Source organism: Magnetospirillum sp. 15-1, from assembly GCF_900184795.1.
In the GTDB taxonomy this organism is placed as follows: Bacteria; Pseudomonadota; Alphaproteobacteria; order Rhodospirillales; family Magnetospirillaceae; genus Phaeospirillum.
Map to the genome: position 1 here is coordinate 111,227 of NZ_FXXN01000019.1, position 55,780 is coordinate 167,006.

General features: G+C 67.1%; 57 protein-coding genes and 1 other RNA gene (2 of these 58 cut by a window edge). 32 read left to right on the plus strand and 26 right to left on the minus strand.

What is annotated here, in order from left to right; translation table 11 throughout:
* From CP958_RS05490 to rpe, 6 genes are all read left to right on the plus strand, one after another.
* Positions 1-947 carry the 3' portion of a heterodisulfide reductase-related iron-sulfur binding cluster gene (locus CP958_RS05490; RefSeq protein WP_096700970.1) on the plus strand. The gene continues 403 nt to the left of window position 1, outside the view, so only the last 947 of its 1,350 coding nucleotides appear in the window; the start codon falls outside the window, past its left edge; it ends in the stop codon at positions 945-947.
* Positions 944-1,525, plus strand: a complete 582-nt coding sequence (locus tag CP958_RS05495) for a DUF3501 family protein (protein ID WP_096700971.1) — start codon at positions 944-946, stop codon at positions 1,523-1,525. Before CP958_RS05490 ends, CP958_RS05495 begins: the two co-directional genes overlap by 4 nt.
* 128 nt (positions 1,526-1,653) lie before the next feature.
* Positions 1,654-2,628 carry a class II fructose-bisphosphatase gene (gene glpX / locus CP958_RS05500; protein ID WP_096700972.1) on the plus strand — a complete coding sequence of 325 codons (975 nt, stop codon included), beginning with the start codon at positions 1,654-1,656 and terminating at the stop codon, positions 2,626-2,628.
* Between the two features lie 35 nt (positions 2,629-2,663).
* Entirely contained in the window at positions 2,664-4,640 is a 1,977-nt protein-coding gene (gene tkt, locus CP958_RS05505) for a transketolase (protein WP_096700973.1), read from the plus strand.
* Positions 4,641-4,683: 43 nt separating this feature from the next.
* Positions 4,684-5,748, plus strand: a complete 1,065-nt coding sequence (fba, locus tag CP958_RS05510) for a class II fructose-bisphosphate aldolase (RefSeq protein WP_096700974.1) — start codon at positions 4,684-4,686, stop codon at positions 5,746-5,748.
* 103 nt (positions 5,749-5,851) lie between these two features.
* A complete protein-coding gene (rpe, locus tag CP958_RS05515; protein ID WP_096700975.1) occupies positions 5,852-6,493 on the plus strand; it encodes a ribulose-phosphate 3-epimerase in 642 nt (213 codons plus the stop codon).
* A gap of 15 nt (positions 6,494-6,508) precedes the next feature.
* On the opposite strand, the gene CP958_RS05520 is transcribed toward rpe, so the two are convergent.
* Complete coding sequence (locus tag CP958_RS05520; RefSeq protein ID WP_197706355.1) at positions 6,509-6,820, minus strand: hypothetical protein; 312 nt, start codon at positions 6,818-6,820, stop codon at positions 6,509-6,511.
* A gap of 63 nt (positions 6,821-6,883) precedes the next feature.
* Positions 6,884-7,480, minus strand: a complete 597-nt coding sequence (locus CP958_RS05525; RefSeq protein WP_096700977.1) for a pyridoxamine 5'-phosphate oxidase family protein — start codon at positions 7,478-7,480, stop codon at positions 6,884-6,886.
* 95 nt (positions 7,481-7,575) lie between these two features.
* On the opposite strand from CP958_RS05525, the gene CP958_RS26875 reads away from it, so the two are divergent.
* From CP958_RS26875 to hpnH, 9 genes are all read left to right on the plus strand, one after another.
* Positions 7,576-7,914: a winged helix-turn-helix domain-containing protein gene (locus CP958_RS26875; RefSeq protein WP_242442761.1), complete on the plus strand. Its 339-nt coding sequence runs from the start codon at positions 7,576-7,578 to the stop codon at positions 7,912-7,914.
* Complete coding sequence (locus tag CP958_RS05530; protein WP_242442762.1) at positions 7,911-9,020, plus strand: PLP-dependent aminotransferase family protein; 1,110 nt, start codon at positions 7,911-7,913, stop codon at positions 9,018-9,020. The genes CP958_RS26875 and CP958_RS05530 overlap by 4 nt, the downstream gene beginning before the upstream one ends.
* Positions 9,021-9,144: 124 nt before the next feature.
* On the plus strand, positions 9,145-10,170 hold the full coding sequence (locus CP958_RS05535) for a substrate-binding domain-containing protein (RefSeq protein WP_096700978.1): 1,026 nt from the start codon (positions 9,145-9,147) through the stop codon (positions 10,168-10,170).
* A gap of 58 nt (positions 10,171-10,228) precedes the next feature.
* Positions 10,229-11,602, plus strand: a complete 1,374-nt coding sequence (gene pstC / locus CP958_RS05540; protein WP_096700979.1) for a phosphate ABC transporter permease subunit PstC — start codon at positions 10,229-10,231, stop codon at positions 11,600-11,602.
* 1 nt (position 11,603) lies between these two features.
* Entirely contained in the window at positions 11,604-12,899 is a 1,296-nt protein-coding gene (gene pstA / locus CP958_RS05545) for a phosphate ABC transporter permease PstA (RefSeq protein WP_096700980.1), read from the plus strand.
* A 7-nt stretch (positions 12,900-12,906) separates the two neighbouring features.
* Positions 12,907-13,686: a phosphate ABC transporter ATP-binding protein PstB gene (gene pstB / locus CP958_RS05550; RefSeq protein ID WP_096700981.1), complete on the plus strand. Its 780-nt coding sequence runs from the start codon at positions 12,907-12,909 to the stop codon at positions 13,684-13,686.
* Between the two features lies 1 nt (position 13,687).
* Positions 13,688-14,383 carry a phosphate signaling complex protein PhoU gene (phoU, locus tag CP958_RS05555; RefSeq protein WP_096700982.1) on the plus strand — a complete coding sequence of 232 codons (696 nt, stop codon included), beginning with the start codon at positions 13,688-13,690 and terminating at the stop codon, positions 14,381-14,383.
* The gene (phoB, locus tag CP958_RS05560; protein WP_096700983.1) at positions 14,380-15,102 is read left to right on the plus strand and encodes a phosphate regulon transcriptional regulator PhoB; all 723 of its coding nucleotides are present in this window, start codon (positions 14,380-14,382) and stop codon (positions 15,100-15,102) included. The genes phoU and phoB overlap by 4 nt, the downstream gene beginning before the upstream one ends.
* A gap of 176 nt (positions 15,103-15,278) precedes the next feature.
* The gene (gene hpnH, locus CP958_RS05565) at positions 15,279-16,427 is read left to right on the plus strand and encodes an adenosyl-hopene transferase HpnH (protein ID WP_096700984.1); all 1,149 of its coding nucleotides are present in this window, start codon (positions 15,279-15,281) and stop codon (positions 16,425-16,427) included.
* On the opposite strand, the gene CP958_RS05570 is transcribed toward hpnH, so the two are convergent.
* The 5 genes from CP958_RS05570 to hpnA all read right to left on the minus strand — a co-directional run bounded on the left by CP958_RS05570 (position 16,377) and on the right by hpnA (position 22,178).
* Positions 16,377-17,027 carry a nucleoside phosphorylase gene (locus CP958_RS05570; RefSeq protein WP_096700985.1) on the minus strand — a complete coding sequence of 217 codons (651 nt, stop codon included), beginning with the start codon at positions 17,025-17,027 and terminating at the stop codon, positions 16,377-16,379. The genes hpnH and CP958_RS05570 overlap by 51 nt on opposite strands.
* Before the next feature lie 141 nt (positions 17,028-17,168).
* The gene (gene shc, locus CP958_RS05575; protein WP_096700986.1) at positions 17,169-19,124 is read right to left on the minus strand and encodes a squalene--hopene cyclase; all 1,956 of its coding nucleotides are present in this window, start codon (positions 19,122-19,124) and stop codon (positions 17,169-17,171) included.
* Between the two features lie 20 nt (positions 19,125-19,144).
* Positions 19,145-20,014 (minus strand): presqualene diphosphate synthase HpnD, encoded by an 870-nt coding sequence (hpnD, locus tag CP958_RS05580; protein WP_096700987.1) that lies wholly within the window; start codon positions 20,012-20,014, stop codon positions 19,145-19,147.
* Positions 20,015-20,019: 5 nt separating this feature from the next.
* Complete coding sequence (locus tag CP958_RS05585) at positions 20,020-21,189, minus strand: glycosyltransferase (RefSeq protein WP_096700988.1); 1,170 nt, start codon at positions 21,187-21,189, stop codon at positions 20,020-20,022.
* Positions 21,186-22,178, minus strand: a complete 993-nt coding sequence (hpnA, locus tag CP958_RS05590) for a hopanoid-associated sugar epimerase (protein WP_096700989.1) — start codon at positions 22,176-22,178, stop codon at positions 21,186-21,188. Before hpnA ends, CP958_RS05585 begins: the two co-directional genes overlap by 4 nt.
* A 176-nt stretch (positions 22,179-22,354) precedes the next feature.
* Here hpnA and hpnI point away from each other — a divergent pair, with 176 nt between their 5' ends.
* Complete coding sequence (hpnI, locus tag CP958_RS05595) at positions 22,355-23,488, plus strand: bacteriohopanetetrol glucosamine biosynthesis glycosyltransferase HpnI (protein ID WP_096700990.1); 1,134 nt, start codon at positions 22,355-22,357, stop codon at positions 23,486-23,488.
* Here hpnI and CP958_RS05600 read toward each other — a convergent pair whose 3' ends face one another.
* Positions 23,489-25,171, minus strand: coding sequence for a hypothetical protein (locus tag CP958_RS05600; protein WP_096700991.1), 1,683 nt, complete (start codon positions 25,169-25,171; stop codon positions 23,489-23,491).
* The gene (locus tag CP958_RS05605; RefSeq protein ID WP_096700992.1) at positions 25,168-26,355 is read right to left on the minus strand and encodes an SEL1-like repeat protein; all 1,188 of its coding nucleotides are present in this window, start codon (positions 26,353-26,355) and stop codon (positions 25,168-25,170) included. The genes CP958_RS05600 and CP958_RS05605 overlap by 4 nt, the downstream gene beginning before the upstream one ends.
* An 81-nt stretch (positions 26,356-26,436) precedes the next feature.
* Here CP958_RS05605 and CP958_RS05610 point away from each other — a divergent pair, with 81 nt between their 5' ends.
* The 4 genes from CP958_RS05610 to CP958_RS05625 all read left to right on the plus strand — a co-directional run bounded on the left by CP958_RS05610 (position 26,437) and on the right by CP958_RS05625 (position 31,957).
* A complete protein-coding gene (locus CP958_RS05610; protein ID WP_096700993.1) occupies positions 26,437-27,030 on the plus strand; it encodes a 4'-phosphopantetheinyl transferase superfamily protein in 594 nt (197 codons plus the stop codon).
* Positions 27,027-31,004, plus strand: a complete 3,978-nt coding sequence (locus CP958_RS05615) for a Pls/PosA family non-ribosomal peptide synthetase (RefSeq protein ID WP_096700994.1) — start codon at positions 27,027-27,029, stop codon at positions 31,002-31,004. Before CP958_RS05610 ends, CP958_RS05615 begins: the two co-directional genes overlap by 4 nt.
* The gene (locus CP958_RS05620) at positions 31,001-31,219 is read left to right on the plus strand and encodes a ribbon-helix-helix domain-containing protein (protein WP_096700995.1); all 219 of its coding nucleotides are present in this window, start codon (positions 31,001-31,003) and stop codon (positions 31,217-31,219) included. The genes CP958_RS05615 and CP958_RS05620 overlap by 4 nt, the downstream gene beginning before the upstream one ends.
* 327 nt (positions 31,220-31,546) lie before the next feature.
* Positions 31,547-31,957 (plus strand): DUF2934 domain-containing protein, encoded by a 411-nt coding sequence (locus CP958_RS05625; protein ID WP_096700996.1) that lies wholly within the window; start codon positions 31,547-31,549, stop codon positions 31,955-31,957.
* 5 nt (positions 31,958-31,962) lie between these two features.
* Here CP958_RS05625 and CP958_RS05630 read toward each other — a convergent pair whose 3' ends face one another.
* Together CP958_RS05630 and CP958_RS05635 are read right to left on the minus strand one after the other, a co-directional pair.
* On the minus strand, positions 31,963-34,713 hold the full coding sequence (locus tag CP958_RS05630) for an EAL domain-containing protein (protein ID WP_096700997.1): 2,751 nt from the start codon (positions 34,711-34,713) through the stop codon (positions 31,963-31,965).
* Positions 34,703-35,701 carry an ABC transporter substrate-binding protein gene (locus CP958_RS05635; RefSeq protein ID WP_242442763.1) on the minus strand — a complete coding sequence of 333 codons (999 nt, stop codon included), beginning with the start codon at positions 35,699-35,701 and terminating at the stop codon, positions 34,703-34,705. The genes CP958_RS05630 and CP958_RS05635 overlap by 11 nt, the downstream gene beginning before the upstream one ends.
* Before the next feature lie 150 nt (positions 35,702-35,851).
* On the opposite strand from CP958_RS05635, the gene CP958_RS05640 reads away from it, so the two are divergent.
* Positions 35,852-36,040, plus strand: a complete 189-nt coding sequence (locus CP958_RS05640) for a hypothetical protein (protein ID WP_242442764.1) — start codon at positions 35,852-35,854, stop codon at positions 36,038-36,040.
* Positions 36,033-36,317, plus strand: coding sequence for a DUF3572 domain-containing protein (locus tag CP958_RS05645; RefSeq protein ID WP_096700999.1), 285 nt, complete (start codon positions 36,033-36,035; stop codon positions 36,315-36,317). The genes CP958_RS05640 and CP958_RS05645 overlap by 8 nt, the downstream gene beginning before the upstream one ends.
* Before the next feature lie 45 nt (positions 36,318-36,362).
* On the opposite strand, the gene CP958_RS05650 is transcribed toward CP958_RS05645, so the two are convergent.
* On the minus strand, positions 36,363-36,914 hold the full coding sequence (locus CP958_RS05650; RefSeq protein WP_096701000.1) for an antibiotic biosynthesis monooxygenase: 552 nt from the start codon (positions 36,912-36,914) through the stop codon (positions 36,363-36,365).
* Between the two features lie 114 nt (positions 36,915-37,028).
* Between CP958_RS05650 and CP958_RS05655 the strand changes: the two genes are divergently transcribed.
* Positions 37,029-37,904, plus strand: coding sequence for a hypothetical protein (locus CP958_RS05655; RefSeq protein ID WP_096701001.1), 876 nt, complete (start codon positions 37,029-37,031; stop codon positions 37,902-37,904).
* 186 nt (positions 37,905-38,090) lie between these two features.
* Here CP958_RS05655 and CP958_RS05660 read toward each other — a convergent pair whose 3' ends face one another.
* Positions 38,091-38,480, minus strand: coding sequence for a hypothetical protein (locus tag CP958_RS05660; RefSeq protein ID WP_096701002.1), 390 nt, complete (start codon positions 38,478-38,480; stop codon positions 38,091-38,093).
* Positions 38,481-38,593: 113 nt separating this feature from the next.
* Between CP958_RS05660 and CP958_RS05665 the strand changes: the two genes are divergently transcribed.
* Positions 38,594-39,106, plus strand: a complete 513-nt coding sequence (locus CP958_RS05665; protein WP_096701003.1) for a hypothetical protein — start codon at positions 38,594-38,596, stop codon at positions 39,104-39,106.
* A 131-nt stretch (positions 39,107-39,237) separates the two neighbouring features.
* Here CP958_RS05665 and CP958_RS05670 read toward each other — a convergent pair whose 3' ends face one another.
* On the minus strand, positions 39,238-39,867 hold the full coding sequence (locus CP958_RS05670) for a response regulator transcription factor (protein ID WP_096701004.1): 630 nt from the start codon (positions 39,865-39,867) through the stop codon (positions 39,238-39,240).
* A gap of 153 nt (positions 39,868-40,020) precedes the next feature.
* Between CP958_RS05670 and CP958_RS05675 the strand changes: the two genes are divergently transcribed.
* Positions 40,021-40,401: a hypothetical protein gene (locus tag CP958_RS05675; RefSeq protein WP_096701005.1), complete on the plus strand. Its 381-nt coding sequence runs from the start codon at positions 40,021-40,023 to the stop codon at positions 40,399-40,401.
* Between the two features lie 17 nt (positions 40,402-40,418).
* Here CP958_RS05675 and der read toward each other — a convergent pair whose 3' ends face one another.
* From der to CP958_RS05695, 4 genes are all read right to left on the minus strand, one after another.
* Positions 40,419-41,807, minus strand: coding sequence for a ribosome biogenesis GTPase Der (gene der, locus CP958_RS05680; RefSeq protein ID WP_096701006.1), 1,389 nt, complete (start codon positions 41,805-41,807; stop codon positions 40,419-40,421).
* Between the two features lie 10 nt (positions 41,808-41,817).
* Positions 41,818-43,149, minus strand: a complete 1,332-nt coding sequence (locus CP958_RS05685) for a PQQ-like beta-propeller repeat protein (protein ID WP_096701007.1) — start codon at positions 43,147-43,149, stop codon at positions 41,818-41,820.
* 3 nt (positions 43,150-43,152) lie between these two features.
* Entirely contained in the window at positions 43,153-43,836 is a 684-nt protein-coding gene (locus tag CP958_RS05690; protein ID WP_096701008.1) for a tetratricopeptide repeat protein, read from the minus strand.
* A 110-nt stretch (positions 43,837-43,946) separates the two neighbouring features.
* Positions 43,947-44,501, minus strand: coding sequence for a thioredoxin family protein (locus CP958_RS05695; protein WP_096701009.1), 555 nt, complete (start codon positions 44,499-44,501; stop codon positions 43,947-43,949).
* A gap of 94 nt (positions 44,502-44,595) precedes the next feature.
* On the opposite strand from CP958_RS05695, the gene CP958_RS05700 reads away from it, so the two are divergent.
* From CP958_RS05700 to CP958_RS05710, 3 genes are all read left to right on the plus strand, one after another.
* On the plus strand, positions 44,596-44,976 hold the full coding sequence (locus tag CP958_RS05700; protein ID WP_096701010.1) for a hypothetical protein: 381 nt from the start codon (positions 44,596-44,598) through the stop codon (positions 44,974-44,976).
* A gap of 80 nt (positions 44,977-45,056) precedes the next feature.
* Entirely contained in the window at positions 45,057-45,392 is a 336-nt protein-coding gene (locus tag CP958_RS05705; protein ID WP_242442765.1) for a DUF2794 domain-containing protein, read from the plus strand.
* 13 nt (positions 45,393-45,405) lie between these two features.
* Positions 45,406-45,957, plus strand: a complete 552-nt coding sequence (locus CP958_RS05710) for a hypothetical protein (protein ID WP_096701012.1) — start codon at positions 45,406-45,408, stop codon at positions 45,955-45,957.
* Positions 45,958-46,325: 368 nt separating this feature from the next.
* Here CP958_RS05710 and CP958_RS05715 read toward each other — a convergent pair whose 3' ends face one another.
* A complete protein-coding gene (locus CP958_RS05715; RefSeq protein ID WP_096701013.1) occupies positions 46,326-47,378 on the minus strand; it encodes an ATP-binding protein in 1,053 nt (350 codons plus the stop codon).
* 160 nt (positions 47,379-47,538) lie between these two features.
* On the opposite strand from CP958_RS05715, the gene CP958_RS05720 reads away from it, so the two are divergent.
* Entirely contained in the window at positions 47,539-48,243 is a 705-nt protein-coding gene (locus CP958_RS05720) for a response regulator (protein WP_068432848.1), read from the plus strand.
* Positions 48,244-48,249: 6 nt separating this feature from the next.
* On the opposite strand, the gene CP958_RS05725 is transcribed toward CP958_RS05720, so the two are convergent.
* The 7 genes from CP958_RS05725 to CP958_RS05755 form a co-directional block, all read right to left on the minus strand.
* Entirely contained in the window at positions 48,250-48,711 is a 462-nt protein-coding gene (locus tag CP958_RS05725) for a DUF983 domain-containing protein (RefSeq protein WP_096701014.1), read from the minus strand.
* 45 nt (positions 48,712-48,756) lie between these two features.
* Positions 48,757-49,134 (minus strand): TfoX/Sxy family protein, encoded by a 378-nt coding sequence (locus CP958_RS05730; RefSeq protein WP_096701040.1) that lies wholly within the window; start codon positions 49,132-49,134, stop codon positions 48,757-48,759.
* Between the two features lie 64 nt (positions 49,135-49,198).
* Positions 49,199-50,815, minus strand: coding sequence for a fumarate hydratase (locus CP958_RS05735; protein WP_096701015.1), 1,617 nt, complete (start codon positions 50,813-50,815; stop codon positions 49,199-49,201).
* A 112-nt stretch (positions 50,816-50,927) separates the two neighbouring features.
* Positions 50,928-51,386, minus strand: coding sequence for a carboxymuconolactone decarboxylase family protein (locus CP958_RS05740; RefSeq protein WP_096701016.1), 459 nt, complete (start codon positions 51,384-51,386; stop codon positions 50,928-50,930).
* Between the two features lie 38 nt (positions 51,387-51,424).
* Positions 51,425-51,940, minus strand: coding sequence for a ClpXP protease specificity-enhancing factor SspB (locus tag CP958_RS05745; RefSeq protein ID WP_242442766.1), 516 nt, complete (start codon positions 51,938-51,940; stop codon positions 51,425-51,427).
* Positions 51,941-51,980: 40 nt separating this feature from the next.
* Positions 51,981-52,301: a transfer-messenger RNA gene (gene ssrA / locus CP958_RS05750) on the minus strand.
* Entirely contained in the window at positions 52,270-53,457 is a 1,188-nt protein-coding gene (locus tag CP958_RS05755; protein ID WP_170958845.1) for a GGDEF domain-containing protein, read from the minus strand. Before CP958_RS05755 ends, ssrA begins: the two co-directional genes overlap by 32 nt.
* A 171-nt stretch (positions 53,458-53,628) precedes the next feature.
* Here CP958_RS05755 and CP958_RS05760 point away from each other — a divergent pair, with 171 nt between their 5' ends.
* The 3 genes from CP958_RS05760 to CP958_RS05770 form a co-directional block, all read left to right on the plus strand.
* Positions 53,629-54,423 (plus strand): thymidylate synthase, encoded by a 795-nt coding sequence (locus CP958_RS05760; protein ID WP_096701017.1) that lies wholly within the window; start codon positions 53,629-53,631, stop codon positions 54,421-54,423.
* Positions 54,420-54,911 (plus strand): dihydrofolate reductase, encoded by a 492-nt coding sequence (locus CP958_RS05765; RefSeq protein ID WP_096701018.1) that lies wholly within the window; start codon positions 54,420-54,422, stop codon positions 54,909-54,911. The genes CP958_RS05760 and CP958_RS05765 overlap by 4 nt, the downstream gene beginning before the upstream one ends.
* 102 nt (positions 54,912-55,013) lie before the next feature.
* On the plus strand, positions 55,014-55,780 hold the 5' portion of the coding sequence (locus CP958_RS05770) for an ABC transporter permease subunit (RefSeq protein ID WP_096701042.1). The gene runs 973 nt beyond the window's last position; only the first 767 of its 1,740 coding nucleotides appear in the window; it begins with the start codon at positions 55,014-55,016; its stop codon lies off the right edge, out of view.

The following is a 55,780-nucleotide window of genomic DNA, read 5'->3' on the forward strand; positions in this document are numbered from 1 at the left end:
GAAGGCTGGCCGCCCTCGCCCCCGCCCTGGCCAACTGGGCGACCCGGCGCGGCAACCGCCTGACCAGGCCGCTGCTCAAGCTGGCCGCCGGCATCCATCCCGACGCCGACCTGCCCCGCTATCATGCCGACACCCTGGTCAAGCGCGCCAAGGCCGGCGGCCCCGCCGTCAATCAGTCCGCCCCCGCCCTGGGGCGCAAGGCGGTGATCTTCGCCACCTGCTTCGGCAACTACAACAATCCCGATATCGGCACCGCCGCCCGTGCCGTGCTGGCCCATAACGGCGTGGTTACCGAGTTGGTCTATCCCGAATGCTGCGGCATGCCGCAACTGGAGCACGGCGAGATGGCGGAGGTGGCGCGCAAGGCCCGCGACATCTCGCGCGCCCTGGGGACATGGATCGACAAGGGGTGGGACGTGGTCGCCCTGGTGCCGTCCTGCGCCCTGATGCTGAAAGTCGAGTGGCCGCTGATCGAGCCCGGTGACGCGGCGGTCGGGCGGCTGGCCGCCGCCACCTACGACATCACCGAATACGTGGTCGACATCGCCCGCAAGGAGGGCCTCGCTCCCGGACTGACGCCGGTGCCGGACGGGGTGGTGCTGCACCTGTCCTGCCACGCCCGCGCCCAGAACGTGGGAGCCAAGGGCGCCGACCTGCTGCGCCTGATCCCGGACACGCCGGTCAAGGTGATCGAGCGCTGCTCGGGCCACGGCGGCTCGTGGGGCATCAAGACCGACAACTTCCCGGTGGCGCTGAAGGTAGGCAGGCCCGCCGCGCGGCAGGCCGCCGACAGCGGCTGCGGTCATCTGGCCGCCGAATGTCCCCTGGCCGGCGCCCACGTGGCCCAGGGGATCGAGGGGATCGACCCGGCCTCGCGGCTCAAATCCTCGCGCCATCCCATCGAGATCCTGGCCGCCGCCTATGGACTGAGGGGAGAACAACCATGACCGCCATCACCCCCGCCGATATCCTGCCGCTGGACGCCTACGAGAAAGTGCGCAAGCAGACCCGCGCCGCCATCATCGCCCTGAAGCGCGACCGCCGCTTGTCGGTGGGGCCCCACATCACGGTGTTCTTCGAATGCCGCGACACCATGCTTTACCAGATTCACGAGATGCTGCGCGCCGAGAAGGGCGGCGCCGCCCAGTTGGAGGGCGAGCTGGCGGCCTACAACACCCTGGTCCCCAACGGCCGCGAGCTGGTCGCCACCATGATGATCGAGATCGATGACGAGCGGCTGCGGGCCCGCGTGCTGGCCGGGCTGGGCGGCATCGAGGAGACCATCGCCCTCGAGGTGGACGGCGAAGCCATCCCGGCCCGTCCCGAGGACGACGTGGAGCGCACCACCGCCGACGGCAAGACCTCTTCCGTCCATTTCCTGCATTTCCCCTTCAGCCCGGCCCAGGTAGACCGCTTCCGCCGGCCCGGCGCCCGAGTGGTGTTCAGCGTTTCCCACCCCGGTTACGGCCACATGGCGGTACTGCCGCCGGCCATGATCGCGGCGTTGATGCGGGATTTCACTTAGGCTCCCCATCCGGGTGGCATGGGACCTATCCACAAGAATCTTGCGGATAGGTCCGAACGGGTGTTCCTTCGCTTGACCCGGCCCCCCACTATCGGCCAAAACACCTCACCGGAAATTGGAAGCGGCCGATGACCGAACAGCGACAGACCGGCGCCGGAAGCGGCACCGTTGGAGTCTATGAGCTACGTCGCGCCACCGAGGCGGCGGCGCGGGCCGCCTACGCCTGGATCGGGCGCGGCGACAAGGCCCTGGCCGACGATGCCGCCGTGGCGGCCATGCAGACCGAGCTGGAAAGCCTGAACCTGGACGGCCTGATGCTGGTGGGCGAAGGCCCCCGGGACGAGATCGGCATGCTCTATCACGGCCAGCGCTTCGGCTCCGGAACGGGAAAGCCCGCCTGGGACCTGGTGGTCGACCCGCTGGAGGGCACCTCGTTCCTGGCCAAGGGGATGACCAACGCCATGGCGGTGGTGGCCATGGCGCCGCACGGCACCCTGTTCGATCCGGCACCGGCCCGCTACATGGAAAAGCTGGCCGCACCACCCGCCGCCCGAGGGCGGATCGACCCCGAGGCTCCGGTGGCCGAGCGCCTGAAGCAACTGTCCGCCGCGCTGAACAAGCCGCTCGAGGACATGACCGTCTATGTCATCGAGAAGCCGCGCCACAAGGCGCTGGTCCAGGCTATCCACAATGCCGGCGCCCGCGTCGCCCTCTATCCGGCGGGCGACGTGGCCGGCGCCCTGATGGCGGCCATTCCCGATTCGGGCATCGACGCCCTGATGGGCACCGGCGGTACGCCGGAGGGCCTGCTGTCGGCCATGGCCATCCGCGCCATGGGCGGCGAATTCCTGGGCCGCATCGATCCGCAGCTGGCCACCGAGGCCGCCGCCGTCGAGAAGGCCGGCATGGACCTCGCCCGCTGGTACCGATTGGACGAGATGGTGCGTTCCGACGACGTGGTGTTCTGTGCCACCGGCATCACCACCGGCCTGCTGCTCGACGGTGTCGAGCGCACCCGCGAACTGGAAAAGACCCAGACCCTGATGATCGGCGGGGCCGCCGGGCCGCGCCAGATGTTGACCTCGTGGCACCGCCGCGCCTGACCTGACTTGCCCCTTTCACTCTTGAGGATTCCTCGATGACCACCCCCGCCACAATGGCCAATGCCATCCGCTTCCTGACCATGGACGCCATCGAGAAGTCCAAGTCCGGCCATCCCGGCATGCCCATGGGCATGGCCGACGTGGCCACCGTGCTGTTCACCCGCTTCCTCAAGTTCGACGCGCGTACGCCCAAATGGGCCGACCGCGACCGCTTCGTATTGTCGGCCGGTCACGGCTCCATGCTGCTCTACGCGCTGGGCTACCTGACCGGCTTCGAGGACCTTTCGGACATCGAGCAGATCAAGAACTTCCGCCAGTTGGGCTACCGCACCGCCGGCCATCCGGAATTCGGCCACGTCGCCATCGCCGAGACCACCACCGGCCCGCTGGGCCAGGGCATCGCCAACGCCGTGGGCTTCGCCCTGGCCGAGAAGATGGCCGCCGCCCGCCATGGCAAGGACATCGTCGACCACTACACCTACGTCATCGCCGGCGACGGCTGCCTGATGGAGGGTATCAGCCAGGAAGCCATCTCCCTGGCCGGCGTCTGGAACCTCTCCAAGCTGATCGTGCTGTGGGACGACAACCACATCTGCATCGACGGCGACACCGCGGTCTCCACCTCGGATGACCAGTTGGCCCGCTTCCAGGCCTCCAACTGGGATGTGTGCCGGGTCGACGGCCATGACCCGGAGGCCATCGCCACCGCCATCGAGGCCGCCCGGAAGTCCGGCCAGCCCAGCCTGATCGCCTGCAAGACCGTCATCGGCTTCGGCGCCCCCACCAAGGCGGGCAGCGAGAAGACCCACGGCGCCCCCCTGGGGGCCGAGGAGATCGCCGGGGCGCGGGCCAAGCTGAACTGGCCGCACGCTCCCTTCGAGATTCCCGCCGACGTGCTGAGCGCCTGGCGCGCCGCCGGAAGCAGGGGCGCCGCCGCCCGCGCCGAGTGGGAAAAGCGCTTCAACGCCTATGGAGCCAAGGCCGAGTTCGAGCGCGCCAATGCCGGCAAGCTGCCCGAGGCCTGGAAGCAGACGGTGTCGGCCTTCAAGCAGAAGGTCTCCGCCGAGCAGCCCAAGTGGGCTACCCGCAAGGCCAGCCAGGAAGTGCTGGAAGCCCTGACCCCGGCCATCCCCGAGATGATCGGCGGCTCGGCCGATCTCACCCATTCGAATCTCACCATCACCAAGGCCACCAAGCCGGTGTCGGCCAGGGATTTCTCGGGCCGCTACATCCATTACGGCGTGCGCGAGCACGGCATGGCCGCCATCATGAACGGCCTGTCGCTGCATGGCGGCTTCATCCCCTATGGCGGCACCTTCCTGATCTTCGCCAACTACCTGTGGCCGGCGCTGCGCATGAGCGCCATGATGGAGCAGCGGGTGCTTTACGTGCTGACCCACGATTCCATCGGTCTGGGCGAGGACGGTCCCACCCACCAGCCCATCGAGACCCTGGCGGCGCTGCGCGCCACCCCCAACGTGCTGGTGTTCCGCCCCGCCGATCCGGTGGAGACCATGGAGGCCTACGAGGCCGCCCTGGAAAACACCACCGGCCCGTCGGTGTTCGCCCTGTCGCGCCAGAATCTGCCGACGCTGCGCACCACCCACACCGACGAGAACCTCACCGCCAAGGGCGCCTATGTCCTGGCCGAGGCCGAGGGCGGCAAGAAGCGCCAGGTCACCCTGATCGCCACCGGCTCGGAAGTCAGCCTGGCCATGGAGGCCCGCAAGCTGCTGGCCGACAAGGGCGTCGCGGCGGCCGTGGTCTCCATGCCCTGCTGGGAACTGTTCGAACGTCAGCCGAAGGAGTATCGTGCTTCGGTGCTGGGTGAGGGCACCGTGCGGGTCGCCGTCGAGGCGCTGGGCACCTTCGGGTGGGAGCGCTGGGTCGGCGAAAACGGCGCCGTCATCGGCATGAACGGTTTCGGAGCCTCGGCGCCCGCCGAGAAACTCTACGAGCATTTCGGCATTACCGCCCAAGCGGTGGCCGCCGCCGCCCAGGCCCGCCTCTAAGACGGCCACGACGGTAATAACGCCAGGAAGGAGATGAAGTAAGATGTCCCTCGTTTCGATGCGCCAGCTCCTCGACCACGCGGCCGAGAACGGCTATGGCATTCCCGCCTTCAACGTGAACAACATGGAGCAGGTCAAGGCGATCATGGAGGCCGCTTCGGCCACCGATTCGCCGGTCATCCTCCAGGCTTCGGCCGGTGCCCGCAAGTATGCCGGCGAGCCCTTCCTGCGCCACCTGATCCTGGCCGCCATCGAGGCCTTCCCGAACATCCCGGTCTGCATGCACCAGGACCACGGCACCAGCCCGGCCATCAACGTGCGCGCCATCCAGTCAGGCTTCTCGTCGGTGATGATGGACGGTTCGCTCAAGGAAGACGGCAAGACCCCGTCCGATTGGGACTACAACGTGCGCGTCACCAGGCAGGTGGTCGACATCGCCCACGCTTGCGGCGTGTCGGTCGAGGGTGAGCTGGGCTGCCTCGGCTCGCTGGAAACCGGCACCGCCGGCAAGGAAGACGGCGTCGGCGCCGAGGGCAAGCTGGACCATTCCCAGCTGCTGACCGACCCGGACGAGGCCGCCGAATTCGTCAAGCTGACCCAGGTGGACGCGCTGGCTATCGCCATCGGCACCAGCCACGGCGCCTACAAGTTCACCCGTCCGCCGACGGGCGAAGTGCTGGCCATCAAGCGCATCAAGGAAATCCACGCCCGCATTCCCAACACCCATCTGGTGATGCACGGCTCCTCCTCGGTGCCGCAGGACCTGCTGAAGATCGTCAACGAGTACGGCGGCGCGCTCGGCGAGACCTATGGCGTGCCGGTCGAGGAAATCGTCGAGGGCATCAAGCACGGCGTGCGCAAGATCAACATCGACACCGACCTGCGTCTGGCCGTCACCGGCACCATCCGCAAGTACTTCCACGACAACCCCAAGAAGTTCGACCCCCGCGACTACCTGAAGCCCTCCATCGCCTCCATGGTCGAGGTCTGCAAGAGCCGCTACGAAGCCTTCGGCACCGCCGGTCAGGCCTCGAAGATCAAGGTGGTCGGCCTCGAGGACATGAGCACCCGCTACGCCAAGGGCGAGCTGGCTCCCAAGGTGAACTGAGCAACCTCTATCATGTCGTCACCCCCGGGCTTGACCCGGGGGTCCCCCATGGATGCCCGGATCAAGTCCGGGCATGACGATTTTTAAAGACTGGACCAAGCCCATGACCGTCAAGATCGCCCCTTCCATCCTGTCCGCCGATTTCGCCCGCCTGGGCGAAGAGGTCCAGGCCATCGACACGGCCGGCTGCGATTGGGTGCATATCGACGTCATGGACGGCCACTTCGTGCCCAACCTGACCTTCGGCCCGGCCATCATCAAGGCCATCCGGCCCTATACCACCAAGGTCTTCGACGTCCACCTGATGATCGACCCGGCCCAGCCCTATATCGAGGACTACGCCAAGGCCGGGGCCGACATCATCGTGGTGCACGCCGAGGCCGACACCCATCTGGACCGCTCGCTGCAACTGATCCGCTCGCTCGGCAAGAAGGCCGGTGTATCGCTCAATCCCTCCACCCCCGAGAACGTCATCGAATACGTGATGGACAAGCTCGATCTGGTGCTGGTGATGAGCGTCAATCCCGGCTTCGGCGGCCAGAGCTTCATCGAGGCGCAACTGGAAAAGATCGCCCGCATCAAAAAGATGATCGGCCATCGCCCCATCGACCTGGAAGTGGACGGCGGCGTCACCGCCGACAACGCCCACCGCGTGGTGGCGGCGGGCGCCAACGTCCTGGTCGCCGGCTCGGCGGTATTCAAGACCAAGGATTACGCCGCCAATATCGCGGCGCTGCGGCGGTAAGGCCCGCCTGCCCCCTTATCCGGCCAATCGGGGACCTTTGTTGTAACCGATAGCCGGATCGTCGGCGCGCAGGGCGATGATCAATTCCCGCTCCTTGCGCAGCGCTTCGGCATTCGAGGCGATGTCGGATTCCCAAAGAATTTCCCGACGCACGGTCATGTCGCGCCGAGCCCCGCGACTGGGAAAGTCGGCCTCGATCAGGCTTTGGTCCGGGCTGCCGAAATAGGTGATCGAATCCGTCATATCGACGCCGACATAGATTTTGCCGTTCGGCCACGTGACTTTGTAGACCACCTTCACTTTTCGCGTCATGCCAGCCTCTTTCATGGAAATATCGTCAGTTCACGCAAGGGCCCGGGCGATCAGGCCGATGCACGGGCCCTTGCGGACTCAGGACGCGTCGGCAATGGGCTTGCCCCGCTCCAGCCTTACCGGCACCACGCCCGCCCAGACCGGCCAGCCCATGTCGTCCTCGTCGTCCACCGGCGGGCCGGAGCGCACCTTGGCCGAGCCCTCGGCGATGGGCAGGGCCAGCAGCCTTGTGGCCGCCAGTTCCTTGAGGCTCGGCGGCCGCACCTGCGGATAGCGCCCCGGCGCCAGCTTCTCGATCAGGGTGGCGAAGGCGGCTTCCTTCTCGGCCGGATCGGTGACCTCCCCGGCCTGGCCGAACAGGACGACCGACCGGTAATTCATGGAATGGTGAAAGGCCGAGCGGGCCAGCACCAGCCCATCCACCAGGGTGACCGTCACGCACAGCTCGGCCCCGGCCGCCATGGTCTTGGCCAGGCGCGAGCCCATGGCCCCGTGGAACAGCACCCGGTCGCCCACCCGCCAGTGGGTGGTTGGGATACTGACCGGTCGGCCATCATCGACGAAGGCCACGGTACAGGTCAGCGCCTCGTCGAGAATGGCGGCGATCAGCTCGGAATCGAGGCTGCCCCGGTGGGGCCGCTGGCGGAAGGTGGTGCGATCGGTTCTGGCAAGCATGACGGGTTCTCCTTTCCCACCCACACTGCGCCACAAGTGGTTCCCATAAAAGGTCCACTTCTTCTATATTCAACGGGCCACTTTATGAGGCCGCCATGCTCCTGACTCTCGCCCCGCCCCCCGATGACGGGGGCCTGCCCCTGCACCGCCGCCTCTACCTCGCCTTGCGTGAGAGCATTCTCGACGGGCGGCTGGCCGAGGGGGCGGCCCTGCCTTCGTCGCGCGCCCTGGCCGGGCAATTGGGGGTGGCGCGCAACACCGTGCTGGCCGCCTACGACCAGTTGGCCGCCGAGGGCTTCACCGAGGGGCGGCGGGGATCGGCTACCCGCGTCACCGCCCGCCAGCAGCCGGTGGGAACGGCGCCGGCCCGCCCCCCGCAGCCATCGCCCGCCCCGCCCCCCGCACCCGGGCGTGGAGTGCCGCGCCGCCCATGATGATCGTCCGCGACCCGTCACGGCCCTTCGCCCCCGGCGTGCCCGATCTGGCGGCCTTTCCCCATGCCGAGTGGCGTCGCGTCCTGGGCCGGCTGTGGCGCCGTCCGCCCCTGGACCTGATGTGCGGCATCGATCCCCTGGGCCACCCGCCGCTGCGCCGGGCCATCGCCGAGCATGTGGGCAGGACGCGGGCGGTGCGCTGCGATGCCGATCAGGTGATGGTGGTGGGCGGCTCGCAGCAGGCCCTCGATCTGGTGGCCCGCGTGCTGATCGAGCCCGGCGACCGGGTGCTGGTGGAAGACCCCTGCTATGGCGGGCTGGCCGGAGTGCTGCGCGCCGCCGGGGCCGTGGCCGAGGCGGTGCCGGTGGATGCCGACGGCTTCGACCCCGCCCTGGCGGAGCGGCGTTGCCCCGAGGCGCGGCTGGCCTGCGTCACCCCGTCGCACCAGTTCCCCACCGGCGCCACCATGCCGCTAACCCGCCGCCTCGCCCTGATCGACTGGGCGGCCCGCCGGGGCGGCTGGATCATCGAGGATGATTACGACAGCGACTTCCGCCACGCCGGGCAGCAGGCCGCCTCGCTGCAGGGCCTGGACCGCCATGGCCGCACCCTTTACCTCGGCACCTTCTCGAAAAGCATGTTTCCCGGCCTGCGCCTGGGCTGGCTGGTGGTGCCGCCCTCGCTGGTCCCCGCCTTCGTGGCGGCGCGGCGCACTGCCGACATGGCGCCGGCCGGGCTGACCCAGGCGGCCATGGCCGCCTTCATGGAGGAGGGCCATTTCGGCGCCCATCTGCGCCGCATGCGTAGCCTGTACGGCAAGCGGCGACGGTCCCTGCTGGACGCGGCGGCACGCATCCTGGGGCCGGACCTGCCGGTCACCGCCGGCGAGGCCGGGCTGCACGCCATCCTCTGGCTGCCCGAGGGCAGCGACGAGAATGCCGCCGCCAACGCGGCCCATGCCCATGGCCTGGCCCCGACGCCGCTGGGCTTCCATCGTGTCACAAAAGGGTGTCCGGGACTGATCCTGGGCTATGGCAACCTGGCGGGATGGGACCTGGACGACGCCCTGAAGCGTCTGCTCTCCGCCATCAGTCCATTGATTTGAAACGATTAATCTTTCTGTCACAAAACCTTCACGCCACCGTCTCCGGGCTGTAACACAGCACCGATAGGATGCCGGCCGAGGGAGCCTCGCCTCCCCCATCCCGTTGCACTCCCCCGGAGGTTTCATGTCCACCAAGACCCTGGCCGTCGCCGCTGTCGCCCTGGCCGCCGTCGCCACCGCCGGCGCGGCCCAAGCCCGCGATCAGATCCGCATCGTCGGTTCGTCCACCGTCTACCCGTTTTCCACCGCCGTGGCCGAGGCCTTCGGCAAGGTCGGCAAGTTCAAGACCCCGGTGGTCGAGAGCACCGGCACCGGCGGCGGCATGCGTCTGTTCTGTTCGGGCGTGGGCGAAAGCTTCCCCGACATCACCAACGCGTCGCGCCGCATCGAGCCGTCCGAGCTGGAGTTCTGCGCCAAGAACGGCGTCACCGGCGTCACCGAGGTGGTGATCGGCTATGACGGCATCGTGTTCATGAATTCCAAGGCCGGCCCCGACTTCACGCTGACCCGCGAGCAGATGTACAAGGCCACCGCCAAGGACGTGCCGGTGGGCGGCAAGCTGGTGCCCAATCCCTACAAGAACTGGAGCGACGTCGATCCGTCGCTGCCCAAGGAGCCGATCCTGGTGTACGGCCCGGCCCCGAACCACGGCACCCGCGACGCCTATGTGGAACTGGTCCTCGACCCGGCCTGCGAAAAGCAGCCCGAGATCAAGGCCCTGGATAAGGCCGCCAAGAAGAAGGCCTGCCAGACGGTGCGCGAGGACGGCGCCTGGGTCGAGGTGTCCGAGAACTACACCGTGATCCAGCAGAAGATCACCTCGAACCCGGCGGCGCTGGGCGTGATCACCTTCAGCTACCTCGACCAGAACCGCGACAAGGTCAAGGCCGCTCCGGTGGATGGCGTGACCGCCACCTACGACGCCATCGCCAGCAACAAGTACCCGGTGTCGCGCCCGCTGTTCTTCTACATCAAGAAGCAGCACGTGGGCATGGTCCCCGGCGTCAAGGAATACGTCACCGAGTTCACCTCGGACAAGGCCTGGGGCAAGGAAGGCTATCTGGCCGACAAGGGTCTGATCGCCTCGCCCGACGCCACCCGCAAGGAGCAGGCCGCCAACGCCCGCAACCTGGGCGAACTGAAGATGTGATCGTGAAGGGGGAGGCCATGACGGCCTCCCCCAATTCCTTTTCCGGGTCGCCCAATCCATGCAGACCGTCACCCTAGCCGCCCTGCTGCTGCTGCTTTCCACCCTGGCCTTCCAGTTGGGACGCAAGCGCGCCTTCGCCGTCGCGTCGGGCCATCCCGGCACGCTTCATTCGCTGCCCGGCTATTACGGCTGGTGGGTGGCGCTGTGGTGCGGCCTGCCCGCCTTCGCCATCCTGGCCGTATGGCTGATGTTCGAGCCCAGCCTGATCCGCGCCCTGGTCATCGCCGACCTGCCGGAAGCCCTGCGCCAGTTGCCCGACGAACGCATCGACGTGATCATCAACGAGGTGCGCAACGCCGCCCAGGGCCACGCCACCGCCAATCCCGACTTCGCCGCCGCCGCCGAGCATTACAACCGCCTGCAGCAGACCGGCTTCGCCAGCGCCGTGGCGGTGACCGTGACCCTGGCCCTGGCCGGCGCCACCTTCGCCTATCGCCGCGTCCACGCCGAGCTGCGCGCCCGGCCGCGGGTCGAGCGCACCATCAACGTCTTCCTGGTGGCCAGTTCGACGGTGGCCATCTTCACCACGGTGGGCATCGTCCTGTCGCTGCTGTTCGAAGCGCTGCGGTTCTTCCACATGGTGGATTTCGTCGACTTCCTGTTCGGCCTCAACTGGAGCCCCCAGATGGCCACCCGTTCGGATCAGGTGGGCAGCTCGGGGGCCTTCGGCATGGTGCCGCTGCTGACCGGCACCATGCTGATCAGCGCCATTTCCATGGTGGTGGCCCTGCCGCTCGGCCTGTTCTCGGCCATCTACATGTCGGAATACGCCCAGCCGCGCATCCGCGCCATCGCCAAGCCGGCGCTGGAGATTCTGGCCGGCATTCCCACCGTGGTGTTCGGCTTCTTCGCCGTGGTGACGGTGGCGCCGGTGATCCGCAGCATCGGCGGGGCGTTCGGCCTCAACGTGGCGGCGGAAAGCGCCCTGGCCGCCGGCTTCGTCATGGGCATCACCCTGATTCCGCTGATCTCGTCGCTGTCCGACGACGTCATCACCGCCGTGCCCCAGAGCTTGCGCGAAGGCGCCTTCGGCCTGGGCGCCACGCGGTCCGAGACCATCGTCCAGGTGGTGCTGCCCGCCGCCCTGCCCGGCATCGTCGGCGGCGTGCTGTTGGCCGTGTCCAGGGCCATCGGCGAGACCATGATCGTGGTCATGGCCGCCGGCCTGTCGGCCAAGCTGACCGCCAACCCCCTGGAGGCGGTAACCACCGTCACAGTGCAGATCGTCACCCTGCTGGTGGGCGACACCGAATTCGACAGCCCCAAGACCCTGGCGGCTTTCGCCCTTGGCCTGATGCTGTTCACCATCACCCTCGGGTTGAATGTTATCGCCTTGCACATCGTCCAGAAGTATCGGGAAAAGTATGACTGAGATGGCAGAGATCACCGTGGCGGCCCGCACCGCCGAAACCGTGGCGGCCCGCCTGAACCGACGCTATGCCGCCGAGCGGCGCTTTCGAATCCTTGGCCTCGCCTCGATCCTGATCTCGGCCGGGTTCCTGGTCCTGCTGCTGGGCACCGTCATCGCCAAGGGTTGGACCGGCTTCCTGCAGACCCAGATCGCCATCGAGGTCGCCTTCGACCCGCAAGTGATCGATCCCGACGGCAATCGCGCCCCCGAGGTGCTGGATTCCGCCGACTATCCGGCCCTGGTGCGCGACGCCCTGGCCGCCCGGCTGGCCCCCGACGCCGATCGCGGCGCCCGGCGCGACCTGTCGGCCATGGTCAGCACCATGGGCGCCGAACAGATGCGCCGTATGGTCGCCGCCGACCCGGCCGTGATCGGTGGCCGTGCCACCCTGTGGCTGCCCGCCTCGGACAAGCTGGACATGGTCTACAAGGGTCAGGCCCCGCGCGAGTTGGGGACCGCCGGCAACGTGCTCAACGACCGCCAGTTGGGCTGGATGGCCGAGCTGGAGAAGGCCGGGCAGATCCGCAAGGCCTTCAACGTCCAGTTCTTCACCGGCGGCGATTCGCGCGCGCCGGAACAGGCGGGCATCTGGGGCGCGGTGGTCGGCTCGTTCTTCTCGCTGGTGGTGACCTTGGCCGTCAGCTTCCCCCTGGGGGTGGCCACCGCCGTCTATCTCGAGGAATTCGCCGCCAAGAACCGCTGGACCGATCTGATCGAGGTCAACATCAACAATCTGGCCGCCGTGCCGTCGGTGGTGTTCGGCCTGCTGGGCCTCGCGGTGTTCCTCAACGTCTTCCACCTGCCGCGCTCGTCGCCGGTGGCGGGCGGGCTGGTGCTGGCGCTGATCTGTCTGCCCACCATCATCATCGCCGGCCGCGCCGCGCTGAAGGCGGTGCCGCCCTCCATCCGGCAGGCCGCCGCCGGGCTGGGCGCCTCGCCGCTGCAGATCGTCGCCCATCACGTCCTGCCGCTGGCCATGCCGGGCATGCTGACCGGCACCATCCTCGGCATGGCGCGCGCCCTGGGCGAGACGGCGCCGCTGCTGATGATCGGCATGGTGGCCTTCATCGTCGACATCCCCAAGAGCCCGCTGGACCCCTCGGCGGTGCTGCCGGTGCAGATCTATCTGTGGGCCGGCAGCTCGGAGCGCGCCTTCGTCGAGAAGACCTCGGCGGCCATCATGGTGCTCCTGCTGTTCCTGGTGGTCATGAACATGGCCGCCATCATGCTCCGCAAGAAATTCGAACGCCGGTGGTAGCCCGATCATGAATCAGTTCATTCCCCGTGGTACGTCCAAGATTTCGGCGCGCGGTCTCAACGTCCATTACGGCGACAAGCACGCGCTCCATGACATCGACCTGGACATTCCGGCCGGCGAGGTCACCGCCTTGATCGGGCCTTCGGGCTGCGGCAAGTCCACCTTCCTGCGCTGCATCAACCGCATGAACGACATGGTGGAAGGCGCCCGGGTCTCGGGCACTCTCCAGCTCGACGGCAGCGACGTCTACGACCGCCAGTTGGACGTGGTGCAACTGCGCGCCCGGGTCGGCATGGTGTTCCAGAAGCCCAACCCCTTTCCCAAATCCATCTACGACAACGTCGCCTATGGACCGCGCATCCACGGTCTGGCCCGCGATCAGGCGGAGTTGGACGAAATCGTCATGAACAGCCTGGAAAAGGCCGGATTGCTGGCCGAGGTGGAAAGCCGCCTGTCGGAATCCGGCACCGGCCTGTCGGGCGGCCAGCAGCAGCGCCTGTGCATCGCCCGCGCCATCGCCGTCAGCCCGGAGGTAATCTTGATGGACGAGCCCTGCTCGGCGCTGGACCCCATCGCCACCGCCAAGGTGGAGGAGCTGATCGACGAACTGCGCGACAACTACACCATCGTCATCGTAACCCACTCCATGCAGCAGGCGGCCCGCGTGTCGCAGCGCACCGCCTTCTTCCACCTGGGCAAGCTGATCGAGGTGGGCGGCACCGAGGAAATCTTCACCAACCCCCGCGAGCCCCTGACCCAGGGCTACATCACCGGGCGGTTCGGCTGATATGTCCGAACACACCGTCAAATCCTATGACGACGAACTGGCCCATCTGTCGGGCATGATCGCCCGCATGGGCGGGCTGGCCGAGGCCCAGTTGGGGGCGGCGCTGCAATCCCTGTCCCGGCGCGACGACGAATTGGCCCACAAGGTAGTGGACAGCGACGCCCGTATCGACGAGCTGGATCACGAGGTGGACAGCTTCGCGGTCCGCCTGCTGGCCCTGCGCCAGCCCATGGCCGGTGACCTGCGCCACATCGTGGCGGCGCTGAACATCTCGGGCGAGATCGAGCGCATCGGCGATTACGCCGCCAATCTGGCCAAGCGCGCCATGGTGCTCAACCAGCTCCCCCCCACGCCCAAGACCGGCGGGGTGGTCCGCTTGGGCGAGCTGGTGCAGGCTCTGCTCAAGGATATCCTGGACGCCTATGTGGATCGGGACCTGGATAAGGCCATCCGCGTCTGGGAGCGCGACGAGGACGTGGATTCCCTCTACAATACCGTTTTCCGTGACCTGATCGCCCAGATGACCGAAGACCCCGGCACCATCACCGCCTCGACCCACCTGCTGTTCATCGCCAAGAACATGGAACGCATCGGCGACCACGCCACCAACATCGCCGAGACCCTGCACTTCCAGATTCTCGGCACCCAGCCCAAGGGCGACCGGCCCAAGGGCGCTTCCCTCGGAGCCCAGGAATGACCGCCCGCGATACCGCCAATGCCTCCAGGCCCCTGGTCCTCGTCGTGGAGGACGAGGCGGCGCTGGCCACCATGCTGCGCTACAACCTGGAAAAGGAAGGCTACCGCGTCGCCGAGGCCGGCGATGGCGAGGAGGCGTTGACCGCCCTGGCCGAGCGCAAGCCCGATCTGGTGCTGCTGGACTGGATGCTGCCCTCGCTGTCGGGCATCGAGATCTGCCGCCAGATCCGCCGCAAGCCCTCGACCCGCGAACTGCCCATCATCATGCTGACCGCCAGGGGCGAGGAAGGCGACAAGATCAGGGGCCTCAACACCGGCGCCGACGATTACCTGACCAAGCCGTTCTCGCTGCCCGAACTGATGGCCCGCGTCCGCGCCCTGCTGCGCCGCGCCCAGCCGGTCAGCCAGAAGGGCCAGATCAGTTGGGGCGACATCACCATGGACCTGGCCGCCCACCGGGTGGCGCGGGGCGGCAAGGCCATCCATCTCGGCCCCACCGAATTCCGCCTGCTGCAGTTCTTCCTGCAGCATCCGGGCACGGTGTTCTCGCGCGAGGAATTGCTGGACGCCGTGTGGGGACCCGACATCTACGTGGAGCCGCGCACCGTGGACGTCCACATCCGCCGCCTCAGAAAGGCGCTCAACTGCGACACCGAGGTGGACATCATCCGCACGGTGCGCGCCGCCGGCTACGCGCTGGACAACGAGGACGCGGCCTAACACGTATATCGTCATGGCCGGAACAGGTCCGGCCATGACGGAAAAGGGGGGCGATATCCCCGCAGCCCCATAAAGCCCACACTCCTTCAACTGTTGAAACTTTCCAAGCCACGCCTGTATGATCCGCCCGCTCCCGGTGACGGGGGCGCATTCGAGGCAACAATAGAGTCCAGCCCGTGGCCGTCCCCCTGCACCAGTCGCTGCGCATCGGTTCCTACATCGTGCGCCAGCACCTTTCCGGCAATAAGCGCTATCCGCTGGTGCTGATGATGGAGCCCCTGTTCCGCTGCAACCTCACCTGCGCGGGCTGCGGCAAGATCGATTATCCCGACGCCATCCTGAATTCCCGCATCTCGGTGGCCGACGCCCTGGCCTCCATCGACGAGTGCCCGGCCCCCGTGGTGGTGCTGGCCGGCGGCGAGCCGCTGCTGCACCGCGAAATGGACCAGATCGTCGAGGGCGCCCTGGCCCGCAAGAAGATCGTCTTCGTCTGCACCAACGCCCTGCTGCTGGAAAAGAAGCTCGATTCCTTCAAGCCGCACCCCAACTTCACCTGGACCGTCCACCTGGACGGCAACCGCGAGGACCACGACCGCGCCGTGTCGCGCGAAGGCACCTTCGACCAGGCGGTCTCGGCCATCAAGGCGGCCAAGGCCAAGGGCTTCCAGGTCAACATCAACTGCACCCTGTTCAACAACGCCGATGCCGAGCGCATGGCCGAGTTCTTCGACTACACCAAGTCCATCGGCGTCGGCGGCATTACGCTGTCACCCGGCTACGCCTACGAGCGGGCGCCCGATACCGAGCACTTCCTCAACCGCCGCGCCACCAAGGAGCTGTTCCGCAAGCTGTTCCGCCTGGGCAAGGGCAAGAAGTGGGAATTCACCCAGTCGTCCCTGTTCATGGACTTCCTGGCCGGCAACCAGACCTACCAGTGCACGCCGTGGGGCAATCCGACCCGCAACGTGTTCGGCTGGCAGCGTCCCTGCTACCTGCTGGGCGAGGGCTATGCCAAGACCTACAAGGAACTGATGGAAGAGACCGATTGGGATTCCTACGGCACCGGCAAGTACGAGAAGTGCGCCGATTGCATGGTCCATTCGGGCTATGAGGCGACCGCCGTCACCGACACCATCAGCCATCCGCTGAAGGCTGCCATGGTGGCGCTGCGTGGCCCCCGCACCGAGGGCCCCTTCGCCCCCGACCTGCCGCTGGACAAGCAGCGTCCGGCGATCAACAACTACGAAGAACTGATGGCCAAGAACCTGGAAACGCTACATTCCGAGGGTCGGGCCAACAACCTTCACCGCGTCTCGCAGGGCTGACAGGGCGGCCTGACTGTCCAGGCCGACCCGGATCAACCCCGGCAATTCCCATGGGCGGCGCAGCAGCGCCCCCATGACGGCCAGCGGCCGGGCGGAGCCGTCGGGGGCCAGCCCCACGAACACCGATCTGGGCAGGCCGCGGCCCGCCGGATCGGCCACGGCGCGCAGCACGGCAAAGGGCTTTCCCGCTTGGGCGCATACCCTGGCCATGGCTCCGCTTTCCATATCCACCACCGCGCCGCCATCCTGATAAAGGGCGCGCTTGGCCTCGGGCGTGGCGGCGATGCGGCCCACCGCCGCGACAGTTCCGGCCCGCGCCGAGGAAATGGCCGCCAGCAGGTGCGAGGCCCAGGCCGCATCGGCGGCGAAGCTCTCGCCCTCCCACCGGACGGCGCTGCCCACCACCAGATCACCGGATTTGAGCGCCGGATCGAGACCGCCGGCAATGCCGAAGCTGAGCAGGCCCTCTGCGCCCTCGGCCAGCAGACGTTCGGCCAGTTCCGTCACCCGCCGCGTGACGCCGCCCGCCGCGCCCACCGGGATACCGGCAGGCAGCAGGGCGGCCTCGCTGTTCATGCCGACGATAACGCCGATTTTCATACCGAACTCCCGTGGGGAGCCGGGCTCCCGCCCCGGCCCCGGCTGGAGGCGATGCCTCCAGACCTCTCTTTTGTTTATAAATCAAAAGGGGGTCCGGGGCATGGCCCCGGATGGGCTCGGGCGATAGCCCGATATCTCCCCTTAAAGCGCGTGCATCACCGGCCCGGCATTGCCGGTGGTCAGGTTGCGGTAACGGGCCAAGGCCCAAATGGGGAAGAACTGGCGATAGCCGTGGTAGCGCAGATAGAACACGCGGGGGAAGCCCACCGCCGTGTAATGCTCCTCGTCCCACAGGCCCTCGGCGTTGCGGGTGCGGATCAGGTAGTCGATCCCCTTGGCCACCGCCGGGCTGTTGGTCTCGCCCGCCGCCATCAGGCCCAGCACCGCCCAGGCGGTCTGCGACGGGGTGGAGGGACCGCCCTCGCCCCTCGGCTGGTCGTCCCAGTAGGACCGGCCGCATTCGCCCCAGCCGCCATCGTCGCGCTGCTTGGCTTCCAGCCACTTGACCGCCTTCCTGAAGGCCGGATGGTCATGGGGCAGACCGGCGGCGTTCAGCGCGCAGAGCGACGACCAGGTGCCATAGACGTAATTGGTGCCCCAGCGGCCGAACCACGAGCCGTCCTTTTCCTGCTCGCGCAGCAGATAGTCCACGCCCTCGTGCGCCACCTTGTCCTTGCCGCGCTCGCCCAGCACCGACAGCACCGAGACGCAGCGGGCCGACACGTCGGCGGTGGGCGGGTCGAGCAGGGCGCCGTGATCGGCGAACGGAATGTGGTTGAGGTAATACGAGGTGTTCTCGGCGTCGAAGGCGCCCCAGCCGCCGCCCTCGGACTGCATGCCCTGGACCCACACCTTGCCCTTCTCGATGGGCTCGGCATAGGCCACCGGATCGATGCGGTCGAGAGCCGCCATCACCACGGCGGTATCGTCCACGTCGGGATAGTGGGGATTGTTGTACTGGAAGGCCCAGCCGCCGGGGGCGAGGCCGGGGCGGCGCACCGCCCAGTCGCCCACCACGTCGGTGATCTGGCGGGCCACCATCCAGTCGGCGGCCTTGCGCGCCGCCGCGTTGGCCTCGGGGGTGCCCACCTCGAGGATGGCGTGGGTGGCCAGCGCCGTATCCCAGATGGGCGACAGGCAGGGCTGGACCCAGGCGCGATCGCCCTCGTCCACCACCAGATTGCGGATGGATTGCTTGGCGATCACCACGCGGGGATCGTCCGCCGGCACGCCCAGTACGTCGTACATCCACACGGCGTTGACCATGGCCGGGAAGATGGCGCCCAGCCCGTCCTCGCCGTTCAGGCGCTCGTCGACGAAGGCCACCGCCTTGTCGATGGCCTTCTTCTGAATACCCTTGGGGAAGAAGCGGTAGACCTTCTGCAGCACCATGTCGATGCCGCGGAACAGATAGGCCCAGTTGGAACGCACCGGTTCCAGATACCAGTTGGTGACCTTCTCCGGCGGCGTGACGAACAGTTCCTGAATGTGGATGCCCAGCGGGTTGCGGGCCTTGGGCCGCAGGGTCATCAGCACGGTCAGGGGCGCGATCACCGTGCGCGACCAGTAGCTGACCTTGTCCATGTGGAACGGAAACCTGCGGGGCAGCAGCATGATTTCCACGGGCATGATCGGCACGCCCTTCCACGGAATCTGCCCGAACAGCGCCAGCAGGGTGCGGGTGAAGACGTTGGCCGTCGCCGCGCCGCCATGGGCCAGGATGGCTTCGCGCGCCTTCTTCATGTGCGGCGCGTCGACGTCGTCGCCGATGGCCTTCAGGGCGAAGTAGGCCTTGACCGAGGCGCTGATGTTGAGATCGCCGCGATGGAACAGCGGCCAGCCGCCGTGCTCCTCCTGGATATCGCGCAGGTAGACGCCGATGCGCTTTTCCAGGTCCGGATCGCGCTCGTCCATGTAGTGCAGGTACAGCACGTACTCGGCCGGGATGGTGGCGTCGGCTTCAAGATTGAAGACCCAGTGGCCATCCTCGCGCTGCTGCTTGAGCAGGGCCTCGGCGGATTCGTTGACCGCCCGCTCCAGCGGATCGCGGAACGCGGCGGAGTTGAAGTCACGGGGATTGATTTCGCTGGGAGACACTGTTCGACCTCAAAAATGGCTCAGAGCAAACCGTGGCGCAGAATACACCACAGTTTGAAGGCTTTCGAAACCTTGACCGGCGGATCGCGCGGCACAAAGCCCTCGGCCTCGACCCGCTTGAAGATCTCGCGGTACATCTCCTTCATCAGGGTGGCCGGGCGCATATCGGCCCTGGAACACTCGGTCTGGCCGGCATCCGAGGCCTGGAAATAGCCCCTCGCCTTCCCGCCCAGTTCGCGGCACACCGCCACCAGATTGGGATGGGCCAGCACTTCCATGGGGTCGCGGCTGGTGATCCCATGCTTGGTCAGCAACTCGTCGGGCAGATAAAGCCGCCCGATGGCCGCATCCACCGCCACGTCGCGCAGGATGTTGGTCATCTGCAACGCCATGCCGGTAGCATTGGCGGTCTCGATGGACTTGGGCCGCAGAGGCCCGAACACTCGCACCGACAGCCGGCCGACGGCGCAGGCCACCCGGTCGCAGTACAGCTCCAGCTCGGCCATGGTGGGGCGGACCATCTCGCCCTCGCCATCACTCTCGCAGCCGGCGATCACCGCCAGGAAATCCTCCTTGGGCAGGCCGTAGCGGGCCACCGGCCCCACCAGCGCCTTGGCGATGGCATGGGTGGGAGCACCGGCATACAGCCGGTCCAACTCCACCCGCCACTCGGCCAGTTGGGCGCGCTTGACCTCGGGGTCGCCGGGCTCGTCGGCGATGTCGTCCACCTCGCGGCAGAAGGCATAGACCGCGTACATGGCGTAGCGCCGGGGGCGGTCCAGCAGACGCATGCCCCAGTAGAACGAGGTGCCCGAGGCGCGCACCATGGCGGCCACCATCTCGTACTGGGCCGGGTCGATGGCGAAGGACTCGGAGGCCGGGGGGCTCATGGCGTTCAAGATTCCGCTCCCTGTCCCTGGCCGTGGGTGTCCTGCACCCGGCCCTTCCACTCGCCGCCCTTGCCGCCATAGTACATCCAGGCGGAATGCAGCGTGGCGCCCAGGTAGAACAGCGACACCAGGGGCAGGGCCAGCGCCCAGAACGGCCACAGGCGGTAATAGCGGACCATGGGATAATAGGCGATGGTCAGGGCCGCCCAGGCCAGGGCGCCGGTCGAGGCGCCGCCGCCGTTGCGCATGGCCAGCAGGGGCGGCGCGACGAAGACCAGCAGCATGGCGACCACCGTGCCGGCCAGCAGCAGCGGCGAATGGCGCAGCTGGGTATAGGCCGAGCGCGAGATCATCCGCCACAGGCCTTCCGGCCCTTCGTAGCGCCGGGTGCTGATGGTTTCCTCGGCCAGATCCAGGGTCAGGCGCCCGTGATGGGCCTTGACCGCCGCCGCCAGGGTGCAGTCGTCGATCAGCGCGTCCTTGATGGCCTTGATGCCGCCGATCTTTTCCAGCATGGCCGGGCGGATCAGCACGTAGCCGCCGGCCGCGGCGGCCGTGGTGCTGCGCGAATCCTTCACCCAGGCGAAGGGATAGAGCATGCGGAAGAAGAACACGAAGGCCGGCACGACGGCCTTTTCCCAGATGCTCTCGGTGGATAGCCGCACCATCAGCGAAGCCATGTCCAGCCCTTCGGCCAGCATGCGCGACACGGTGCGGCGCAATTCGCCGGGTCCGTGGCGGATATCGGCATCGGACAGCAGCAGCAGGTCGGCTTCGGGGAACCTGGACCGCGCCACCGAGACGCCGTGGCTCTGGGCCCACATCTTGCCGGTCCACCCCGGGGGCAAATCGGGAGCCTCGACCACCGTCACCCTGGCGGCCAGCCCCATCTCCTCGGCCGCCTTGCGGGCCGCCTCGGCGGTGCCGTCGGACGAATGGTCATCCACCAGCACCACGGAAAAGTCACCGGGATAGTTCTGCGACAGCAGGGATTCGATGGTCGCGCCGATGACGTCCGCCTCGTCGCGGGCGGGAATGACCGCCACCACCTGGGGCCAGACTTCCGGCACCACGGCCTGGGGAGCATCCTCGATCCGCCAGAACGATCCACGCATGGTAAGCAGCCAGGCCCAGGCTCCCGCCCCGACCACGCCCGCGAGCGATGCCAGACTCATGCAACCTCCCCGATGCTCTTGAACCACTCCACCGCCGCGTCCAGCGCCTCGTCGGCGGAACGGTGGCGGTATCCCAGTTCCCGCTCGGCCTTGGCCGAGGAGAAGAACATATGCCAGCGCGACATCTTGAGCCCGTCAATGGTGACGAAAGGCTCGCCGCCGAACAGCCGCGCCCAGGTCTCGGCGCCCACGGCCAGCGGATAGAGCGGCCAGCGCGGCAGCTTCATCAGCGGCGGACGCCCGCCGGTGATCTTGGCGATGCGGCCCAGGATGTCGGCCAGCGTCAGATTGTCGCCGCCCAGGATATAGCGCTCGCCGATGCGGCCCTTGTCCAGCGCCAGCAGATGGCCCTCGGCCACGTCGTCCACATGGACGATGTTGAGGCCGGTATCCACATAGGCCGGCATGCGACCGCAAGCGGCCTCGACGATCATGCGGCCGGTGGGCGTCGGCTTGACGTCGCCCGGACCGACCGGGGTCGAGGGATTGCAGATCACCGCAGGCAGGCCCTTCTCCGCCACCATGCGGCGCACCACCTCCTCGGCCAGGAACTTGGACTGCTTGTAGGGGCCGACCTTGTCGGAAATGTCGCTGGGCGTATCCTCGTCGGCCACGCCGCCTTCCACATGGCCCAGTGTCGCCACCGACGAGGTGTAGACCACGCGCTCGACCTTCTCGGCCAGGGCCGCCTCCATCAGCGCCCGCGTGCCGTCCACGTTGGCCCGCATCATGGCCGCCGGGTCGGGCACCCAGATACGGTAATCGGCGGCGGTGTGGATCAGCACCCGGCAGCCGGCCATGGCCTTCCTGAGCGAGGCGGCATCCTCGAGGCGGCCCTCGACCACCTCCACATGCAGGTTGGCGACGTTGCGGCGGTCCGAGGTGGGACGGGCCAGCACGCGCACGGCCTCGCCGCGCGCCAGCAGGGCGCGGACGATAGCGGCGCCGACGAATCCGGTTGCTCCGGTGACGAGAACAGGTGCTGCCATTTCCCCACGTCCGAATGCCCTGATTTGAGCCAAATCAGGGCGAAGGTTCAAGGTCTGGCGGCCCTGCGCAGAACGCATGGCCGGCGGCTGGTTTGTTACAACTTTTATGTTGGCATCCGCCAGTAAATCTTTGAAGTTACCGTTCACAAAAACGTTACAACCCTCCAGCACCGTCGATGATCGCGCTTCAACTCCTTGCCGCCGTTCTTTTCGCGGGCGGCACAGCCTATCTGGCCCTGGCGATCCGCCATGTGCTGCGGTATCCGTCCCGGCCCGCCGCGCCCACCGCGCGTCCACCGCTGACCGTGATGATTCCCGCCTACGGCGCCCCGCCCCGGCTGGCCGAATGCCTGCGCTCGGTATGCTCCCAGGACTATCCGGGGTTCCAGGTGGTGTTCGGCCTGCATTCCCCCGACGACGCGGCGCGGCCGGTGATCGAGGCGGTGATGGCCGAGTTCCCCCATCTCGACACCGAGCTGGTGATCGACGGGCGGCGCATCGGCACAAATCCCAAGAACGTCAATCTGGCCAACATGATACCGGTCTGCCGCCACGACATCCTGGTCATGGTGGACAGCGACGTGCTGGTGGAGCCCGGCTTCCTCGACGCCATGGTCCAGCCCTTCGCCCAGGCGGGAGTCGGCGGGGTGACCTGCCTGTATTCCGGCAATCCCGAGGACAATCTGGCCTCGCGGCTGGGGGCGCTTTACCACAACGACTGGTTCATCCCCTCGGTGCTGGTGGACATCTCGCGCCGCGACATGGACATCTGTTACGGCGCCGCCATCGCCGTGAGGCGCCGCGCCCTGGACGGCATCGGCGGCTTCGAGGCCATGGCCGACGCGGTGGCCCAGGATTTCGTCATGGGCCAGATGCTGCACCGCCACGGCTTCGGCATCCGGCTGGCCGGCTGCTTGGTCTCCACCGTGGTCGACGAAGACTCGCTGGCCGCGCTGCAGCGCCACGAACTGCGCTGGAACCGCGCCATCCGGGCGGTGCGCCCCCTGGATCACGGGCTCTCCATCTTCATGAGTCCGCTGGCCCCCATGGCGGTGCTGGCGATGGTCTCCTGGCCGCTTCCCCTGGCGCTGGGAGCCATCGGACTCCACCTGGCCCTGCGGCAGGCGCTGCACGTCCTGGTGCGGCGCCGGTTCCGCGTTCCCGCCGTTTCCGCCTGGCTGGTTCCGGTGCGCGAGACACTGAACTTCGCGGTCTGGGCCCGCGCCCTGCTGGGCCGCAAGGTACAATGGGCGGGAAACACCATGACCACCGGCCACGGCATGAAAATGAAGCGGGCGGGAAACGAGTAGCTAGCCGAACCCGCATTCCACCAGCAGGCGGTGAAAGTCGCGCAGGTGCTTCTCGCCCTGGCTGGGGTCGGGCATGGAAGCGACGAACTTCTCCTCGAACTGCTTCTGCCGCAGGTGCTCGACCACGCGGGCCTTGGCCATGTTGAGGGACTTGCCCTCGATCAGCACGCCCGAGCCGCAGAACTTGACCAGCCGGATGGCCCGCATGGCCAGCGGATCGTCGGGCTTGTCCACCTTCTCGATGATCTCCTCGGCGGTGAGGTAGCGGACCATCACGTCGTCGACGCGGTCGGCCAGTTCCTTGCGGAAGCCGTCCACCAGATTGGGGCAGGTGCGCAGCAGCTTGTTGGCGTTGGTCAGCGCCGCCATGCGGGCCGGCGGGGCGAGGCGCACCGGCACCCAGGCATCGATGTGGTTGGAGCGCCGGATATGGGCGTCCAGCATCTCGGTGAGGATTTCCCCCATGCTCTTGCCCAGGTTCGAGCCGGCCAGGGTAAGGAGGAATTGCAGCCGGACACAGCCGTCGGACAGCGCCCCCAGCAGCAATTCCAGCGCCTGGGGCGCCGAGACCGACGCCCCTCCCGAATTGAGCACCCGGGCGCCGCGCTGCAGCAGCGCCTCGGCCATGGGCGGGCCGCCCACCACCCGATCCTTGTCCACCAGCCGGGTCAGCAGCTTGTGGAACATCTCGTATTCCTGGGAGGAATCGTTGCGCGACAGGGGATTGGTGCCGCCCGCCTCGCGCACCACGCGGCCCATCAGCACGTCCCGGCTCTGGGGCAGCGAGCCTTCGGCGAACAGCTTGTTCAATTCGGTGAAGGTCTGGGGGGCGAACTTGGCGGCCTCCGCCGCGCCCTCGGTCAGGCTGACGATGGTGCACAGCGCCGCCGACAGATTGGACTGGAAGCCCAGCAGGTCCTGAATCACCTGGGCGGGCACGGTGAGGTCGGCGATCACCGCGTCGATCTCCACCATGTTGCCCTTGGCCTCGGGCTCGGCGGACCAGGTGATCAGCAGGTCCAGCTTGCCGAACCACGAGCGCTTCTCCAAAAGCGCCAGGGCCATGTACGAGCGCAAGGCGAAGGTGTCGCCCTTGGCCGCCGCCACCGCCTCGGCGAAGGTTTGCGGCGCCTTGGGCTTCTTGGCGGCGAAGTCCTTGGCGCGCTTGCCCAGCGCCTCCCACGACTTGTCGAGGAAATCCTTGCGCGCCTTGCCTTCCTCGCCCGACGCCTTGGCCTGCAGGGTCGAGACCCGGTCGATGGCCGAGAACAGCAGGTTGCCCTTGTCGCCGAACCGCTTCATCTCCTTGGCGTCGTGCAGCAATTCGAAGGGCGTCACCAGCGCCTCGTCCAGATACTTGCGCAGCAGCTTGCCCATGGTGGTGCGCGCCGGCTGGGCGTAGAAATCCTCGAGGTCGGAACAGAGCGGCGCCTCGGTGATAGTGGTGAGCGTGGGATCGCCGGCGGCCTTCTCGGTCGCCTTCTTCTCCATGATGATGGTTTCGGAATGGGTACCGTCGATACGCTCGAAATCCTTGACCACGCGCACCGCCGCGTGGTTGCCCGCCTGCAGCAGGTTCTCGGCGAAGGCCTTGGCCTTGGCCTCGTCGGGCGCCATCTCGGCGATCACCCAGTTCTTGTCGGCCAGCACCTGGACCTCGTAGGAGGTCTTCGAGCCGCTCATGACGAGGCCTCCGCCGTGCGGCGCCTTTTCTCCAGTGCCGCCGCCTGTACCTCGCCGCGCGCATCGCCGGAGGAGGCGGCGCGGCGGAACCAGCGGATGGCGGCCTCGTCGTTCTTTTCCACGCCCAGCCCCAGGGCCAGCATGGCGCCGTAATTGTACTGGGCCTCGGCCAGTCCCTGTTCGGCGGCGCGGCGGCACATCATGGCCGCCTCGGTGGGATCGGCGTCGGTGCCGCGCCCCTGGCGCAGCATGTTGGCCAGGTTGTGCAGGGCCGAGGCGAGGCCGAGATCGGCGGCCTGGCGGTACAATTCCACCGCCTGGGTCTCGTCCCGCTCGACGCCCGAGCCGGATTCGTACAGCGCCCCCAGGGCGAAGATGGCGCCGGCATCGCCCTGATCGGCGGCCTGACGGAACCACTTGGCCGCCACTTCGGGGCTGGCCTCGACACCACGGCCCTGGCTGATCATGTTGCCCAGGTTGAACTGGGCCGCCGCGTCGCCCTGCTTGGCCGCCTCGCGGAACCATTTCAGCGCATGGGCGTTGCTCTGCGCCACCCCCAGGCCCAGATCGTACATCACCCCCAGGGAATACTGGCCGCGCGCGTCGCCGGCCTTGGCCGCCTGGGTGTAAAGCCGCACCGCCTCGGCCAGATCGGGGGACACCCCCTTGCCCTCGCGGTAGGCGTTGCCCAGCGCCACCATGGCGGCGGCATCGCCCCGCTCCACGGCGGCACGCAATTGGGCCGGGTCCTCCACGGACTCGCCGATATGCAGGGGATCGGTCTCCACCTCGATCTCGGGCAGGGCGATCATCCTGGGGCCGGGCTCGGGAGCGGGCGGCGGCGGCGGGGAAGCGATTTCCGGTTCGGGCGCCGCCGGCGGCGGCGGGGCTTCTTCCACTGGAGGAGAGCCGTAATCCGGGCGCGGCACCGGCTGCGACCGGCCGGGCAGGTCGTCGACCCGACGCCGCACGTCCACCCCCTCGGCCGCCATCTTCTTGAGCAGCGCCATGGCGTCGGCATTGCCCTGACGCGCCGAGCGCACCAGCCAGACCACCGCCTCGTCCAGATCGCGCTTGACCTGATAGCCCAGGCGATAGAGGTCGCCGAGCTTGAACTGGGCGACCGGATCGTTTTCCAGCGCCAGAGTGCGATAACGGGTGACGATCTCAGGTTCACGCGCCATTCTGGCCATCCATCCCGAGGAAACTGCTCAACAGAATGCCGTAACGGGACGGCGGAGTCGACGCTATTGGACACAGTACGATTGGATGGTCGGACCTGGCTTTACACCGGCATCGCCGCCAGCGCCGAGGCCCGGTCGCGACAGCTTGTCCGCCATCTGGGCGGCCGGTTAGGCCGGCCGGAGGGCGAGATCGCCATCGGGCGCGATTCCTTCGGCAAGCCCTTCCTGGCCGCTCCGGCCATGGAGTACTGGTTCAACGCCTCGTCCTGCGACGGGCTGATGCTGATCACCGAATCGCATGACGGTCCGGTGGGCGCCGATCTGGAGACGCTGGAGCGTTGCCGCGCCGTGTGGGAGGACGCCGCCCGGGAATTCCCGCCGGCCGAGCAGGCGCTGCTGGCCGGCCTGCCCCTCCGGGACCGCCCGCTGGCCTTCACCCGGTTGTGGACCGCCAAGGAAGCGGTGCTGAAGGCCCGCGGCACCGGCATCGTCGACGGGCTGGCCGAACCCGATCTGTCCTTTCTGCGCGATTTGGCTGCCCCGCCCCCCTGGCAGCCCACCAATGTCAACGTAGGACGTGACCGTTATGCCTTGACTTGGTATACCCTCACCATCGTCGAGGTCAGGGCCATCGCAGCGCGCGCCGAATCCTCGCCAAATCCGGGAATGACGTGACACAATCCTTGCCTTGCGCCCTGATCGGGCCCCGTGATCCTTCGCTGATTCGCGACGAGACCCTGTGGGAAATCTTCTCCGCCAGCGTGCGGGTGTTTCCCAACACCGCCGCCGCCACCTTCGGCGATCTCACCCTGACCTATGCCGAATTGTCGGCCCGCGCCCAAGCCGTGGCCCGTGCCCTGGCGGCGCGCGGCATCGGACGAGGCGATTTCGTCGGGCTGTGGATGAGCCGTTCCCTCGACTTACACGTGGCTCTGCTGGGAATCCTGGCGTCGGGCGCCGCCTATATCCCGTTCGATACCGAAGCACCCGCCGATCGGGTGGCCGAGTGCCTGGACGATTGCGCCGCCAAGGCGCTGATCGTCGACGCCTTCACCATGGGCGGCATCACCGGCGCCATGCCGTCCCACACCCTGATCCTGCCCACCCTGGAACAATCGGCGCCGTCCGGGACCTCGCCCGATCCGCGCGCCCAGGGCGCCAGTTCGGCCGATCCGGCCTATGCCATCTACACCTCGGGCTCCACCGGCAAGCCCAAGGCCATCGTCATCAGCCACGCGAACATCTGCCACTATCTGCGCGCCGCCAACTCCATCTACGGCCTGCGCTCCGACGATGTGGTGTTCCAGGGCGCCTCGGTGGCCTTCGACCTGTCGCTGGAAGAGATTTTCGTCCCCTATCTGGTGGGTGCGCGCCTGTGGATCGCCGGCCGCCGCACCCTGGCCGAGGCGGACCAATTGCCGCGCGTGCTGGCCGAGGCCGGCATCACGGTGCTGGACACGGTGCCGACCCTGCTCGGTCTGCTGCCCGGCGACATTCCCGGCCTGCGCGTCATCATCCTGGGCGGCGAGGCCTGCCCCCCCGCTTTGGCCGAGCGCTGGTGCCGTCCGGGGCGGCGTATCTTCAATTCCTACGGCCCCACCGAGACCACCGTGGTGGCCACCGTGGCGGAAGTGCAAGCCGGCAAGCCGGTGACCATCGGCCGCCCCATCCCCAATTACGTCTGCCACGTGGTGGATGATTTCACCCAGCCGGTCGCCCCCGGCGCCACCGGCGAACTGCTGATCGGCGGACCGGGTGTGGCGGCGGGCTATCTCGGCCGCCCCGAGCTGACCGCCGAGAAGTTCATCCATAACCCCTGGGATACGGACGGCGGCGCCCCGGTGCTCTACCGCTCGGGCGATGCGGTGGCGGTGGACGAAAACGGCGACATCACCTTCCACGGCCGTATCGACGATCAGGTGAAGATCCGCGGCTTCCGCGTCGAGCTGGGCGAGATCGAGGCCCGCCTCTCCGCCCTGCCCGGCGTCAATCAGGCGGCGGTATCGTTGCGCACCGACGACGGCATCGAGCGACTGGTGGCGACCATCGTGCCCGAGGCGGGGGCCAGCATCGAGGGCGGCGCCCTCAAGGAAGGCCTGCGCGGCCAGTTGCCCGCCTACATGGTGCCGTCCCACTTTCTGGTGGTCGACGAACTGCCCCGCCTGATCTCGGGCAAGCTGAACCGCAAGGCGCTGAAGGGCTTTCCCCTGGACCTGTCGGTGGGCGGCGGCGAGCAGGAAGAGCCGGCCACCCCCACCGAGGCGGCCCTGCTGGAGGCCGCCCGGCGGGCGTTCCCCGGCCAGGCCATTCCCTTCGAGGCCGATTTCTTCCTCGACCTCGGCGGTCATTCGCTGCTGGCCGCCAAGTTCGTCTCGGCGGTGCGCGAAACGCCGGCCCTGGCCAGCCTGACCCTCAACGAGATCTATTCCGCCCGCACCCTGCGGGCCATGGGAGCGCTGCTCGACGCCCGCGCCCCCGCCCCCGGCGCCAAGGCCGCCGACCTGTCCTTCGACCCGCCCACCCTGAAACGCCGGTTCCTGTGCGGTCTGGCCCAGGCCGTCGCCATGCCGTTCATCCTGGCGCTGACCACGGCGCCGTGGCTGGGCGTGTTCATTTCGTACATGCTGCTGTCGGGCGAGGATGCCAGCTTCCTCAAGGAGATGAGCACCCTGATGGTCACCTATGCGGTGATCAATGTGGGCACCGTCACCGCCTCCATCGCGCTGAAATGGGTGATCCTGGGGCGGACCAGGCCCGGACGGCACAAGCTGTGGGGGCCCTATTATTTCCGCTGGTGGCTGGCCCAGCGCGTGGTCAGCGTCGCCCACATCAAGTGGTTCCAGGGCACGCCGATCATGAGCATCTACCTGCGCCTGCTGGGCGCCAAGGTGGGCAGCGACTGCGTGCTGTCGGAAATGGAAGCCGGCGCCTTCGATCTGGTGAGCATCGGCAACGGCGTGTCCATCGGCGGCAAGACCCGGCTGGCCAATGCCGAGGCGATCGGCGACGAGCTGGTGATCGGCACCATCGCCATCGGCGACGACGCCTATATCGGCACCTCCTGCATGATCAGCCACGGCGTGGTGATCGAGACGGGCGGCGAGCTGGGCGACCTGACCTCCGTCGCGCCCGATGTGCGGGTGGGCCGCTACGAGCATTGGGACGGCTCGCCCGGCCGCAAGGTGGGCATGGTCGACGCGGCCGCCCTGCCCGAGGCCGCCCAAGCCAGCTTCGGCCGCAAGCTGGGGCTGACCCTGCTCTATGGCCTGATGCTGGTGGTCCTGCCGCCCATCAGCCTGCTGCCCATCTTCCCGGCCTTCTCCATTTTCGAGCGCCTGAGCGACGTCCTGGTGGGCGGCGAATACGCCACCATCCTGCCGCTGCTGGCCTGGCCCACCGCCATGGCGCTGATCGCCGTCACCGTGCTGCTGATCGCCATCGTGCGCTGGTCGGTGCTGCCGGTGGTGACGGCGGGCAGCTATTCCATCTATGGCGGCTTTTACGTCCGTAAATGGATCGTCGCCCTGGCCACCGAGCTGATGCTGGAGACCCTGTCGTCGCTCTACGCCACCGTCTACATGCGGCTGTGGTACCGCCTGATGGGCGCCAAGATCGGCAAGGACGCCGAGATTTCCTGCAATCTGGCCGGGCGCTACGACCTGACCGATATCGGGCCGGGCTGCTTCATCGCCGACGAGGTGGTGCTGGGCGACGAATGCGTGCGGCGCGGCTGGATGGTGCTGGAACCGGTGAAGACCGAAGCCCGCGTCTTCGTCGGCAACGACGCGGTGGTGCCGCCCGGCGCGGTCATTCCCACCGGCACGCTGATCGGCATCAAGTCGCGCCCGCCGACCAATGCCGAGATGTCGCCCGGCGACACCTGGTTCGGCAATCCGCCGTTCAAGCTGCCGGTACGCCAGCGCTTCGACGACGTGGGTTCCAACTGGACCTTCGCGCCGCCCCTGTGGCGCCGGGTGTTGCGCGCCGTGTTCGAGGCCTTCGCCGTCTCGTTGCCCACCGCGCTGTTCATCACCTTCGGCATCCTGACCGTCGACCTGCTGGCGCCCAGCATCCTGGCGCGGGACTACGCCATCGTCCTGCCGCTGTTCGTCGCCGCCTCGGTGGCCATTTCCTTCTCGCTGGCCCTGTCGTCGGTGGCGGTGAAGTGGCTGATGATGGGGGTCTACCGCCCCACCGCCAAGCCCATGTGGTCGTGGTGGGCGCTGCGGACCGAAGCCGTGGCGGTAATGTATTGGGGCCTGGCGGGCAAGGTGCTGCTGGACCACCTGCGCGGCACGCCGTTCCTGCCCTGGTTCCTGTGGCTGTACGGCTGCCGCTTCGGCTCCGGCGTGTTCATGGACACCACCGACATCACCGAGTTCGACTGCATCGAGGTCGGCGATTTCTGCGCCATCAACTCGCTGTCGGCGCTGCAGACCCACCTCTACGAAGATCGGGTGATGAAGGTGGGCCGCGTCAAGCTGGGCACCGGCGTCACGGTGGGTTCGGGTTCGACCGTTCTCTACGACACCGATGTGGGCGACTTCGCCCGCGTGGGCAAGCTGACCATCATCATGAAGGGCGAAGGCCTTCCCGCCCATTCCCAATGGGAGGGCGCGCCCGCCCAGACGGTTACCGTCCGGTCATGAGCGAACCGCTCAAACGCTCGGTCAAGATCGCCGGCCACGCCACCAGCGTGACGCTGGAGGCCGAGTTCTGGGACTGCCTGCGGGAGATGGCCCAGGACCGGGGCCTGTCCGTCAACCAGATGGTGGCCGAGATCGACTGCTCGCGCGGCGGCAACCTGTCCTCGGCCATCCGGGTGTTCGTCCTCAACGAACTTAAAAGACAAGCCGCCGGGTAACCCCGGCGGCTGTCGTCGCGAACTCCCGATCCTACTTGCTCAGCCGGCTCAGCACGAACCAGGCAAGCCCGCCGGTCACCGCCAGGATGAAGCCCAGAAACGCCAGGGCGATCACGGCATTGTCGTCGATAACCATAACTGTCCTCCCCCTCGGAAAACACGTCTTGACGCATGTCAAGACTAGCAGGGTAGGTAGCGGCCGGCTTTGATCTGGATCATTACGGAATATGTCATCGGACCATCACTTATGCGTCATTGAATCCCTATGCCGTTCGCCCTAGAATTATATAGTAAAAATACGGACAATCGGCAATCGGGAGGGACCCGATGGCAAGCCTGAATACGGAACGGCTGACTTTGGCGGAAACCGGCGCCCTGGCCTTGGACGAGGCGGCGCGGGAACTGGACAAGGCCAGCGATACGACCAGTTTCCTCAAGGCGCTGGAGCGTAACCAGCGGGTTTGGCGGACTTTGGCCCAGATCGCCATGGCGCGGGCCTGGCAATTCCCCAGCGAACGCCAAGTGGCCTATGCCCTGTCCACCAACGGCAACGGCAACGATGAACGCATCAATACCTTGATCGACATCAACCGGGAGGTCTCGGACATCCTGGCCCATGGCGACGACATCTCCCGCATCCGCGAGCGGGCTCATGCCATCTGGGAAAGCCGGGGCCAACCCCAGGGTCAGGACCTGGAACACTGGCTGCTGGCGGAAATGGAATTGTCCAGCGGCTAGTTTTTTTACGTCGGCGGGTCGGGGGTGCACACCAGGGGCAGGTATTCCGCCGCCTGCTCCGCCGGCAACGGGCGGGCGAAGAGGAAACCCTGGGCGAAATCACAGCCGTTCTCGCTCAGAAAGGCGCTTTGCGCCTCGGTCTCCACCCCTTCGGCGACCACGGCCAGGGACAGGGCCTTGGCCATGCGGATGATGGCGAGGCAGATGGCCTCGCCCTCGGGATCGCCGGGCAGGTCTGCGACAAAGGAACGGTCGATCTTCAGTACGTCCACGGGAAAGCGCTTCAGGTAGCTGAGGCTGGAATAGCCGGTGCCGAAATCGTCGATGCTGAGCTTGATGCCCAGATCCTTGAGGCGGAACAGAATGGCGCGCACCTGATCCACGTCACCCATCAGCATGCTTTCGGTCAGTTCCAGTTCGAGCAGCGATGACGGCAGGCCGTATTCGCGCAGCAGGGCGTCGATGTCGCTGGCCAAAGCCGGATTGCCCAACTGCCCCGCCGACAGGTTGACCGCCACCGGCAGCGCATTGCGTCCGTCCGAGCGCCAGCCGGCCATGGTCTCCAGGGTCTGGCGCAGCACCGTGTCGCCGATGGCGGCGATCAGGCCGCATTCCTCGGCCACCGGAATGAAGCGGGCGGGCGGCACCATGCCGTGCTCGGCGCAGTGCCAGCGGGCCAGGGCCTCGAATCCGGTGACACCGCCCCCGAGCAGCCGGACCTTGGGCTGCAGGTGGATGAACAGTTCGCCGTCGCGCAGGCCCCGGCGCAGGCTTTTCTCCAGCTCGCGGCGCTCGATCATCTGGCGGTCCATGGCGGCGGTGAAGAACTGATAGCCCAGCCGGCCCTTCTCCTTGGCCTTGTACATGGCGATGTCGGCCTTGCGGATCAGGGTCTCGGCATCGGTCCCGTCATCGGGCGCCATGGCGATGCCGATGGAGCATCCCACCTCGATGGCCTGGGCATCGATGGCGAAGGCGTCGCTCATCACCGCCAGCACCCGTTCGGCCAGTTCCACCGCCTTTTCCCGGCTCTGGATGTCGGGAGCCAGCAGGATGAACTCGTCGCCACCATGGCGACAGACGATATTGTGGCCGCCCTCGATGGAGCGCAGACGGTCGGCCACCTCGACCAGCAGCCGGTCGCCGAAGCTGTGGCCGAGAACGTCGTTGACCACCTTGAAGTTGTCCAGATCGATGAACAGCAGGCAATGCAGTTGCCGCGCCCCGGTCTCGGGCAGGATCTCGTCCAGCTTCTCGCGCAGCACCACCCGGTTGGCCAGCCCCGTCAGTGCGTCGTGGCGGGCCAGGAAGCGGATGTTGGACTCCGCCTCCTTGCGCGCCGAGATATCGCGCATGATGCCGGAATAGAAGCGGCTGCCCTTGAACGAGAAGCCGGCCAGGGTGACTTCCACCGGAAACAGGGTGCCGTCCTTGCGCTGGGCCGGCTGCTCGCGCGGGTCGGTGTTGACCTGACCGTCCGCCTGTTGCCGGATGTGGGCGAGGACTTCCCGGTGGCGCTCCCGCATGTGCTCGGGCATCAGTTGGGTGACGTCGTGGCCCAGGATTTCGTCCCGTTCGTAGCCGAACATGCGGGAGGCCCCCCGGTTCCACGACACGATGCGGCCGTCGGCATCGATCACCAGCAGGGCGTCGCTGGCGCTTTCCATCACCAGACGGAACTTTTCCTCGGAATCGCCCAGATCATGCAGCAGGTCGGCCACCCGGCCGGTCATGGAGTTGAAGGCGGCGGCCAGGGCGCCGACCTCGTCCGACGAGGTGACCGGCGCCCGCCGGGTCATGTCGCCGGCCTCCACGTCGCGCACCGCCTCGGCCAGGGCGCCGATGGGCGCCAGGATGGTGCGCTGGGCGTGGCGGACCAGAATCCAGGCGCCGATGCCGCCGAACAGCAGGACCAGGGCGACGATCAGCACCGTTCCGACCGGCAGTTTCAGGGCGTTGAGCAGCGGCTGCTCGACCACCACCAGGAAACGCCGCCCGCCGATCACGAAGGCCTCGCTGGTGGAGAAGGACCAGGCGCCGTCCAGCCCCCGGCCGATGCCGTCGATCACCGGCAGCGGCCGTACGGTGTGGGCCAGCACCACGGAAGGATTGCGGTGGGCGATCACCTGACCGGCATGGTCGAGGACGTAGCTGTTCAGATGCCCCAGGCCGGGCAGCGGCTGGGTCAGTTCCCACACCCGCCGGAAGCGGGCCTGGGCCAGGATGAAGCCTTCCGGCCGGCCGCTCTTCGGATCGATGGAGGGAACCGCCAGACCGATCATCGGCTCGTTGGTGGCGGCGTACTGGCGGATGCCGCCGATGGCGTTGGCGCCGCCGATCATGGCGGCCGCCACCTCGGGCAGATGGGCGACACCGGCCGCGCCAGAGGAAATCACCGGTTCATAGCGGCTGGCCCGCGCCAGGACGCCGCCCTCGACGTCCAACACCGCCACCTCGATGAACATGGGCTCGAAGGCGATCAGCCCCTCGACCAGCATCTGCCGCCCCCTGGCGTCGAGCATGGCCACGCCCTGGCGGCGGACCGGCTCCTCCAGTTCGAGGATCAGGGTTCCCAGGTAATTGCGGAAGTCGGACACAATGGCCCGGCCGACCTGCCGCTGGATGGCCTCGGTCTGGCGATCTTGCAGCCGGTAGACGGCCACGGACAGGGCGAGGCCGGCCAGCAGCAGCGGCCCCAGCGCCAGTCCGACGAAGGCGACGCGCAGCTTGCGGCGCAAGGAGATGTCAGCGGCCATCGTCCCCCCTTGCCGCCCGGATCAGCTCCGCCTGCCGCAGGATATGGTCGGGAACCTGAATCCCCAGCCGCCCCGCCGTCTCCATGTTGATCACCAATCGGAATTCCGCCGTCTCCACCGGCAGGTCGCCGGCGGGAACCCCGCCGAACACCTGGGCGGCCAGCCGGGCGCCCTGACCACCCAACGCCTTCATGTCCAGGCCATAGGACATGAAGGCGCCGTCCACCACCCCACCGCGCTGCGGGGTGGTCAGAGGCACGCCCCGGGCCAGGGTGGTCAGCATCATGCGCGGCACCTGCGACGCCACGAAGGCATCCACCGGCACGAACACCGCCCCCACGTCGGGGGCCATCCCCCCCAGGGCGGAATCCAGTTCCGCCACATTGCGCGCCAGGGCCAGATCGAGCCGGATCCCCAGATCGGCGGCCACCGGCCTGATCTTCTCCAGGGACGCCTTGGGCGACGGATCGTCGGGATTGTAGGGAACCAGCACCGCCTTGAGGCCGGGCAGCATGGTCTTCAGCCATTGCAGCCGCACCGGCTCCTGGATGCCGAAGGTGACGCCGGTGGCGTTGCGCCCCGGCCGCCCCAGGCTGTTCACCAGACCGATGGCGATGGGATCGCTGGCCGGAGCGAAAATCAGCGGAGTGCCGGTATCCTTCGCCACGGCGAAAGCCGCCTTGGCCGCCGGGGTGGAGAGGGTCAGGAACAGGTCGGGCCTCAGCCCCGCCAGCCGCTCCGCTTCCGCCTCCAGGGCGGGGCCGGTCACCGGCCCGCGATAGAGATAGGTGACCCGCCCGCCCTCGGCATAGCCCAGGGCCATCAGGCCGGACTTGAAACCGTCCAGGGCCTCTTCGGCGACAATGGCGTGGTTGAGGACGCCGATCACCAGCTTGCGCTCGTCGAAAACTCCACCCCAGCGGAGCAGCATGAAGACGGCCAAAAACGCGGCCCCCGCCACTGCCACCATCGTCCAGCGCAGCCGCATCCCGTTCTCCCGGTTCGGAACCCCATACATATGTAAAGGCAGATGGGAATGGCATGTTATGGCTTCAAGCCCGAACAATCCACCCTGCCAAATGGCTTGTTGTTTCTTTGTTCCGTTTATAATAGCTTTTTGTTCCATATGGAGGCGCCGATGGAAGAGCATTGGACCAGCGCGGCCCATGAAATGGTCGCCTATTTCGGACGAGAGGCGGTGGCGGTGGCCGCCCGCCGCGCTGCCGAGTTGGCGCGGCGGGGCGACTGGCCGGCGGCCGACCGCGCCATGCTGCTGTTGAGCCGGGTGGAGCGGCTGAACCGGGAGAAAGGGGCCGGCCATGCGTGACGCCACGCTTTCACCGGTCTCGGCCGAGGTGACCGCACTGCAGGCCTTGGCCTGGGTGGTCACCGACCAGGACCGGGCCATGCGCTTCCTGGCGCTGACCGGCTGCGACTCCGAGACCTTGCGGCGGCGGGCAGGCGAGGCCGACGTGCTGGGAGCGGTGCTGGATTTCCTGCTGGACGACGAGGCGTCGCTGCTGGCCTTCGCCGACGAGGTGGACCTGCCGGCCCAGTCGGTGGCCCTGGCCCGCTTCGCCCTGCCCGGCGCGCTGCGGCGTTAGCGGCGCACGCCGCGATCGGCCGCCATTGAGGCGGCGCGCGTCTCCCTATCTCCCAAACAGCCAGGGCCGCAGCAGCCTTGTGACCTGGGGCATGAAGACGTAGGTCATCAGCACGACCTGGGCGGTGACCATAATCAGGGCCCGCAGCCACACGGGCAATCCGGCGATCTGCGGCCCGACGGTAAAGCTCAGCCCCATGACCACGCCATAGGCCACCAGGGTGACCACCAGGGCCATCTTATGGGGCGAGGGGCGAATCTGGGCGGGCACCTCGGGCAGGTCGAACCAGAATTCCAGGCCGGTGACGCGCTTGACCAGCCCCTCGCCCTCGACCATCCCCTCCAGTTCCAGCAGGAATTCGGCCCGCTCCTCGGATTTCTCGAAGGCGTGGCACTGCTCCCAGTTGGAGAAGCGGTAGATGGTGACGTAGGCGTATTCGGTGGCGGCGGCCGGCCGCAGCACGTTGACGCCCTGATAGCCCGGCCAGCGGGAGACCTCGGCGGTGACCCGCGAAATCCAGGCTTCATAATCGGCCTCGCGGCCCGGCACCGCCTTGCGGGCGATGCTGACGGTCACCGGTCCGGTTTGCCCATCCATGCTTGCTCCCTTTTTCCGCGCTCAACCGCCATTCCTATCTGGGAGTTGAAAACCCGTGTGGACAAGGACCACAATGCCGCCATTCCCGGTGGGCGAACAGGATCGGATTTCCTCATGCAGTTTTGGTCGATGGCGGCGGTGGCGGTGATGGCGACGCTCGGCCTTGGCTCCGGCGCCGGCGCGGCGGAGTCCCAGGCCGCCACACCCCCGGCCAAGGGCGTGCCGGGCGCCCCCATCGCCGTCGCCGTGGCCGTGGAGAATTTCTCCCTGGTGGAACGGGCGCCGGTATCCAACGGCTTCGGCATCTTCACCATCGAGGCCACCGGACTGCTGCCGGCCCCGCGCAAGCGCGACAGCTTCACCCCCACCGAGGACGAGCACTTCTACACCCTGCGCCGCACGGTGGAGCGCTTCCTGCTGCGCAAGGAAATACCGCGCGGCTGGACCAACTCCAACGAGGCCACCTTCTCGTTCAAGAACGAGCTGGCCCGCTTTCCCCATGCCGACGGCATCGCCTATGCGGTGGAAGGGGAACTGGCGCTGCACGGTGCCAAGCCCATTCCGGTGGGCGTGACCCTGGTGGCGCCGCCCGACGGCATGGTGTTGCGCTATTCCATCGGCATCATGGCCGCCAATCAGACCCTGCTCATGAAGGAGGGAGTGATCGACGGCCCCAACCGCAAGGTCGGCTGGATGCTGTCGCTGCGTCCCAGCGGTCCCGACGCCGCCATTCCGGTTCGCGCCGTTTTCGCCGTCCGCGCCGAAGGCGGCGACGAGGCGGCCCAGCGGGCGGCGCTCGAAGGCGTCACCGCCACCCTCAACGCCTCCAGCGACGGGCGTTCCGCCGTGGCCGAACGGGTCAACGACGCCTCGGAATGGCTGAAGCCCATGCAGGTGTTCGTACGTCCCGATCAGGTGACCGGCAAGGGCGGCGGCAAGGAAGGCAAGGACGCCAAGGAAGAGAAGAAGGAAAAGAAGGGGGGGCATTGAGCCCCGCCTATATCGCCATGGAAGACCCGGCCCCGCCCAAGCCCCCCACCACCCGCTCCGGACGCCCCACCCGGACCGAACCGCCCGAGGATTGCCCGGTCAAGGACCGTTGCCGCCGGGCGCGTGCCCAGGTCTGCCTGGATTGCGGCGCGGAGCAAAAGCTGCGGCGGCAACGGCGCAAGAGGGTCAATCCACCCCCGCCGCCTTGTCCAGCTGACCCACAATGAAGCCCACGACGATCAGGATGAAGGGCAGGAGGAACAGGCACCACACCACGGCGTGGACCATCCGGTCGCGGACGGAATTATCCGCCTCCAGCGCGCCGTCGGCAGCCGCCATCGGTGCGGCGACGGTCATCGCCGCCAGCCGGGGCCATAGCACCAGCCGATAAAGAACCCCGAGGCAGAGACAGGCCAGGGCGGTCACTCCGACGATACGGGCTCCGATGGCCGCCGCCACGTCGAGGCGCATTCCCATGACCATCAGCCAGACCGGCGCGGTAAGGCCCGCTCCGGCGGGCAGCAGGACGGCACAGATGACCAGGAAGATCCCAAGGGGAGACGACGGCAGGCGCATGGCGGGCTTTCAGCAGGAACCGGGGCGCGCAGCTTACCATCCCAGCCTGACGTTTGCGTGACAACCGGTCCGCCCTATATAGGAGGCATCGTTTTTTCAATGTGAACAGGCCCATGACCGACCGCACGCCCCGCCGCAATCCCTTCCTCTCGGCCCTGCTGGTGCCGCCCGCCGTGCTGCTGATGCTGCTCGAGGAGGTGATCTGGGCCGGGCTGAAGGCGCTGATGGCCCGGCTCGGCCGGCTGCCGGTGGTCGCCCGGCTGGAGGCCCGCATCCAGACCCTGCCGCCCATGGGAGCGGCGGCGCTGTTCCTGGCGCCGGGCGCCGTCCTGCTTCCCTTCAAGCTGGCCGCCCTGTGGGCCATGGCCCAGGGACACTTCTTCTGGGGATTGCTGGTGCTGCTGGCCGCCAAGCTGACCGCCACCGCCCTGTTCGCCCGCATCTACACGCTGTGCAAGCCGACCCTGATGACGGTCGCGTGGTTCGTGCGCCTGCACGACTGGATCAGCGCCGCCAAGGCCTGGGCCCATGCGCGGCTGAACAGCTGGGGATTGTGGCGTCTGGCCCGCCGGTCCATTGGCAGGCTGCGGACCTGGGCGGCGCGAATGGTCGCCGCCCTGTCCTAGAGTGCATCAGCTTCAAGCTGAAGCACTCCAGGGTTCTGGACATACGAAAAAGCTTTTTCACGGCTCAAACGCCGCTCGGGCTTAAGAGTTTTTCGATTTCCCGATTCAGCTTAAGTGCAAAAAACTCTAAACTACTCGATCAGCCCGCGCCGGATGGCATAGGCCGCCAGTTCGGCGGAATTATGCAGGTCGAGCTTCTGCATGATCTTGGTGCGGTGGGTCTCCACCGTCTTGATGGCGATGCCCAGATCGTCGGCGATCTCGCGGTTCTTGTGGCCGCGGGCGATCAGTTGCAGCACCTCGCGCTCGCGGGCGGTCAGCGAGCCGCCGCCCATATCCGAACCTTCCAGGTATTCCTTCACCAGATCCTCGGACAGACCGGGACCCAGATAGGTCTTGCCGGCGCAAACCGCCTTGATGGCCGCCATCAGTTCGGCGTGGCCGAGCTTCTTCAGGGCATAGCCGTCGGCGCCGGCGGCCAGGGCCTCGGCCACCCGCCGCTCGCAATTGGCGACGGTCAGGACCAGAACCCGCACCTGGGGAGCGACCTGCTTGATACGCCGCGTCGCCTCGACACCGTCCAGCTCGGGCATGGACAGGTCCATCAGCACCACGTCGGGCGACAGGGTACGGGCCATCTCCAGCGCGCCCTTGCCGTCCTCGGCCTCGCCGACGATGGTGACATCGTCAACCGCCAGCAGGGCAACCAGGCCCTGACGAACCAGCTGTTGATCCTCGGCTATCAGAATGCGTACCGTCACAGTCGTTCTCCTCCGCCTGCCGGATAATCGCCGAGTTCAGGCCCCACATCAAGGGAATGCGCATTCAAATGCCTATTCCCGCCCCAGAGCCGCCGTAGTGATCGATCGATTTTCCCATGTCTGTGAAATGCATCACATTAAGGATGATTTGTCATGAAAATCGCTGTCGCCGTTGATTCCCGCTACGGCAAGGTCGCCGGTCATGCGGGGCGGGCTCGCCATTGGCTGGTCTATGACCAGAACTCGGGTTCGCCCCCTGCCCCGGTCGAGCTGGAGCCCGCCCAGGTGTTCCACCACTACGAGGGCAACGGCCCTCACCCCCTGGACGGCATGGACGCGGTAATCGCCATTTCGGCGGGGGAAGGCTTCATGAAGCGTATGCAGGCCCGCGGCGTCGACGCCCGTCAGACCGCCGAGACCGTCCCCGACAAGGCGGTCGCCGATTATCTGGCGGAATGCCTCTCGGACCCCAGGCCGCGCCCCATCGGTTCGCTGATCTGCAAGACCCTGGACCTGTTCTCCAGGCACAAATAGGCGTGGCCGGGACGGCCTCAGCCGTCCTTGTCCGCATAGGGATTCTTGCCGCCGCGCACATAGAGGCGGACGGGGACGCCCGGCAGGTCGAAAGCCTCGCGCAGGCCATTGACCAGATAGCGCGTATAGGATTCCGGCAGTTCGTCCGGCTTGGTGGCGAACAGCACGAAGGTCGGCGGCCGGGCCTTGGCCTGAGTCATGTAGCGGATCTTATAGCGCCGCCCGCCGGGCAGGGCCGGCGGCGGATGGCGTTCGATCATATCTTCCAGCCAGCGGTTGAGCTGGGCGGTGGGAATGCGCCGGTTCCAATGGGTCCAGGTGTCGACCACCGCGTCCATCAGCCGCTCGACCCCCTTGCCGGTCAGCGCCGACAGGGTCACCGTCGCCACGCCCTTGGCCTGGGGCAGCGAGGTTTCCAGGCGATCCCTGAGACGCTTCAGCGCCGCCTGGGGATCGTCGATCACGTCCCACTTGTTGATGGCCAGCACCAGGGCGCGGCCCTCCTCCACCACCAGCCGGGCGATGGTCAGGTCCTGCTTGTCCAGGATGGCGGCGGCATCCATCACCAGCACCACCACCTCGGACATGCGGATGGTCTCGATGGTGTTGCCCACCGACAGCTTCTCGATGGCGTCGTAGATCTGGGCCTTCTTGCGCAGGCCGGCGGTGTCCACCAGCTTCATGCGGCGGCCCCGGTGTTCCCACTCCACCGCGATGGCGTCGCGGGTCAGACCGGCCTCGGGACCGGTCAGCAGACGATCCTGGCCCAGAAGCTGGTTGCCGAGCGTCGACTTGCCCACGTTGGGGCGGCCGACGATGGCCATGGTCAGCGGACGGCTGGGGTCGGGCTCGCCATCGTCGCCGGCCGGCTCCTCCTCGGGATTTTCGCCATCCTCGGTCAGCGCCCCGGCCTTGATGGCATGGTCGCGCAGCGCCTCGAACAATTCGTACATGCCCTCGCCGTGCTCGGCCGAGACCGCCACCGGCTCGCCCATGCCCAGGCCGTAGGATTCGTAAAGGCCGGGAGCGCCGGCCTTGCCCTCGCATTTGTTGGCCACCAGGATGACCGGGGTGGGCAGACGGCGCAGGTGATCGGCGAAGTGGCGGTCCAGGGGGGTGACGCCGGCGCGGGCATCGATCAGCAGCAGGGCCACGTCGGCCTCGGACACCGCCATGTCGGTCTGGCGACGCATGCGCGCCTCGACGGAATCGCCACCGTCGTCCTCGAAGCCGGCGGTGTCCACCACCTGGAACTCCATGCCCAGCAGGCTGGCGCGGCCTTCGCGGCGATCGCGGGTCACGCCGGGCAGATCATGGACGATGGCCAGGCGCTTGCCCACCAGACGGTTGAACAGGGTGGACTTGCCCACATTGGGGCGCCCGATGATGGCCACGGTGAACGGCATGAAATGAACTCTAACGGTAGGCGACGAGATCGGCGTCGTCGGTCAGGAAATACAGGGTGTCGTTGGCAACCGCCGGGGCGATGCTGATGCCGGCGGGCGCCTCCTCCCACCCCAGCATGTCGCCGGTATAGGGCGACAGCGATACCAGCTTGCCGTCGGACGACGCCAGGATCAGACGGTCCGAGGCCAGGACCGGTCCGACCCAGACGATACGGCCGTCGCGTTCCTTGGGGTTCACCCAATTCTGCATCTCGGTCACCCAGACGATGCGGCCGGTCTTCGCTTCGAGCGCCAACACTTCGTTGTTGTTGGTCAGAATGAAGAGGTAATCGCCGGCGATCCACGGACTCTGGACGCCGCCGATCTCCTTTTCCCAGATACGCCGGCCGCTGCGCTGGTCCAGGCAGACCAGCATGTCGGCGTTGCTGATGGCGTAGACACGGTTACGATCGATGGCGGGACGGCCGCGAATGTCGAGCAGCGCACCGACATTCTCGGTGCGGCGCACCGTGGACAGCGAATCCTGCCAGATCATCGAGCCATTCTCGACCCGCAGCGCGAACAACTCACCCGAGGAATAGGGAACCACCACCATGTTGCCGTCGACGGCGGGGGAATTGCCGGCCAGCAGACCGGTGGATTCGGTGATGCCGGCATGGGTCCACAGCACCGAACCGTCCTCGGCCGACAGGGCATGAGTCTGGTTGTCGACGGTCACCGCGAACACCCGGCCGCCACGTACGGTGGGCGAGCCGCGCAACGGCCCCGAAACGCTCTGGCGCCAGTCGATCTTGCCGTTGCGGGCATCGAGCGCCACCACCTGGGCGAAGCCGGTGGCGGCGAAAATCTGGCCGTCCTCGTAGGCCAGGCCGCCGCTGGTATAGACCTCGGAGGTATCCTCGGGGGTAAGGTCCCTCTCCCACAGCCGCTTGCCGGTCGTGGCGTCGAAGGCGCTCACCATGGATGAAGCGTCGACGGTGAAGACCTTGCCCTCGGCGATGATGGGCTGCCCCAGCAGACGGCGGCGCTTGCCGGCGCCGGTTCCGGCGCTGCTCGTCCAGACGCGCTGCAGGGCGTCGCCCACCTCCATGTGGTGCATGGCGTGGTTGGAATAGCCGCCGGCCTGGGGCCAATCCTCGTTACTTTCGGGTGGCGGCAGGATGATCTTGGCCAGGGCCCCGCCGATGTCGGGCTCGACCGCCTTTTCACGCGACAGCACCGAGATGCGCTTGCCCGGCAGGGGCGGCGCCTTGTTCTCTCCCAGCCACGAATCGCAGCCGCCCAGTGCGAGCACGGCGATCAAGACACCGGCGATCCTGCGCGTCATGACGGTCATTCCCATGAATCAGCTCCTGGCGCGTTGCCCGGTGGCGGCAAGCATTTCCGCGGCGCGGGTGCGAAGTCCCTGGGGTGCGGCGGCATCCTCGGCGATCTTGGCGAACAGTTCGGCGGCGCGCGGCGCATCGCCGCGTTTCAAGGCGACCAGAGCCAGAATCTCGCGGGCGGAATGGCGCCACGAGCTGGCTTCCGCCGCCAACGGCTCCACCGACTTCTCGATGGCGGCGGCATCGCCGCTGTCCAGGACAAGATAGGCGGCCCGGATGGCCGACATGTCGCGATAGACCTTGTCCACCGAACCATCGGCGGCCACCTTGCCGTACAGGGCGGCGGCGCCGGCGAAGTCGCCCGCCTGCTGCAGCATGTCGGCGCGGCGCAGTTCGGCCAGCAGGCGATAGCCCTTGGGCCCTTCGGCCACGAGCTTGCCCAGCACCTCGGCGGCCTCGTCCTTCTTGCCCTGCTCGACCAGCACCGCCGTCTCGGAATAGCGGGACGAGGCGGCCTGACGCTGCTTGGCCTCCCAGCCCTGCCAGCCCTGCCAGCCGGCTACGGCCAGCACCAGCACCACGGCGGCACCGGTCAACAGACCGCCGTGCTTTTTCCACAGCTTGTTAAGCTCCTCCTGCCGCAAATCCTCGTCCACCTCCTTGATCAGAAGGTCGGCGGCGGCATCGTCGTGCTTGTCGGTCAAGGAACTCTACTCCATGCGGGCGGTCACGCTCCCGGCCTTGTGTCCTGGAGCCGCGCCGTAACATAGTCCGCCCCGGCCCCCTTGGCAAACACTGCCGTGGTCCGGAGCCCCTATGGCTCGCGCCACTTGATCGAGCAACCCATGCTGGGAACCTGATTGTCCGGCCCCCGGCCGGTCGCCGCCACCAGACGCATGGCCTCCAGCAATTCCCGCCGGACCTCGGGACCGGCCGGCAGACGCCCGGATTCGTCCAGGCGGCCGCGATAGCGCAGACGGCCACCGCGGTCCAATCCGAAGAAATCCGGGGTGCAGACCGCGCCCCAGGCCCGCGCCACCGCCTGGCTTTCATCGAACAGGTAAGGAAAATCCATGCCGTGGACGCGGGCGAACGCCTTCATATTATCGAAGGAATCCTCGGGATATTGCTCGGGATCATTGGCGTTGATCGCCACCACGCCGATATCGTCGGCCCGCAGCAGCGCCGCATCGCGGACCAGGCGGTCGATGATGGCCACGACGTAAGGACAATGATTGCAGATGAAGGCGACCAGCGTACCCCGGTCGCCGCGAAGGTCGGCAAGGCTCCAGGCCCGCCCGTCGATGCCCGGCAAGACAAAGCCCGGCGCCGTCCAATTCTCGGCGCGGGCGGGAGTGGTCACGGCCATGTCTTCAGGTCCCCTACCTCGGCAGAATCTGCCCATTGATTCCGTTCTGGCGCGGTCCCACAATATAGCTCAATAGGTTAGCAGGGTCATAGAAATGATCGGGCGCGTCACAGCATTGGTGGGAATTGTCGCGGTCGCGGGCTGCGCCTGGGTCGAGTCGGGAGGCACGCTCAACCCTAATCTTCGCCCGCGCCCCACGTTCTACACCTTCATGCAGTTGGAAGCGCTGAGCCTGATCAACACCCACAAGACGGTGGGCGACCATATCATCGGCTGGATCACCGACAAGGATTGTTCGAGCCCGCGGGCGGAGCGCGGCGATGCCTATTGCATGGAGGTGCCGGGCCGGCCGACCCCACCGCCCCAGGTCTACTGCTACAGCACCCTGGCCCGGCCCACCTGCTATTCACAGCCTTATAACGAGGGCAACGACCGTCTTATCGGCTTCGTCCCCGCCTCCACTCCCATCCGCTAGGCGCAAGTCCCATCTAATACTCGACAGATACCATCCCCTGCGCGACAGTAAAGCAAAGGGCAAGACCGGTGGGGTGGCCGATGGCAACATTGATCCGGATGTCGGAATACCGGGAGGGATCGGGGTTCGTTCATTTCGAGCGGGGTGAGATAACGCAATTGCTGACGCTCTATGCGACGCGGGTGGCCCGGGGCGAGTGGCGCGACTACGCCATCGACGTTCTTCCGGAGGGCGCGGTGTTCTCCATCTTCCGTCATGCCCTCGAACGCCCCCTCTACACGGTCACCAAATCGGCGTCCGGCCCGAAAGGCGCCACCTGGAGCATCGCCCGATCCGGCCGGACCGTATCGCGCTTTCCCTCCCTGGCCGGTGCGCTGGCTGCCCTGGAAGGGGCTCCCCACCCCGTTGCCACCTAGGAGCGGAGAGACCATGCGCCGCGTCATCGCCGCCCTGATGGTGACCGTTCTGCTCGGCTGCGCCGTGCCGCCGCCGCCGCCGCCCGAAATGAGCATCGAGGAACGCGAGGAGTTCCGTCAGGACATGCTGGCGGACATCGATAAGGTGGAGATCTTTCTGCAAAAGACCCGGCGGGGCATCAACCTGACGGAAATCACCCTGGGCTGGTTCGTCATGATCCTGCTCAACGAACTCAGCGCCCATGATGCCGGGCTATACGCCCATATCCATCACGATGACGCCAACGCCGAGCTTTACCTGCGCAACGACTTCCAGCCCGGCCCGGCCCGCGAGATCGCCGCGCTCGAGACCCTGGCCCGTCAGGGCGAAGCCGATATCCGTCTGGCGGCCCGGGATGCGCTGGTCTGCCTGACCACCATTCCCGATCCGAAAACGTCGGAGGGGCAGCAGAAGGAGGCCAGGACGGAACTGATCGCCGCCCTCCTGAGTCTCAAGCGCCACCTGAACCAGATCGCGGCGGCCCACCGCCTGCCCAGCGCCGAGCTTCCCGGCTCCGGCAACTGATATCGCCCGCCTCCGGGCGCCCCCGAACATTCCTGACGCAATGACGCCGATGGCGCCGATGACGTCGCCGGCGAGGGGCCGACCGCATCATCCCGTCCAGCGGCCGGTTTGATCGAAATGCCCCGAAAACGAAGGAGAGGGAGCGTTTGGGGGCCGCTCCCTCTCCAAGCCCCCTCGCGGCCTTGGGGTTCGGGGATGGCCGCGAAGGAACATTTGAAATTTTTCGGCGGCTGCGAGGAGGGGGCGTTGGGGGCGCCCCCTCCTCTCCGATCGTGCCCGCGGCCTTGGGGTTCGGGGATGGCCGCAAGCTGACCGTGCCACCAAGGAGACGTCGCCCGAGGGCGTCCGCCACCTCGTCTCCAACCGCCTCAGGCGGCCCTGTTGTTCTCCCCCTGCCGGAGCAAGGCGGCACCCAGTCGCAGACTGAAGCCGAACGAACTGCCCGCCCCGTTTTCCGAATCGGCCCAGACCGAGCCGCCGAGACGTTCCACCAGCCGGCGAACCACCGCCAGGCCAGTGCCGATCCCCGGGGCCGCGCGGTCGCCGCCGCCATGGGGGCGATAGAAGATTTCGAACATGCGGACCATCCGGGCTGGATCAATGCCCTGTCCGTTGTCACACACCTTGATGCGGGCCATGTCGCCCTCGCGCACCACGGAAACGTGGATCACCGGCCGGCGGTCGGGCGACCGGTAGCGCACGGCGTTATCGAGCAACTGGACGAAAATCTCGATCAGCGAAGCCTGATCGGCCTCCACCTCGGGCAGCGGGTCGACCACCAGGGTCGCCCCGGCCTCGGCCAGGACTTCCGCCAGACGCTGGCGGGCGATGGTCATGGCGACCCAGGCCGAACTCACCTCGCCGGTACGCGGAATGGAATCCACCGCCACGAACTCCCGAAGGCCACCGACCAGGGCCCGCATGCGCCGGGCGCCGTCGATCACATGGCCCACATAATCCCGCACCTCGGCGTCGCAGCCGGCCTTGTCGTGGCTGGCCAGCAACTGGGAGTAGGCCACCATGCGGCGCAGCGGTTCCTGCAGATCGTGGGCGGCAACGTCGGCGATGCGCTCCAGGTCGGCCACGTAGCGGCGCAGCCGGTTGCGCTGCTCGATCAGTTCCGCCTCCCTGAGGCGCAGACGCTCGGCGGTCCGCCTTTGCCAGTAGACCGCCTGAATCAGCAGAAGGGTCAGCCCGCCCACCCCCAGGACCACGATGGCCGCCAGGAGCATGTTGCCGATCCGCCCGTTCTGCATGGGATGGGATGCGCCGGTGGGGATGAATTGCCGGTCAAGGCCGGAATCCATGCCCAGCCCAAGCCAGAACAGCGCAACCAAAAGGATGCCGACCACGGCGGAAAGCCGGCCGAAGCCGCCGCCATCGTCGAAACGCCCAATGATCGGAATGTGCCGAGGCACCATGCTGTCTCCACCCCGCCCCGTCAGCGATGGCCGGCGGGGAAACCCAGTGGAGCTTTTATAGATGCAAGTTCACAACAGAATTACGGCAGTGATTGAATTACGCGGCAATACCCTGTAAACGATTGGTGAATACCGAACAGACCGTCGGCCGGAGAATGCAGTGTCGGCAAAAGCACACGTCTTGATCGTCGAGGACGAACCCGTCACCCGTGCGAAGCTCGCCGCCTATCTTACCGGCGAGGGCTTCCAGGTGAGCGAGGCGGCGGATGCCAAGGACATGAAGGCCATCGTGTCGCGCACCGTGCCGGACGTGGTGCTGCTCGACATCAACCTTCCCGATGAAAGCGGCCTGATCCTGGCGCGCGAGCTGCGCGCCAAGTCCTCGGTGGGCATCATCCTGGTCACCGCCCGCCAGGACGAGACCGACCGGATCGTCGGGCTCGAGATCGGCGCCGACGACTACATCACCAAGCCGTTCAACCCTCGGGAACTGGCGGTGCGGGTGCGCAACCTGCAGCGCCGCGTCGCCCCGACCATGGCCGCCGAGCGCTCGGCCACCGGCATCCATAACTTCGCCGGCTGGCGCCTGGATTGCGACGCCCGCCAACTGACCTCGCCGACCGGTGAACTGGTACGGCTGACCCGCGGCGAATTCGACGTGCTGGCCGCCCTGGCCCGCAATGCCGGCCGGGCGCTCACCCGCGATCAGTTGCTCGACTTGACCCAGCATGACGGCGAGGCGGTCATCGACCGCACCATCGACGTGCTGGTCGGCCGCCTGCGCCGCAAGATCGAGGCGGATTCGCGCCACCCCTCCATCATCCTGACGGTGCACGGCGTCGGCTATCGGCTGGTGGCGAACTAGCCTCCCCTATCCGTGGCGCTCCACATCGCCCTGGACCTCGTCGCCCCTGAGGCCGTGCGCCCACATCAGACCGAGCACCGCCCCCTTGACCCGGGGCAGCAGGCGCCAGATCAGCAAGCCCAGACCGCTCACCGCCACCACCATCTGCACCTCCAGGGGCGGATGCCAGGCCTGCTCGGCCATCAGGGTCAGTGGCACCACCACGTGAGCGGCGATCAGCATGGTGAAATAGGCGGGGCCGTCATCGGCCTTGATGTGGCCTAGGCGTTCGCCGCAATAGGGACAGGCGGCGCGAATGCGCAGATAGCCCTCCATGCTGGCTCCGACGCCGCAGCGGGGGCATAGCTGCCGCACCCCGCGCCACAGGGATTGAAAGATAGGACGGTGATGGCCGTCTTCATCGTCCGCCGGCAGATTGGCGGGCGGAGGGGCTGGCTTGCAGACGGGAACGCGCAGGCGATGGGGCATTCGACGGCTCTTTGCGAATAAGACGCACTCTGTAGAGAGTGGGCCTCAGCGCCCTCGTTTGCCAGAGGAAAGACTCGCCTCTCGGGGTTTGGCCTTCCGGGGCTTGCGGTTCCGCAGCGCCGCGTCGAAGGCGGCGCGGCCCCAGGCGCACATCTCCGCCCCATCTTCCATGATGTCGGCGGGAACCTCCCAATAGGGCATGACCATGGGCTTGTCCTCCCACGGCTTGAACGGCGCCGAGCCGGCCGCCTCGAACATGGGGCGGTTGGTGCCGTCGGCCTTCATGAACAGGCTGTCCCAGGCGATCAGCGCGAACATCAGCCCGTCGAGATAGAGGCCGAAGCCCCCGAACATGGCCCTGGCCGTCACCGGCCCGAGCGGCGAAAGCATGTCGCAGACGTGGTCGGCGAATTGGCGGGACATCCTGCCCTCCGTCATGGCCGGGACGAGCCCGGCCATGACGATCCGAATGTTGGCGATTTGGGGGTTAGTGGGCGAACTCGGCGAAGAAGTCGTTGCCCTTGTCGTCGACGACGATGAAGGCGGGGAAGTCGACCACTTCGATGCGCCAGATGGCTTCCATGCCCAGTTCGGGGTACTCGATGACCTCGACCTTCTTGATGCAGTCCTGGGCCAGACGGGCGGCGGCGCCGCCGATGGAGCCCAGGTAGAAGCCGCCGTGCTTCTTGCAGGCATCGGTGACGGCCTTGGAACGGTTGCCCTTGGCGATCATCAGCATGGAGCCGCCAGCCGCCTGGAACTGATCCACATAGGAATCCATGCGCCCCGCCGTGGTCGGACCAAACGAACCCGAAGCGAAATTGGACGGCGTCTTGGCTGGGCCGGCATAGTAAACGCCCATCTGCTTGAAATAATCGGGAAGGCCTTCGCCACGGTCCAGACGCTCCTTGAGCTTGGCGTGGGCGATGTCGCGCGCCACGATCATGGGGCCGGAGAGCGACACGCGGGTCTTCACCGGGTATTGGGACAGGGTCTTGCGGATTTCGTCCATGGGGCGGCCGAGGTCGATCTTGACCACCTCGCCCGCCAGCTTGGAGGCGTCCACGTCGGGCAGATACTTGGCGGGATCGGCCTCCATGGCCTCGACATACACGCCGTCCTTGGTGATCTTGCCGAGGATCTGGCGGTCGGCGGAACACGACACGCCGATGGCCACCGGGCACGAGGCGCCGTGGCGCGGCAGGCGGATGACCCGCACGTCGTGGCAGAAATACTTGCCGCCGAACTGAGCGCCGATGCCCATGTCCTGGGTCATCTTGAGGACGATCTGCTCGAGCTCCACGTCGCGGAAGGCCTGGCCGTACTTGTTGCCCGAGGTCGGCAGGGAGTCCAGGTACTTGGCCGAGGCCAGCTTGACCGTCTTCAGGCACATCTCGGCGGACAGGCCGCCGATGACGATGGCCAGGTGGTAGGGCGGGCAGGCCGAGGTGCCCAGCGTGCGGATCTGGGCGTCCAGGAAGGAAAGCAGCGACTTGGGGTTCAGCAGCGCCTTGGTCTGCTGATAGAGGAAGGTCTTGTTGGCCGAGCCGCCGCCCTTGGCCATGAACATGAACTTGTAGGCGTCGCCCTCGGTGGCGAACAGGTCGATCTGGGCCGGCAGGTTGGTACCGGTATTGACCTCTTCGTACATATCGAGGGGAGCACTCTGGGAATAGCGCAGGTTCAGTTCGGTATAGGCTTCCTGCACGCCCCGGGAGATGGCGGCCTCGTCATTGCCGCCGGTCCACACCTTCTGGCCCTTCTTGCCCATGACGATGGCGGTGCCGGTGTCCTGGCACATGGGCAGCACACCGCCCGAGGCGATGCAGGCGTTCTTCAGGAGGTCGTAGGCGACGAAACGGTCGTTGGGCGAGGACCCGGCATCGTCGAGGATATTGCGCAACTGCTGCAGATGGGCGGGGCGCAGCAGATGCGAGGTGTCCTTGATGGCTTCCTTGGTCAGCCGGGTGATCGCCTCGGGAGCCACCGTCACCACGGTCTGGCCGTTGAAGCTGGCGGTCCCCACCCCGTCGCTGGTGATCTTGCGGTAGGGGGTGTCGTCGTGGGACAGCGGGAACAGCTCGTGGTAGGCGAAATCGGACATGCTCGGCGACCTCGGTCTGAGAAGAAACGGGTAGCGCCACCCCACCCGTCGGGGGTGGACGGCCGCCCCAGGTCAAACACCTTTTTCAGGTCGAGGTCAAGGAGATTGGGGCTCAACCGGCCGGCCGAAAGCCCAGGCCGGCGCCCAGACGGTTCCAGGCGTTGATCACCGCCACCGAGGCGGCGAGGAAAGCGATTTCCTCACCCGCGAAATGCCGCTTCACCTCGTCCAGGGTGGCCTGCAGGGTGTGGTGATCGGCCAGGGAGGTCAGGGCTTCGGCCCAATCCAGGGCGGCGCGCTCGCGCTCCGAATACAGCGGGGCATCCCGCCAGGCGGCCAGCAGGTCCAGCTTGGCCGCCGGCACATCGTGACGCCGGGCCAGATCCAGATGGAATTTCAGGCAGAAGGCGCAGCCGTTGATCTGGGAGACTCGGACCTTGACCAGTTCGGTCAGCCCCTTGTCCAGGCCGGAGGCATCCACCGCCTTGCCGACACCGCGAAAAGCCTCCACCACCCCGGGGGCGATGTCGGCAAAGGCGGCAAAGCTGGCGGGCGGCTGCGACGGAGTCATGCGCGATCCTCGGAAGTCAGGCGATGGGCCGGCCGGGCCTATTTCTTGCGGAACTTGTCCAGCGCCACCACGTTGCCGTCGCCACCCTCGCCCGCCGGCGGGGTTTCCTGCTTGTCACCCGCGTCGGCGGCGGTGGAAGAGGGCGGCTGGGGATCGAACTCGTCGATCTCCATATCGTCCTCGTCGTCTTCATCGTCATCGCCGGGAATGGCCTGGAACTGCAGACCGAACTTGGCGGAAGGATCGGCGAAGCCGGTCACCGCCGAGAAGGGGATGACCATCCGCTCGGGCTTGCCCGAGAACGACAGGGTCACCGAAAAGCCGTCCTCGTCCACGTCCAGGTCCCAGAACTGGTGCTGCAGCACGATGGTCATCTCGTCGGGATGACGCGCCTTCAGGTGGTCGGACATCTCCACGTCGGGATGGTGGGGACGGAAGGTGACATAGAAGTGATGTTCGCCCGGCAGGCCGTGTTCGGCGGCAAAGACCAGAGAGTCCCGAACCACGCCGCGCAGGGCCTCTTCCACCATCTTGTCGTAACGCAGTTCTTCCACCGGCCCGAAATCCCATGTCTTGGCTGAACGCCGTATTGAAAGTGGGGGGAGTTCTGTTGCCCGGTTCCCCCCGGACCGCGCTTACGGACTAAGCCGCAGCGGCAAGTTCAACGTTGTCGTTGGCACTTGTTAGGATTGACCCGATAACGGTGGTATCATGCCGAACGCAAACCAGACCTTTACTGCGCACGTCGATCCTGTTTCGCCCCCAGGGTTCCGGCCCGCGTTTGGGCTGGGAAATTTGGTGGAGGCGCCGGGTACCGCCCCCGGGTCCGTAACGTCTATTCCGTGTGGCGTTTAGCGTCATAGCCGGTTGCCCGGCGTCCCCACTATAAAGCGGGCGAGAGCGAAGCGCCAGCCCTGTCGGGAATCGTTTCGGAAACGGCCACCACCCGGTTGCGTCCCTCGGCCTTGGCGCGGTAGAGCCGCCCGTCGGCCTCGGACATGGCTTGCTCCAAACTCCGGCCGCCGCCCAGGTCGGCGATCCCCATGCTGACCGTGATCCTGGCCGGCCCCGCGCCGGTGTCCACCGCCGCCTCGGCCAGGGCGGTGCGCAGGCGTTCGGCCACCGGCAGGGCCGCCGCCAGCGAGGTTCCCGGCAGCACCATGGCGAATTCCTCTCCGCCCAACCGGCCGCAGACATCGACATCGCGCAGATGCTCGCGCAGCACCCGGCCGACCCGGCGCAGAACCTCGTCCCCCGTCGCGTGGCCGAACTGGTCGTTGATCCGCTTGAAGAGATCCACGTCCATCATCACCACGGCGACGGGCTGGCCCGAGCGCAGGCTCAGCCGCCGCCGGTCCTCGGCGAGGTCGAGGAAATGGGCGCGGTTGGCGATACCGGTCAGCTGGTCGGTGGTCGCCATGCGCAGCAGCGAGCGGTCGGCGTCCTCCTTGACCAGCAGCAGGAAGCAGAAGCCATCGCACAGCGAGAAGACATAGCCGAGCAGGAACATGGCCTGGTTGGCCAGGGCGGCGCTCTGCGGATCCCAGCCGTGGCTGGACCAGGCCAGCCCGGCGCGGACCAGGGCGGTCAGGGCGATCAGCCCGTTGCTGGCCACCAGCATGATCTGGACGGGCGAGCGGCGGCGGTTCGACGCCGACAGCGCCACGGCGCTCAGGCCGTAAAGGGCGAACAGGCAGGACGAGAACAGTACCGCCATGGCGCCGGCCGTCGCCTGGGCGGCTATTCCGGCCAGATAGGCCGCCGCCAGCCCGGCGAAGACCAGGGCGGCGCCCCGCAGCCGGTGACCGAGCCCGGCATAGGACAGGAAAGCCAGCAGTTCGAGAAAATGCCCGGCCAGATAGAGCAGATTGCCGGCGAAGGTCCAGGGATGGACGAAGGCCGATTTGGCGATGATCAGGGCGATGGCCAGCCCCTTGAGCAATTGCGCCGAGGCCCAGGCGCGCAACGCCCCACGGCTTTCGCCCGGACCAGCGTAAAGCATCATCAGCAACCCGAACACCAGATCGCTGATGGCCAACGTCATCCACAGGGTCTTGGTGTCGAAGCCCACTCCGCCGCCCCTACAGGCTATATCTTAAGTTGGTTATTACAGGCTAAATCGGAATTTGTCTAATGTCTTGCCCCAAGGCGTGACGGGACGTGGCGAAAGGAGGCGGGCGACGTTGCATCCCCGTCAAAGGGGCTGGTACAGTGCGCCCGCCCCAACCAGGAGGTTCGCCCCTTGCATCAGTACCTTGACCTGCTGCGGCGCATCCGCGCCGAAGGCGCGACCAAGACCGACCGCACCGGCACCGGCACCACCAGCGTGTTCGGCCACCAGATGCGCTTCGACCTCGCGGCGGGCTTTCCCCTGGTGACCACCAAGAAGCTCCACACCCGCTCCATCTTCGTCGAGCTGCTGTGGTTCCTGAGGGGCGACACCAACATCGCCTGGCTCAAGGACAACAAGGTCTCCATCTGGGACGAGTGGGCGGATGCCGACGGCGACCTGGGGCCGGTCTACGGCAAGCAGTGGCGCTCGTGGGCGTGCCCCGACGGCAGCACCGTCGACCAGATCACCCAGGTGGTGGAGATGATCAGGAAGACCCCGGATTCCCGGCGCCTGATCGTGTCGGCCTGGAACCCGGCCGACATCGAGCACATGGCGCTGCCGCCCTGCCACTGCCTGTTCCAGTTCTATGTGGCCGGGGGAAAGCTGTCGTGCCAGCTCTACCAGCGCTCGGCCGACGTGTTCCTGGGGGTGCCGTTCAACATCGCCTCCTACGCCCTGCTGACCCACATGATCGCCCAGGTGACCGGGCTGGAGGTGGGCGACTTCGTCCACACCTTCGGCGACGCCCACCTTTATTCCAATCACATGGAACAGGCCGAACTGCAGTTGTCGCGCGAGCCGTTGCCGCTGCCGCGCCTCGAGCTGAACCCCGACGTGAAGGACCTGTTCGCCTTCACCATGGACGACATCAAGGTGGTGGACTACCGGTCCCACCCCCACATCGCCGCGCCGGTGGCCGTATGAGCCCCAGCCTCGCCCTCATCGTCGCCATCGCCGCCAATGGGGTGATCGGCAAGGACAACGCCCTGCCCTGGCACATCCCCGAGGACCTCAAGTGGTTCAAGGAGAACACCCTGGGCAAGCCGGTGATCATGGGCCGCAGGACCTGGGACTCCATCGGCCGTCCGCTGCCCAGGCGCCCCAACATCGTGGTGACCCGGCAGGCCGGCTGGCGGGCCGAGGGCGCCCACGCCGCCCATTCCCTGGACGAGGCCCTGGCCCTGGCGGCCAGCCTCGCCCCCGAGGCGGCGGAACTGATGGTGATCGGCGGCAACGCCCTGTTCGCCGAATCCCTGCCGCGGGCAAGCCGCCTGTATCTCACCGAGATCGGCCGCGCCTATGACGGCGACACGGTTTTCCCCGCCTTCGAGCGCGCCGGCTGGCGGGAAACCACGCGGCGCCACAATGACGGCGACCCGGCTTTCGACTTCGTGATTCTCGAACGGACCTGACAGCAGGCTGACCGTCATCATCTTGTCAAGGTTTCCTCGCTCGACAAGGGCAGGCGGGGCAGGCTATGAGGGGCGCACTCAACCCGAACCGGAATGGCCGGAATGCGTTGGAGCCTTCCCACTGTAGCGGTAGCGCCCGATCTCAAGCCCAATTTCTGGGATCTGGCCATCATACCGATGATCTTCGCGCTGCTGGCCCTGCTGGCCTATGGCGGCGCGCAGATGACCACGCCCTATGACGTGGGTGAGAAGCTGGCCCTATCGCTGGACCCGGCCGGCCTGCCCTATTATCTGCTGCGCAGCGCGTTGCGCATGGCCGCCGCCCTGCTGGCCTCGCTGATCTTCACCCTGGTCTACGCCACCCTGGCGGCCAAGGTTCCGGCCTTGGAAAAGGTGCTGATCCCCATCCTCGACATCTTGCAGTCGATTCCCATCCTGGGCTTCCTGTCCATCACGGTGACCGGCTTCATCGCGCTGTTCCCCGGCAACCTGCTGGGCGTGGAATGCGCCGCCATCTTCGCCATCTTCACCTCGCAGGCCTGGAACATGACGTTCAGCCTGTACTCGTCGTTGAAGACGGTACCCAACGACCTGATCGAAGCCTCCGAGATGTTCCACCTGTCGCCGTGGCAGCGCTTCTGGCGGCTGGAACTGCCCTGGGCCATGCCCGGCCTGGTGTGGAACATGATGATGAGCGTGTCGGGCGGCTGGTTCTTCGTGGTGGCCTCCGAGGCCATCTCGGTATCGGGCCAGAGCATCGCCCTGCCCGGCGTCGGCTCCTACATCGCGCTGGCCATCGCCGAGGAGAATCTGGCGGCCATCGGCTGGGCCATGCTGGCGGTGCTGGCCGGCATCGTGATCTATGACCA

What these genes read in the sequence shown, in the direction of transcription:
- CP958_RS05495 (WP_096700971.1), top strand. Translation starts at nt 944, where the DNA reads ATGACCGCCATCACCCCCGCCGATATCCTGCCGCTGGACGCCTACGAG.
- glpX (WP_096700972.1), top strand. Translation starts at nt 1,654, where the DNA reads ATGACCGAACAGCGACAGACCGGCGCCGGAAGCGGCACCGTTGGAGTC.
- tkt (WP_096700973.1), top strand. Translation starts at nt 2,664, where the DNA reads ATGACCACCCCCGCCACAATGGCCAATGCCATCCGCTTCCTGACCATG.
- fba (WP_096700974.1), top strand. Translation starts at nt 4,684, where the DNA reads ATGTCCCTCGTTTCGATGCGCCAGCTCCTCGACCACGCGGCCGAGAAC.
- rpe (WP_096700975.1), top strand. Translation starts at nt 5,852, where the DNA reads ATGACCGTCAAGATCGCCCCTTCCATCCTGTCCGCCGATTTCGCCCGC.
- CP958_RS05520 (WP_197706355.1), bottom strand. Translation starts at nt 6,820, where the DNA reads ATGAAAGAGGCTGGCATGACGCGAAAAGTGAAGGTGGTCTACAAAGTC.
- CP958_RS05525 (WP_096700977.1), bottom strand. Translation starts at nt 7,480, where the DNA reads ATGCTTGCCAGAACCGATCGCACCACCTTCCGCCAGCGGCCCCACCGG.
- CP958_RS26875 (WP_242442761.1), top strand. Translation starts at nt 7,576, where the DNA reads ATGCTCCTGACTCTCGCCCCGCCCCCCGATGACGGGGGCCTGCCCCTG.
- CP958_RS05530 (WP_242442762.1), top strand. Translation starts at nt 7,911, where the DNA reads ATGATGATCGTCCGCGACCCGTCACGGCCCTTCGCCCCCGGCGTGCCC.
- CP958_RS05535 (WP_096700978.1), top strand. Translation starts at nt 9,145, where the DNA reads ATGTCCACCAAGACCCTGGCCGTCGCCGCTGTCGCCCTGGCCGCCGTC.
- pstC (WP_096700979.1), top strand. Translation starts at nt 10,229, where the DNA reads ATGCAGACCGTCACCCTAGCCGCCCTGCTGCTGCTGCTTTCCACCCTG.
- pstA (WP_096700980.1), top strand. Translation starts at nt 11,604, where the DNA reads ATGGCAGAGATCACCGTGGCGGCCCGCACCGCCGAAACCGTGGCGGCC.
- pstB (WP_096700981.1), top strand. Translation starts at nt 12,907, where the DNA reads ATGAATCAGTTCATTCCCCGTGGTACGTCCAAGATTTCGGCGCGCGGT.
- phoU (WP_096700982.1), top strand. Translation starts at nt 13,688, where the DNA reads ATGTCCGAACACACCGTCAAATCCTATGACGACGAACTGGCCCATCTG.
- phoB (WP_096700983.1), top strand. Translation starts at nt 14,380, where the DNA reads ATGACCGCCCGCGATACCGCCAATGCCTCCAGGCCCCTGGTCCTCGTC.
- CP958_RS05570 (WP_096700985.1), bottom strand. Translation starts at nt 17,027, where the DNA reads ATGAAAATCGGCGTTATCGTCGGCATGAACAGCGAGGCCGCCCTGCTG.
- hpnD (WP_096700987.1), bottom strand. Translation starts at nt 20,014, where the DNA reads ATGAGCCCCCCGGCCTCCGAGTCCTTCGCCATCGACCCGGCCCAGTAC.
- CP958_RS05585 (WP_096700988.1), bottom strand. Translation starts at nt 21,189, where the DNA reads ATGAGTCTGGCATCGCTCGCGGGCGTGGTCGGGGCGGGAGCCTGGGCC.
- hpnA (WP_096700989.1), bottom strand. Translation starts at nt 22,178, where the DNA reads ATGGCAGCACCTGTTCTCGTCACCGGAGCAACCGGATTCGTCGGCGCC.
- hpnI (WP_096700990.1), top strand. Translation starts at nt 22,355, where the DNA reads ATGATCGCGCTTCAACTCCTTGCCGCCGTTCTTTTCGCGGGCGGCACA.
- CP958_RS05600 (WP_096700991.1), bottom strand. Translation starts at nt 25,171, where the DNA reads ATGAGCGGCTCGAAGACCTCCTACGAGGTCCAGGTGCTGGCCGACAAG.
- CP958_RS05605 (WP_096700992.1), bottom strand. Translation starts at nt 26,355, where the DNA reads ATGGCGCGTGAACCTGAGATCGTCACCCGTTATCGCACTCTGGCGCTG.
- CP958_RS05620 (WP_096700995.1), top strand. Translation starts at nt 31,001, where the DNA reads ATGAGCGAACCGCTCAAACGCTCGGTCAAGATCGCCGGCCACGCCACC.
- CP958_RS05625 (WP_096700996.1), top strand. Translation starts at nt 31,547, where the DNA reads ATGGCAAGCCTGAATACGGAACGGCTGACTTTGGCGGAAACCGGCGCC.
- CP958_RS05630 (WP_096700997.1), bottom strand. Translation starts at nt 34,713, where the DNA reads ATGGCCGCTGACATCTCCTTGCGCCGCAAGCTGCGCGTCGCCTTCGTC.
- CP958_RS05635 (WP_242442763.1), bottom strand. Translation starts at nt 35,701, where the DNA reads ATGCGGCTGCGCTGGACGATGGTGGCAGTGGCGGGGGCCGCGTTTTTG.
- CP958_RS05640 (WP_242442764.1), top strand. Translation starts at nt 35,852, where the DNA reads ATGGAAGAGCATTGGACCAGCGCGGCCCATGAAATGGTCGCCTATTTC.
- CP958_RS05645 (WP_096700999.1), top strand. Translation starts at nt 36,033, where the DNA reads ATGCGTGACGCCACGCTTTCACCGGTCTCGGCCGAGGTGACCGCACTG.
- CP958_RS05650 (WP_096701000.1), bottom strand. Translation starts at nt 36,914, where the DNA reads ATGGATGGGCAAACCGGACCGGTGACCGTCAGCATCGCCCGCAAGGCG.
- CP958_RS05655 (WP_096701001.1), top strand. Translation starts at nt 37,029, where the DNA reads ATGCAGTTTTGGTCGATGGCGGCGGTGGCGGTGATGGCGACGCTCGGC.
- CP958_RS05660 (WP_096701002.1), bottom strand. Translation starts at nt 38,480, where the DNA reads ATGCGCCTGCCGTCGTCTCCCCTTGGGATCTTCCTGGTCATCTGTGCC.
- CP958_RS05665 (WP_096701003.1), top strand. Translation starts at nt 38,594, where the DNA reads ATGACCGACCGCACGCCCCGCCGCAATCCCTTCCTCTCGGCCCTGCTG.
- CP958_RS05675 (WP_096701005.1), top strand. Translation starts at nt 40,021, where the DNA reads ATGAAAATCGCTGTCGCCGTTGATTCCCGCTACGGCAAGGTCGCCGGT.
- der (WP_096701006.1), bottom strand. Translation starts at nt 41,807, where the DNA reads ATGCCGTTCACCGTGGCCATCATCGGGCGCCCCAATGTGGGCAAGTCC.
- CP958_RS05685 (WP_096701007.1), bottom strand. Translation starts at nt 43,149, where the DNA reads ATGGGAATGACCGTCATGACGCGCAGGATCGCCGGTGTCTTGATCGCC.
- CP958_RS05695 (WP_096701009.1), bottom strand. Translation starts at nt 44,501, where the DNA reads ATGGCCGTGACCACTCCCGCCCGCGCCGAGAATTGGACGGCGCCGGGC.
- CP958_RS05700 (WP_096701010.1), top strand. Translation starts at nt 44,596, where the DNA reads ATGATCGGGCGCGTCACAGCATTGGTGGGAATTGTCGCGGTCGCGGGC.
- CP958_RS05705 (WP_242442765.1), top strand. Translation starts at nt 45,057, where the DNA reads ATGGCAACATTGATCCGGATGTCGGAATACCGGGAGGGATCGGGGTTC.
- CP958_RS05710 (WP_096701012.1), top strand. Translation starts at nt 45,406, where the DNA reads ATGCGCCGCGTCATCGCCGCCCTGATGGTGACCGTTCTGCTCGGCTGC.
- CP958_RS05715 (WP_096701013.1), bottom strand. Translation starts at nt 47,378, where the DNA reads ATGGTGCCTCGGCACATTCCGATCATTGGGCGTTTCGACGATGGCGGC.
- CP958_RS05725 (WP_096701014.1), bottom strand. Translation starts at nt 48,711, where the DNA reads ATGCCCCATCGCCTGCGCGTTCCCGTCTGCAAGCCAGCCCCTCCGCCC.
- CP958_RS05730 (WP_096701040.1), bottom strand. Translation starts at nt 49,134, where the DNA reads ATGTCCCGCCAATTCGCCGACCACGTCTGCGACATGCTTTCGCCGCTC.
- CP958_RS05735 (WP_096701015.1), bottom strand. Translation starts at nt 50,815, where the DNA reads ATGTCCGATTTCGCCTACCACGAGCTGTTCCCGCTGTCCCACGACGAC.
- CP958_RS05740 (WP_096701016.1), bottom strand. Translation starts at nt 51,386, where the DNA reads ATGACTCCGTCGCAGCCGCCCGCCAGCTTTGCCGCCTTTGCCGACATC.
- CP958_RS05765 (WP_096701018.1), top strand. Translation starts at nt 54,420, where the DNA reads ATGAGCCCCAGCCTCGCCCTCATCGTCGCCATCGCCGCCAATGGGGTG.